Genomic DNA, 56,316 nt, shown 5'->3' on the forward strand with positions numbered 1-56,316 from the left:
CGTCAGCGGAGTGCGCCATGGCCGAGAGCCACGATCTCTTTCCCGGCTTCGAAACGCATTGGATCGACACCGGCGCGGGGAAGATCTTCACCCGCTCCGGCGGCTCCGGCCCGCCGCTCGTCCTGCTGCACGGCTTTCCCCAGACGCACGCGGCCTTTCACCGCGTGGCGGGCCGGCTTGCGGAGCATTTCAGCGTCGTCCTCATGGATCTGCGCGGCTACGGCTGGTCCGCCGCGCCGCCTGGCGACGCGGACCACGTCACCTACAGCAAGCGCGAGATGGCGAAGGACGTGATCGCCGTCATGGAGAAGCTCGGTCATGCGCGCTTCGCCCTTGCCGGGCATGATCGCGGCGCGCGCGTGGGCTACCGCCTCGCCCTCGACCATCCCGGTCGGCTGTCCCGTCTCGTCCTCCTCGACATCCTGCCGACCTTCTTCGTCTGGCAGCAGATCGAGGAGGGCGTCTTCCCCGCGGCACACTGGGAGTTCCTGGCGCGGCCCGCCCCGGAACCCGAGGACGAGATCAAGCGCCACCCTCTGCCCTATTTCGACGGGCTCCTGGCTAAATGGTCGAAGGCCGGCAACCTGTCGGCCTTCGATCCGCGGGCGCTCGCGAGCTACCACGCAAGCTGCAACGAGCCCACGCGCATCCACGCTTTCTGTGAGGACTACCGCGCCGGCCGCACGGTCGACGTCGCACAGGACCGTGCGGATCTCGCCGCCGGCCGCACCATCGACTGCCCGGTGCAGGCGATCTGGGGCGAGTTCTACCTCGTCACGGGCGGGACCGATCCGCTCGACGTCTGGCGCCGGACCTTCGCCCCCAAGGCCGTCGGCAGCAAGGTCCCGTCCGCCCATTTCGTCGTGGAGGAAGCGCCTGCCGAGGCGCTCGCCGCCATGATCCCCTTCCTGGAGGCGAGGACCTGATGATCTTTCGCGATGCCCGCAGGGAGGATCTCGCCGCCATCGTGGCACTCCTCGCCGATGACCCGCTCGGCGCCACGCGCGAGACGACGGACGAGGCAGTGGCAGAGGCCTATCATGCCGCCTTCGAGGCGATCGAGCGCGACTCTAACAACCGGCTCCTTGTGATGGAGGACGAGGGCACCGTCGTCGGCTGCCTGCAGCTCACCTTCATCCCCGGCATGACCTGTAGCGGCGGCATGCGCGCCCAGATCGAGGGCGTGCGTGTCGCTGCGAGCCACCGGGGGCGCGGCCTCGGCCGCCGGGCCTTCGCCTGGGCAGTGGACGAGGCGCGGCGACACGGCGCACGCCTTGTTCAGCTCACCACCAACAAGGCCCGGCCCGATGCCAAACGTTTCCACGAAAGCCTCGGCTTCGTCGCCTCGCACGAGGGCATGAAGCTCGATCTCGGAGCCGGAGCATGAGCAGCGAGCCGCCCGCGATCGACCGGCAGGCTGCCTTCTCCGGCACGCGGGAGGTAGCACCGGCGCTCGCCGTCGACGTCGGCCGCCTCCAAACCTATCTTGCCGCCCATCTGCCCGGCTTTGCGGGCCCCGTCACACTCCGCCAGTTCAAGGGCGGCCAGTCGAACCCGACCTACCTCGTGGAGACGCCCCAGCGCGTCTACGTGCTGCGCCGCAAGCCGCCGGGGCGGCTCCTCGCCTCAGCCCATGCGGTGGACCGGGAGTTCCGCGTCATGCGGGCGCTCTTCGCGCAAGGATTTCCCGTGGCCGAGCCGCTTGTCTACTGCGGCGACGAAGCGATCATCGGCACCGCCTTCTACGTCATGGCCCACGTGGACGGGCGCGTGATCTGGGAGCCAGCCGTGCCCGGCGTCTCGATCGCCGAACGCGGCGCCGTCTTCGACGCCATGAACGCCACCATCGCCCGTCTCCACGCCTTCGATCCGGCGGTGATCGGGCTCGCCGACTTCGGCCGGGCGCAGGGCTACGTCGCGCGCCAGGTCCGGCGCTGGTCGGAGCAGTATCGCGCGAGCTCGGACGAGGCGATCGCCGAGATGGACCGCCTCATGGCCTGGCTGCCCGACCATGTGCCGGACAGCCCGCGCGCGGCGGTCGTGCACGGTGATTTCCGCCTCGACAATCTGATCCTCGCGAAGGACCGCCCGCAGGTGCTTGCCGTCATCGACTGGGAGCTCGCCACGCTCGGCGATCCGATCGCCGACTTCGTCTATCACCTCATGACCTGGGTGATGCCGCCGGCACCGACCGGCGCGGGCGTCGGCAGCCTCGTGGGCGTGGATCTCGCCGCCCTCGGCATCCCGACCTTGGAGGACTATGCGGCAACCTACGCGCGCCGGGCTGGCCTGACCGAGATCCCGCATCTCGACACATACCTCGCCTACAACTTCTTCCGCCTCGCGGCGATCTGCCGGGGCATCGCCGGTCGCGTCCGCGACGGCACGGCGACGAGCGACAGCGCGGCCCTGATGGCGACGCAGGTTCGGCCGCTCGCGGCCACCGCATGGCGCTACGCGCAGAAGGCGGGCGCGCGGTAGCGTCACAGCCCTGCCCGTGAAGCCGGAGAGCGGGCTCCCTCCCGCCGCATTTGCCTGTAGCCTGCCGCCATGCGTGCCATCTCTTCCCCCTCCCCGACGGTTGCCGTCGCCCTGGGCGGCGGAGGCGCGCGGGGGCTCGCCCACGTCGCCGTGCTCGAGGCGTTCGACGAACTCGGCGTGAAGCCGGTCGCCCTCGCCGGCACGTCGATGGGCGCCATCATCGGCGCGGCCTATGCCGCCGGCCTGACGGGCCGCGAGATCCACGGCCATGTCGCAGACATGCTGCGTGACCGCGCCCAGGTGCTCGCGCGGCTGCTGCAGGCCCGCGTCGGGCGGCTCTCGCACCTGCTGTCCGGCGTGCTCAGCAATCCCGTGCTCATCGACAGCGAGAAGTTCCTCGACCTCTTCTGGCCGGCTGCGGTACCCGACCGCTTCGAGGAGCTGCTGCTGCCGCTCGCCGTCGTCGCCACCGACTATTACGCGCGCAGGGAGGTTCTCTTCGACGAGGGGCCGCTCGTCAGCGCCGTTGCCGCCTCCATGGCCATTCCGGGCCTCGTCAGGCCGGTGGAAATCGGCGGTCGCGTGCTCGTCGACGGCGGCGCCGTCAATCCCCTGCCCTTCGAGCATCTGATCGGCCGCGCAGACGTGATCGTCGCTGTGGACGTGACCGGGGGGCCGATGCCGGTCGGTGCCAAGGGACGCCGCAGCGCGCGCCGGGAGCGCACGGCCGTGGACGCGCCGCGGGCGACGCATCCTGCCCTTCCCGATCCGTTCGAGACCATGTTCGGCGCCTCGCTCATCATGCAGAATGCCATAGTCGCCGAGAAACTGAAGGCCCGCGCGCCCGACGTGCTGGTGCGCCCGGCGGTAGAGGGTTTTCGCGGCCTCGACTTCTTCAAGGCGAGAGCCATCTTCGCCGCTGCTGTGCCAGCGAAGGACGAGGTGAAGCGCGCCCTGGAGCGCCTGCTGTCGCGTCCCGTCAGCGCCGCTCGCGAAAGAAATCCCTGAGCATCGCGGCGGCCTCGCTCTCGCGGATGCCGCCGTAAACTTCGGGCGCATGGTGGCACGTGGGCGAGGCATAGAAGCGCACGCCGTTCTCCACCGCCCCGCCCTTGGGATCGGAGGCGGCGAAATAGAGCCGGCGGATGCGCGCGAAGGAGATCGCCGCGGCGCACATCGGGCAGGGTTCGAGCGTCACGTAGAGATCGCAGTCGACGAGCCGCTCCGCCTCAATCGCCTCGCAGGCCATGCGGATGGCAAGCATCTCGGCATGGGCGGTCGGATCGTTCAACGCGCGTGTGCGGTTGCCGGCGCTGCCGATCACGCGGCCGTCGCGCACGATCGCCGCGCCGATCGGCACCTCGCCGCGCGTGGCCGCCGCCCGCGCCTCGCGGAAGGCCGCCTCCATGCCGTCCACCCGCATTGTCGATTTCGCCGCGCCGTCCTGCACCTGCTCGCCCTCGCTTCGCCGCCGGCACTCTGCTATCACCGCGCAATGATCGACAAGCCTCAAGACAAGGGCCGTCGCCCCGCCAAAGGCGGGCGCGCGGGCGGCAGACCATCCCGCGCCGGCGAGCATGCCGGCAAGCGCCCCCGCCCCCACGGGACCGCGAGCAAGGCCACCGGGCGCGACAAGGCCGGCGCGAAGCATTTCGCCGGCGAGCGCCCGGCGAAGGGCGCCGACCAGAAGACCCGCAAGCCGCGCCTTGCCGGGCATGGCGGGCCGCGGCGGGCGGAGCGAACCGGCGGCGACCGGCCGCTGCGCCGTGCCGCCGCAACACCGGGCCGCGAGGGCGAGCGCATCGCCAAGGCGATGGCGCGCGCCGGCGTTGCCTCGCGCCGCGACGCGGAGGAGATGATCGCCGCAGGCCGCGTGGCCGTGAACGGCAGGATCATCGACACCCCGGCCATCCTTGTCGGCCCGATGGACCGGATCACGATCGACGGCGCGCCAATGCCGGCGAAGGAGCGCACACGTCTGTGGCTCTACCACAAGCCTGCCGGACTCGTGACGACGGCGCACGACCCGGAGGGGCGGCCGACCGTCTTCGACAATCTGCCCGAGGATCTGCCCCGCGTCGTCTCCGTCGGGCGGCTCGACATCAACACCGAAGGGCTTCTGCTCCTCACCAACGACGGCGGCCTCGCCCGCGTGCTCGCCCATCCCGGCACGGGCTGGCTGCGCCGCTACCGCGTGCGCGCCTTCGGCTCGGTGACACAGGGAGAGCTCGATCGACTCGCCGAGGGCGTCACCGTCGAGGAGATGCACTACGGCCCGGTGGAGGCGAAGCTCGAGCGCGAGCAGGGCGACAACGTCTGGCTCTCCGTCGGCCTGCGCGAGGGCAAGAACCGCGAGGTCAAGCGCATCCTCGAATATCTCGGCCTCCGGGTGAACCGGCTCATCCGCGTCTCTTTCGGCCCCTTCCAGCTCGGCGACCTCGCCGAGGGCGCGGTGGAAGAGGTGCGCACCCGCGTGCTCAAGGACCAGCTCGGCGACAAGCTCGCGGCCGAAGCCGGCGCCGATTTCGAGGCCCCCGCCGTGAACCGCGTGCGTGAGCCCGCGCCGGCCCGCGGTCGCGACGAGCGCCGCGGCCGGACCGTCGAGCGCGACGAGCACGGCTCGCATCGCGGACGCCGCCGGGACGATCACCGCCCGGTATACGGCGAGCGGATGCACGCGGGCGAACGCAAGCATCCGGCGCAGGCGGCGCCGCGACCCCAGGCCGAGCGCGGCACCGCGACGCGCAGCATCTGGCGCGACCAGGAGGCGGAGAACGCCCGGCCGCACGGCACCCGCAAGCCCCGCCGCGGTGCGGACGCCCGTACGGAACGCGCCGTGAGCGGGGAGAAGCCGCATATGCGTGCCGGCGCCGTGGCCGATCCCAAGGGCCGGCGCATTCTCGTCGAGCGCGTGGTGGCCGAGCCGAAGCCCGAGCCGCGTGGCCACCAGCCGCGTGGCGAAGGCTTGGGCGAGCGCAGCGCGCACCCGGCACGCGGGGAGGCTCCGCCCGGCAGTCGTCACCGCCGGAGCGAGGCCTCACGCGGGCCACAGCGCGGCGCCGAAGGCCGGCCCACCCGAGGGTTCGACCGACCGGGCTCGCAGCAGCCCAAGCCGCGGCGCCCCGGCGAACGCGCGAAGAGCGCCGGACACGCAGAGGCCGGCGGCTTCCGCCGCAAGGGCGAGAGCTTCGCCGGCAAGGCGGGTCGCGGGACCAGGGAGCCCGGGAAGCGGCCGAGAGGCGGGCCGGGCAAGCCCTCCGCCGGTCCCGGCAAGCCCCGCCGGCGGTGAGGCGGGACCCATGAGGATCGTCGCCGGGCGCTTCAAGGGCCGCGCGCTCGCCGGCCCGCGGACGAACGCCATCCGCCCGACATCCGATCGCCTGCGCGAGACGATCTTCAACGTGCTCGCGCATGCCTATGGCGATCCCGTCACGGGCGCGCGCGTGCTCGACCTCTTCGCCGGCACCGGCGCCATGGGGCTCGAAGCCGTCTCGCGCGGCGCCGCCTTCGCCCTCCTCGTCGACGACGGCGCGGAGGCGCGCGGCCTCATCCGCGCCAATGTGGAAGCGCTCGGCGCGGCGGGCCTGACGCGCGTCTACCGGCGCGACGCCACGCGGCTCGGGCCGGTGACGCCGCTCGAACCCTTCTCTCTTGCCTTCTGCGATCCGCCCTACGGCAAGGGCCTCGCCGAAGAAGCGCTCGCCTCGGCCCGCGACGGCGGCTGGCTCAGCCCAGGCGCACTCGTCGTCGTCGAGGAGGCGGCGGACGCCGCGCTCGCTCTGCCCGAAGGCTTCGAGGAGCTGGAGCGACGGGAATACGGCGACACGCAGGTGCTCATCGGCCGCCGCCATCCCTCACCCTGAAGCTCGCGGGCCACGACTGAAGCGGCATGACGTGGTCCTCACCGGAATTCGAACATCTCCACCAGCTTCGCCGCGAGCTTTTCGGCCGTCCGCCGATCCAGCATGCCCACACGACGGACGAGGCGGGATTTGTCGACACTCCGGATGTGATCCGTCAGGAACTCGCCCGTCACGCCGGCGAAGGCGACCGGCACGCGATGGGGGTAACCCTTCGGCTGCGAGGTCAGTGGCACAACGATCCGCGTGTACAAGAGCCCGTTCATTTCGTCTGGCGAGACAACGGCGCAAGGCCGCGTCTTGGCGACTGCCGATCCTTTGATGGGTCGAGGGCGACGAGATAAACGTCGAAACGACAGGCTCTTCGGGCCATTCGAAATCTTCCGGCCAAGCCCACTCTTCATTAAGCAATTCGCTCGGAAGGTCGAGCCATTCCATACGGTTCTCCGTATCCGGGCCGAGAGCCGCGATCGCCTCGGCCCAGCCTTCCCGTAGATGCGGGCGGGCGGGCATGAGCACGATGCGCCCCTTCTCCACCTCGATCTCGACATCCTCGCCGATGCCGGAGGCTTCGAGAACGGGCTTGGGAAGGCGCACGCCCTTGGAATTGCCGATCTTGATGATCCTGGCACGCATGACGGATCTCCTGCGGACCCGCAATGCAAGTCCGCCTCGGAGGGGCGCGAAGCCCTACCGTCGCCCGAAGAGCCGCTCGATGTCGGCAAGCTTCAGCTCGACATAGGTCGGGCGGCCGTGATTGCACTGGCCGGAATGCGGCGTCACCTCCATCTCGCGCAGGAGGGCGTTCATCTCCTCCGGCCTGAGCCGCCGGCCCGAGCGTACCGAGCCGTGGCAGGCCATCGTCGCGAGCACGTGGTCGAGCCGCGCCTCGAGCGCCGCCGCCTGCCCCCATTCGGCGAGCGCATCCGCGACATCGCGTACCAGCGTCTTGATGTCGCCGCCGGCGAGCGCCGCCGGCACCTCGCGCACCGCCACCGCGCCGGGCCCGAAGCCCTCGACGACGAGGCCGAGGCTTTCGAGCGTCCCGGCATGGGCGGCGAGCTGGTCGGCATCGGCCGGGTCGAGGTCCACCACCTCGGGAATGAGCAGGAGCTGGCGGGCGATCCCACTCGCGGCGCGCTCGCGCTTCAGCCGCTCGTAGACGAGGCGTTCGTGCGCCGCATGCTGATCGACGATCACGAGGCCGTCGCGCGTCTGCGCAATGATGTAGTTCTCGTGGATCTGCGCGCGGGCGGCTCCGAGCGGCTGGTCGAGCGCTTCGGGCTCCGGCTCGGCGAGCGCCGCGCGCGCGTCGGCCGAAGGCGCGGCGAGATCGGGCAGGCGCGCCTGCCCGCCCTCCCCGAGACCCGTGCCGGCGGGTGCGAACGGCGCCTGCCAGCCTGAGAAGGAGGAGGCCGCCGGCGGCGCCCGCACGGGAGCCGGCGGGGCGGCAAGGATCGGGCCCGGCGGCGGCAACGTCCGGCGCAAGGCGTCGAGGGTGCGGGCGCCGCCCGTCGTGGCCGCGCGATGGCCGGCGCGCGTCAGCGCCTCCTTCAGAGCGCCGACGACAAGGCCGCGCACGAGGCCGGGATCGCGGAAGCGCACCTCCGTCTTCGCCGGATGCACGTTCACGTCGACCGCGCGCGGATCGCAGCCGATGGCGATGACGAGCGCCGGATGCCGGTCGGACGGCAGGAAGTCCATGTAGGCCGCGCGGACCGCACCGAGGATGAGCTTGTCGCGGATAGGCCGCCCGTTGACCGTGCAGTGGATGTGCGCCGCCGTGCCGCGGTGATAGGTCGGCAGGCCGGCGAAGCCCTGCAGGGTGATGCCCTCGCGCGTCGCCTCGATCGGGCAGGCGTTGGGCGCGAAATCCGGTCCGAGCAGACGGCCGAGACGGCGAAGCAGCGCCCCGGGCCCCTTGCCCTCGGCCGGCAGGTCGATCGGCGTCAGGTGCTCGCCGGCGACCGTGAAGCGCACGGCCGGGTGGGCCATGGCGAGGCGTTTGACCGCCTCGGCGACCGCCTGGGCCTCGGCCCGGTCCGTCTTCAGGAACTTGAGGCGTGCGGGCGTCGTGAGGAAGAGGTCGCGCACCTCCACGCGCGTGCCGCGCCGCGCCGCTGCCGGCCGCACCGGCCCCTTCAGCCCTCCATCGACGACGATCTCCCAGCCGTTGGGCTCGCCCTCCGCCCGCGTGACGATGGACAGTCGCCCCACCGAACCGATGGACGGCAGGGCCTCACCGCGAAAGCCGAGCGTGTCGATGGCGAAGAGATCGCCCGTCGGCAGCTTCGACGTTGCGTGCCGCTCGACGGCGAGCGCGAGATCCTCCGCCCCCATGCCGGCGCCGTCGTCGGTGACGCGGATGAGGCGACGGCCGCCGGCCTCGACCACGACCTCGATGGAGCCCGCGCCCGCATCGAGGGCGTTCTCCACGAGCTCCTTGACCGCCGCCGCCGGCCGCTCGACGACCTCGCCGGCGGCGATGCGATCGACGAGAACGGGATCAAGCCGGCGGACGGCCATCGGCTGCTCCGAGCGTGAAGCGGACGCAGGGCAGGCCTCAGCCCCGCCCCTCCGCGAGATACTTCTTGGCGAGGATCTTCGCTTCCTCGACGGCCGGCTGGTCGAAGGGATCGACGCCGAGCGCATAGCCGGTGAGGATCGTCTCCAGCATGAAATGCATGAGCAGTCCGCCGAGGCTCTTCTCGTCGAGGCGCGGCACGTGGATATGGCGCACTGGGCAGCCGTTCTTGGCGAAGGTATCGATCATGGCAAGCCCCTGGGCCGCCACGAGATCGCCGATGGTCTTCGCCGCGAAACCCGGCTCGCCGGCGCGCGCAGCGAGCTCGGCATCCATGCTCGGCCCCTTGCCGGCGACGCCCGTCGTCACGACTGTGAAGAGCTTGTCCTTGGGGCCGGCGAGATAGAGCTGCTGCTGGCTGTGCTGATCGACCGGACCAAGCGCACCCACCGGCTGCGTGCCCTTGCCGCCCTTGCCGAGGCTCTCGGCCCACAGCTGCACCCACCAGCGCGTGAAGCGCTCGAGCCGGTCGGCGTAGCCCATGAAGACGGAAATGGCCTTGCCTTCCAGGGCCGCTGCGACGTTGAGGGCCGCGCCGACGGCCGCCGGGATCTCGCGCGCCGGGCTCCCTGAGGGCACGCCCTGGAGCGACTGGCTCGCGCCGCGGCGGATGGCGGCGATGTCGAGCCCGAGCACCGCTGCCGGCAGCAGGCCGACGTTGGTGAGCACGGAATAGCGCCCGCCGATGCCGGTATGGTGGTCGAGGAACGGCGCGCCCTCCGGTTCGAGCAGGGCACGCAGGGCATTGCGCCTGGCGCCTTCCTTCTGCGGCTCGGACAGGCCGAGGAAGAACTCGCCCGCCATGGCGCGCAGGCCCGCCCGGTCGAGGGCGCCGAGCACCGCGATGGCCTGCATGAGGGTCTCCCCCGTGCCGCCCGACTTCGAGATGGCGGCGAATCGACTCGTTGCGAGCGGCAGGCGCTGCAACAGGCCCTCGAAGGTCAGCGGATCGAGATTGTCGAGGAAGTGGACGCGCGGCCCCTCGGCGAAGCGCCCCAGCGCCGGCACGGCGTAGTCCCTGAGCTGCGCGAGCGCCTGGCCGCCGAGGCTGGAGCCGCCCGTGCCGAGGAAGATCACGTCGGTTGCCCCCTTGCACAGGCGCTCGGCCGCCGCGGTGACCGCAGGCAGGTCGTCCGTCGCCGTCGGCATGGCGAGGAGCGGCAGCCTGCCGGCGCGGCGCTCCTCGCGCAGACGGCCCAGCGCCCGCTCAACGGCGACGAGCGCCGCGTCGAGCGCGGTATCGGAAAGGCCGTCGCCTCCGATCTTGGAAGCGAGCGCGAGGTCGATCGACTGCGTGAAGCCCATGCCACCCTCTGTCCAGTTGTCGGATTGAAACGCGCGAATGCGGGTCGGAAGGACGATAACGGGCGCTACGACCTCCCGCCACCCCTCGCCACGCATGGAGCATGGCGCCCCCCTGGAGACAGGCGAGGCGCCGATAGCCGGGCGCTGCGGGCGCCGTCAGAGGCCGACGGGGCGCCCGGCAACGACCACGAGCAGCTCGCCGGCCCCGTAGAGCCGTTGCGCCGCCCGGCGCAAGTCCTCCGCCGTGACCGCCGCCACGAGATCGTTGCGGCGGTCGATATAGTCGATGCCGAGCCCTTCGAGCGCGATCTGCACGAGCTGGCTCGCGATCTTCGTCGAGGTATCGAAATTCAGGGCGTAGGAGCCGATGAGATACTGCTTGGCCTTGGCGAGTTCGTCAGCGCTCGGCCCCTCGGCCAGGAGCTTGCCGATCTCCTCGCGGATGACGGCCAGCGATTCGGCCGCACGCTCGTTCTTGGTCGCGGTGCCGCCGGTGAACATAGCCGCCCGGCGCAGCGGCATCAGGCCCGTCGACACGCCGTAGGCCAGGCCGCGCTTCTCGCGTACTTCCTGGAAGAGGCGCGAGGTGAAGGCACCGCCGCCGAGGATGTGGTTGAGCACGAAGGCCGGCATGAAATCGGGGTCGCGCCGCGCAATCCCCGGCCCGCCGAAGCGGATGACCGACTGTGGCACGTCGACATCAACGACAGTGCGGCTGCCGAGGCCGTCCGGCGCAATCTCCGGCACCTCTACGAGGTCGGCCGTTGCCGGCAGGGCGCCGAACACCGCGTCGAGATGGCGAGCGAGCGTCGCGGCATCGATGGCGCCGACGACCGAGACGACGAGATTGGAGCGCGCCAGCCCGCGGCGCCGCAGGTCATCGAGATCGGCGCGCCCGACTGCCTCCACGCTGTCGAGCGTGCCGCGGATGGGGTGGCCATAGGGGTGGTTCGGGAAGGCGGCCGCGAAGAAGGCGCGGTTTGCCAGCGTATCGGGATCCTTTGCCTCGTGGCGGAGACCCGCGAGCACCTGGGCGCGCACGCGCTCGACGGCAGCCGTATCAAGCCGGGGCTCGCAGAGGGCGAGCCGCAGCAGCGCGAAGGCCTCGTCGGCATGACGGGCGAGGGTCTTCAGCGAGCCACGCCAGGCATCCCTGTCGGCCGTGAAATGCAGCTCGATCGCCTTCTCGGCGAGCTTCTCCTGAAAGGCGTCGGCATCATAGGGTCCGGCGCCCTCGTCGAGAAGGCTCGCAAGCAGGTAGCCGGCACCGTGCTTGCCGGCCGGATCCTGCGCCGCGCCGCCGACGAAGGCGATCTCCATGGCGATCAGCGGAACGGCGTGCTCCTCGACAAGCCAGGCCTCGATCCCGCCCGGCGAGACGACGCGCTCGATCATCCTCGGTGAGGCGGAGACGGCGGTCGTGGCGCCGGCGGCGAAAGTCATGAGGCTCTCCGATGTCGACGGGCGGCCCGTGGCCGCTTCCACTCAACCGTTCTCAGGGGGAATCGGGCAGAAGGTAGCCGGTCACGGCGCGCCGGCGGTCGAGGAAGCGCGTCGCCGCCTCGTACACCGCGTCAGCCGTCACCGCCTCGATGCGCGTCGGCCAGGCGGCAACATCCTCGACCGTCTCGCCGATGGCGAGCGCCGAGCCGTAGAGGCGCGCGAGATGGGCCTGGCTGTCCTGGGCATAGATGATGTCGGCGACGGCGCGGGTCTTGGCGCGCGTGAGCTCGTTCGCCGACACGCCGCGGGCGACGAAGGCGGCCACCGTCTCGTCGATGGCGGCCTCCAGCGTCTCGAGCGACACGCCCGGACGCGGCGCCGCATGCATGCCGAAACGGGCATCGTCGAGCATCGTCGAGAAATAGTAGGCGCCCGCGCCCACGGCGAGTTCCTTCTCCAGAACGAGCGTGCGGTACAGAACCGAGGTCTGGCCGCCGCCGAGGATCTCGGCGAGCAGCTCGAGCGCATAGGCCTCGCCGTCGGCCTGGGTGCGCGACGAGGGCACGAGCCATGCCCGCTGCAGCAGCGGCTGCTCGACCTTGGCGTCTGCAACGCTGACCCGACGCATGGCGCGGATTTCCGGCTCGCGGGGACGATGCCGCTCGGGGCGCGCGCCGCGGGGCGCGATGCGGCCGTAAGTGTCCTCGGCGAGCCGGCGCACCCCTTCCGCCTCCACGTCGCCGGCGACGACGAGGATGGCGTTCTCCGGCGTGTAGAAGCGCCGGTAGTAGGCGAGCGCGTCGTCGCGGCGCAGCCCCTCGATCTCGTGCATCCAGCCGATGATCGGCGTGCCGTAGGGGTGGTGCACATAGAGCGCCGCCGCCATGGCCTCGGCGAGCTGGGCAGAGGGGTCCGTGTCGACGCGCATGCGCCGCTCTTCCAGCACCACGTCCCGCTCGGGATCGACCACCGCGTCGTCCAGCACGAGGCCGGTCATGCGGTCGGCCTCGAAGGCCATCATGGTGCCGAGGTGTTCCTTGGCAACGCGCTGGAAATAGGCGGTGTAGTCATAGGACGTGAAGGCGTTCTCCTGCCCGCCGAGGCTCGCCACGATCTTGGAGAACTCGCCTGCCGGATGGCGCTCGGTGCCCTTGAACATCAGGTGTTCGAGGAAATGCGCGATGCCGGACTTCGTCTGCGGGTCGTCGCCCGAGCCGTTGCGGTACCAGACCATATGGGTCGCGACCGGCACGCGCCGATCCGGGATGACGACGACATCAAGGCCGTTGCCGAGCGTGAAAGTCGTGACGGTTGGGCCTTCCGCTTCCCCGGCCGCTGCAGCGACCCCGGCCTTCAGTCCCGCGACGGCAGGAAAATCGATCATCGGCAAGCTTCCAGCTCAAGGGCGCGACGCTTGGCTGCGCCGCCTCGTCGGCGTACGCGCGGCGCACGCCTGCACCGATCCGGTGGGATCGGTGCAGGGGACCACCCCTCGTCCCGCCCGGATCAGGCCCGACCGGATGCGGCCGGACGGGCCCTGTCTCGACCGCCCGCCACGCCTGCTCGCCGGGGGGCGGTCAACTTTCACAACGTCAGAGTGTCCGCCGAAGCAACATCCACCCCGCCCGGGAGTGATCCAGCGTCAGCGATTCTTCGCCTGCTCGGCGATATAGGCCTTCGGGTCGGCCTCGTCGACGCGCACGATCGGGTCCTTCTTGCCTGAGCCGAGCGGCGCATTCGCCGCCGGAAGCCGATAACCCTTCGGCGGCTCGACGAGACGCTCGCGCGTGGGCTCCTGCCCGTAGGCGATGTTCGCCGTCTCTTCCTTCTTGACACCGGTCGTCTTCAGCACGTCCGGATGGACCCAATGGTCGCCACGACACTGGTCGCCGTAGCAGTTCCTGGGGCCGGGGGCGGAATTCGTCCCGACGCGGCGGCCGGCCTGCAGCTCCTGCGGCGAGAGGCGGCCGCCCTGCCGAGGATCGCGCTCGCTCTTCACGGGCACGGGCTTGCGCGCCTCCTCTTCCTCGCGCTGGCGGGCGAGCACGTCCGGATCCTTCGGCCAGGCCGCATTGCGGGCGGCAACGGCCCTCTCGTCCTGGGGCGGCGGCAACTGCCCGAGCTTCGGCGGCACGACGAGGGGCGCGCGCTCACGATAATCGATACGCTCGCCTTCCTTGTCGACGAAGCCGAGATTGCCGAGGAGGTCCTTCATGAACACGCCCTCCTGCGCCTGCGCGCCGGTCGCGGCGAGAAGCGCGATCGCGAGGGAAGCGGCTGCGACAAACCCGCTCGTCTTCACGTCGTGACGCATCATGGCTCCGTCCAATATCGCTTTGCGGTCGGCCCTGGGCCGGATCGCTTGCACCGTGCTTGAGGCGATTGTGAGGCGCCCCGCGCTCACGCTCCGCCGCCTCCGCCCACGCCGGTCGCCGCACGGCGCCTTTCGAGGAAGACGGAGTCATACAGAAGTACGCCCACCCCGGCAACGATGGCGGCATCGGCAATGTTGAACACGTACCAGCTGAAGCTGCCGGCGTGCAGGTGCACGAAATCGAGCACGGCCCCGTAGGCCACGCGGTCGACGGCATTGCCCACCGCGCCGCCGACGAGGAGGCCGAGCGCCACGGCGATGATCCTCGCCGGCGTGCGGCTCATCCACACGGACAAGCCGACCGCCGCCACGATCGAGAGCACCACGAGCAGCCAGCGGCCGAGGTCCGTCGACTGCTGGAAGAGCCCGTAGGAGATGCCCCGGTTCCAGACGAGCGTGAACTCGAGGAAGGGAGCGAGCACGAGCGGCTCGGTCCACGCCCGGACGTCGGCGATGAAATAGAGCCAGAGCTTGGTCGCCTGATCGAGGACGAGCGTGACGAGGGCGACGAGCGTACCGAGGCGGGCCGGGCTCATGGTCACGCCGCCTCGTTGCGGGCATCCCACTCGCGCAGGGCCGCGGCATCGCGCGGGGTCACGTCCGGATAGGCCGGGTCGCTGCCCACGTCGGGCGAGATCTTCCACGAGCGGGCGCATTTGCGCCCCTCGGCCAGTGCCGGCACCACGGCGACGCCTGGAACATCATCGAGACGGAATGCCTCCGCCGGCCCCTCTCCCTTGGTGATCTGCACGCCCGAGGTGATGCAAACCTCCGCGAAATCGACGCCCTTCAGCGCCGCGAGCAGATCGGCGTCGGCGATATGGACGACCGGCGCCGCCTCGAGGCTCGCGCCGATGCGCTTCGCCGCGCGCTCGATCTCCAGGGCGCCGGTGACGACGCGGCGCACGCGGCGGATCCGGGCCCATCTGTCGGCGAGCTTCTCGTCCTTCCACTCCGAAGGAATGGTCGGGAACTGCTCGAGGTGCACCGATCCCGTCTCGGACGGGAAGCGGGCGATCCACGCCTCCTCCGCCGTGAAGGCGAGGATCGGCGCGAACCAGATGGTGATGCAGCGGAAGATCTGATCGATCACCGTGAGTGCGGCCTTGCGCCTGAGGCTCGAATAGGGATCGCAGTACAGCGCGTCCTTGCGCACGTCGAAGTAGAAGGCCGACAGGTCCGTGGTCATGAAGGCCGACAGCGCCGCGACCACGCGCTTGTAGTCGAAGGCGGCATAGGCCTCGCGCACGACGGTGTCGAGCTCGACGAGCCGGTGCAGCATGAGCCGCTCGAGCTCGGGCATCTTCGCCGCGGGCACGAGATCGTGCCCGTGGAAGTGGTGGAGGGTGCCGAGCATCCAGCGAATGGTGTTGCGCAACTTGCGGTAGGTCTCGACGAAGGTCTTGAGAATCTCCGGGCCGATGCGCAGGTCGTCGGAATAGTCGGCCGCGGCCACCCACAGGCGCAGGATGTCGGCGCCCGACGTGCGCATGACCTCCTGCGGCGCCACGACGTTGCCCTTCGACTTCGACATCTTCTCGCCCTTCTCGTCGAGGACGAAGCCGTGGGTCAGCACGATGTCGTAGGGCGCGCGCCCGCGCGTGCCGCAGCTCTCGAGGAGCGAGGAATGGAACCAGCCACGATGCTGGTCCGATCCCTCGAGATACATGACCTGATCGTGGCCGCCGTCGATCCTGCGCCTGGTCTTGAGATCGTCGCGCGCCTCCAGCGTGAAGGAATGCGTCGAGCCTGAATCGAACCAGACGTCGAGGATGTCGTCGACCTTCTCGAAATCGGCCGCATCGTAGTCTGGCGCGAGGAAGCGCGCCCCATCCACGTCGGCGAACCAGGCGTCGGCGCCTTCGTCCAAGAAGGCCTCGGCAATGCGGTCGTTGACCTTCTCGTCCTTGAGGACGTCGCCCGCCTTGAGCCCCTTTTCCGGCAGGTCGCGCCTGGCTACGAAGACGGTGATGGGCACGCCCCAGGCGCGTTGACGCGAGATGACCCAGTCGGGCCGGTTCTCGATCATGCCGTTGATGCGCCGCTCGCCCGCCGCCGGCACCCACCGCGTCCGCTTGATGGCCTCGAGGGCGCGGTGCCGGAGCGTGTCTCCGGCGCGTGCCTCGCCGCGCGGACCTGACTGGATGTCCTTGTCCATGGCGATGAACCACTGCGGCGTGTTGCGGAAGATGAGAGGCGCCTTGGACCGCCAGGAATGCGGATACTGGTGCTTCATGCGCCCCCGCGCGATGAGGGCGCCGGCCGCGGCGAGGGCCTCGATCACGCGCCTGTTGGCGCCGCCTTCCTTGCCCTTGTCGTCGAAGACGCGAGCACCGGCGAAGAGCGGGATCGTCTCGTAGTAGGCCCCGTCGGGTCCGACCGTGTGCGGCACGAGCCCCTGGTCCTGCGGCGCCGTGAAGGCGGCGCGATGGTTGAGCCAGGTGTTGTAGTCGTCGGCGCCGTGGCCGGGCGCGGTATGCACGAAGCCCGTGCCCGCGTCGTCGGTGACGTAGTCGGCCGGCAGCAGGGGCACGGTGAAATCCCAGAAGCCGTGGGCACCGGCGACGCCGCGCAGAGGATGGGCGCAGGAGCCGATGCGCGCCGGATCGACCGCGCGCACCTTCTCGTAGGCATCCACCTTTGCCGCCTTGAACACCTCGTCGGCGAGCTTCGTCGCCAGGACGAAGGTGTCGCCGATCTGGGCCCAATTATCCTCGGGCGCCGCCGTGACCCGGTAGAGCCCGTACTCGATGTTCGGGTGATAGGCGACGGCCCGGTTCGCCGGGATCGTCCAGGGCGTCGTCGTCCAGATGACGACGCTCGCCCCGGCGAGGTCGGCCTCCGACGCGACCCCCGAGACCACGACGGGGAACTTGACGAAGATCGTGTTGGAGGTGTGCTCCTGATACTCCACCTCGGCCTCGGCCAGAGCCGTGCGTTCGACGATCGACCACATCACGGGCTTCGAGCCGCGATAGAGCTGATTCGTCATCGCGAACTTCATGAGTTCACGTGCGATCTGGGCCTCGGCCTCGTAGGCCATCGTCGTATAGGGGTTCTCCCAATCGCCCTCGACGCCGAGACGCTTGAACTCCTCCCGCTGCACGGCGATCCACTTCTCGGCGAAGGCGCGGCACTCGCGGCGGAACTCGACGACCGGCACCTCGTCCTTGTTCTTGCCCCGCGCGCGGTATTCCTCCTCGATCTTCCACTCGATCGGCAGGCCGTGGCAGTCCCAGCCGGGGACGTAGTTGGAATCGTGGCCGAGCATCTGCTGCGAGCGCACGACCATGTCCTTGAGGATCTTGTTGAGCGCGTGGCCGATATGAATGTTGCCGTTGGCGTAGGGCGGGCCGTCGTGCAGCACGAAGCGCGGGCGCCCCTTGCCCGCCTGGCGCAGACGGGAATAGAGGCCGATGCGCTGCCAGCGGGCGAGGATCTCCGGCTCGCGCTGCGGCAGCCCGGCGCGCATCGGAAAATCCGTCTGGGGCAGGAACAGCGTCTGCGAATAGTCGCGCGTCTGAAGGGCGGGAACGGACGTGTCGGTCATGGGTCGGCCGGTTCGAAGCGATCGCCGTCACACCGGACGGCACAGGTGCGAGATGTGGTCGATCGGGCCGCCTGCGACCATCCTGTCGCCGACGGCTGAGAATCCCGGCCCCTCGCGCGGCCGAAGTCTGCTGGTGAGACCTCGCGCCTCTTAAGCGAAGGCCGGGCCGTTAATTCGCGATATGTGCGGGCGCGACCGCGCGCGCTCCACGATCACAGGCTCGGTCATGCCGGTCTTCTAGCAGCCGAGCACGCGCGAATAAAGGCCGTCGGCGCCCGGCCCGCCGGCATCCCCCTCATCAAACCTGCGCCGTCCCGGGCGCGGCGAGGCGGGTCTCCACATCCGCCTTCAGGCGTCGGGCTTCCGCGACCAGACCCTGGGCCATCTCGTCGATCTCGCGCGTCGCCCCGCCCACCTGCAGCGCCGTGCGATCGACGGCGCTGATCGACTGGTCGAGATGGCTGGCCGAGGAAGCGGCTGCCTCGATGGAGCGGGCGATCTCGCGCGTCGCGTTGCTCTGCTGGTCGACGGCCTCGGCGATGGTCATCGTCATGCGATCGATGGATTCGATCGTGCCCGTGATCGCGCCGATCGCCGTGACCGCCCGTGCGGCGGCCTCCTGCATCGCGGCGATCTGGGTGCGGATGTCCTCGGTGGCGCGGGCCGTCTGGTTGGCGAGCGCCTTCACCTCCTGCGCCACGACGGCGAAGCCGCGGCCGGCCTCCCCGGCGCGCGCCGCCTCGATGGTGGCGTTGAGGGCGAGCAGGTTCGTCTGTTCCGCGATCGCCGTGATGAGCGTGACCACCTCGCCGATCTTGGCGCTCGACCGGTCGAGCGCATCGACGAGGGCGCTCGTCTCCTCGACCTCCTTCACGGCCCGCGCCGCGATCCCCGACCCTTGCGTGAGCTGTCGGCCGATCTCGGCGATCGAACTCGTCAGCTCGACAGCGGCGGCCGCTGCTGTCTGGACGCCGTCGGTGGACTGGGAGGCGGCCCGGATGGCGGCGCGCATCTCGTCCGCGACGGTGGTGCAGGTGTCATTCATGGACCGCGCGCGGCCGGCGAGCTTGCGCAGGCTCTCTTCGAGCCGCATCACCGAGGCGGCGACGAGTTGCCGCAGATCCTCGTTGACACGCCCGTGCCTCGCCGCCTTCTCGCCGAGGTCCCGGCGAAGGTTCTCGCTCTCGACCTGGCGCTGGCGGCCTGCCACGAGCTCCTGGCGGATCGCGTCCAGCGCGACCACCGCCGCAATCCCGTCGGAGCCGGCCCCGAGGCTCGGTACGGGCGCGGCGAATTCACCCCGGGCGAGGCGCACCAGTTCCTCGATAAGCAGCGCCCGCTTCTGGGCCTCCGACAGGACGAAAGCGGCAGCAAGGGCCGCGACCGCCCCCGCCACTGGCAGGGCAGTGAGGTAAGCCGGCAATCGAAGCGCCTGAGCGAGCATTGGCGCAGCAACGAGGGCCGCGGTGGCGAGCGCGAACAGCCCTCCAATGGCCGCGATGCTGCGCACCAGCGAGGCGGGAAACGAACGGATCAGGGACATCGGCAAAGTCGGCAATGGGGCAATCGGCCACCATCCTGCGGGTAATCCGTTAAGGAAGGGTGGAGCCTGCCCGCCGCTCCTCAGCCGATGAACGAGCGAGGCTCGCGGCGCATCGCCGCATCGGCGAGCAGACGGCGCGCCGCCGCCGAATCGCGATCCATCTGCGCCACCAGCGCCTCCACGGAAGCGAAGCGCTCCTCCCCGCGGATCCAGCCGACGAACTCGACATCCACCGCTTGGCCGTAGAGGTCACCGACAAAGTCCAAGATATGCACTTCGAGGAGCGGTGCGCCGTTGTCGAAGGTCGGACGGCGGCCGAAACTCGCAACCGCGTCGTGCACGACGCCGGCCACCGCGATGCGCACGGCGTAGATGCCGTGGCGGAGTGTACAGTCGTCCGGCAGGCGCAGGTTCGCCGTCGGATAGCCGAGCGTACGCCCGCGCTTGTCGCCATGGCGCACATCCGCGCGTGCGAACCAGCGATAGCCGAGGAGATCGGCAGCAGCCGCGACGTCGCCCCGCTCCAGAGCGCGGCGCACCGCCGTGGAAGACACGGGCTCGTCGCCGTCGCCGACCGGCGCCACGACAGTCACGGGAATGCCGTGCTGCGCCGCCCGTTCCTTGAGGAAGGCCGGCGATCCCTCGCGCCCCTTGCCGAAATGAAAGTCGTGCCCGACGACAATGCCCGACACGTCGAGCCGGCGCACGAGCAGATCGTCGACGAAGGCCCCCGCGTCGGTCGCCGCGAGCGCCGCGTCGAAGTCGAGAACGATGAGGCCGGACAGGCCGAGGCGGGCGGCCACCGCCGCCTTCACCGGCAGTGGCGTCAGGCAGAAATGCGGCCTGTCGGGGCCGAAGAACCGGCGCGGGTGGGGCTCGAAGGTCAGGATGGCAGCGGGCCGTTCCCGGGATGCGGCGAGCGACCGCGTGGCGGCCACCACCGCTTGGTGGCCCCGATGCAGGCCATCGAAATTGCCGATCGCGACGACCGGCCGCGCTAGGGCGGCGGGCAATGTGCCGGCACCCCGCCAAAGGACGAAGGGCGTCGGTCGAATCGCGGGAGGAACCTGGTCGGCCATATGCATGCGGGATCACCGTCTAGAGCGGGACGGGGAAAAGTGGCAACCGGCTTCCCCTCCCATCCCGCTCTAACTTATTCGAATTGATCACGTTTATGATCCTGGATCGACACGACCCGAGATCATCGTGATCCGGCGGCGCGGACCCTGACAACAAGGCCGAGGCGGGGTCAAGCACGGATGTGAAGAAGCACCCCTGCCGCGCTGCCGGCCGAGGTCCCCTCAGCGCGGCCGGCGCGAGGGAACGGAGACCCAGGCCTCACCCTCGAGCACGGGACTTCCGTCCACGAGGCATTCGCAGAACAGGCGGACCCGCCGGCGGTTCTCGACGAGTTCCACCACCTCAACAGCGGCCGTGACGACGTCGCCGATCTTCACCGGCGCGAGGAACTGCAGCGTCTGTGACAGGTAGACGGCGCCGGGCCCCGGCAGGCGCGTGCCGAGCACCGCCGACACGAGGCTCGCGGTGAACATGCCGTGGGCAATGCGCTGGCCGAAGCGCGTCTGCGCGGCGTAGGCGTCGCTCAGGTGGATCGGATTGCGGTCACCGGTGACGTCCGCAAAGCTCGTGACATCCGCCGCCATCACGGTCCGCATCAGGGATTCGCGCATGCCGAGCGCAAGATCCTCGAAATAGTATGTGCGCAGCATGGCGTCCCGCATTGCGACCGTTCCCCGCCCCGCGGCGCTCCGAACGATGCCACTTCGTTGTTGCATTGCAACAATCTAAGCCTGCACGCCGCCGTTGGACCATGCGACTTTCGGTCAGACAGGCTGCTGCTTTCGCCGTAGACCGCCAGTTCCCCCCGGGGTTTCGCCACCCCCGTTAACCGCTTCGCAACGCGCTCGCCCTAGTGTCGACACGACACGGGAGCCGCCGACGCAACCTTCCTCGCGCCCTCCCGCGAGACCGCTTGCCTGCGTCTCGAGGTGATCACCGGAGCCTGACCATGGCCGTTGACCTGTCGATGCCCATCCTCGTCGTGGACGACTACCAGACGATGGTGCGCATCATTCGCAACCTCCTGAAGCAGATCGGCTTCGAGGACGTGGACGAGGCGTCGGACGGGACGACCGCTTTGGCCAAGATGCGCGAAAGGCGGTATGCGCTCGTGATTTCCGACTGGAACATGGAGCCGATGACGGGCTACGAGCTCCTCCAGCAGGTGCGTGCCGACGCGACGCTGAATCACACGCCCTTCATCATGGTGACGGCCGAGTCGAAGACCGAGAATGTCGTCGCTGCCAAGAAGGCGGGCGTCAACAACTACATCGTCAAGCCGTTCAACGCGCAGACCCTCAAGGCCAAGATCGAGCAGGTCTGCGGCGCCTGACGGACGCGCCAGGGGTCATCGCGCCTTCTCCAGCGTGCCTCGCAGGGCCGCGTCATCTCACCATACCAGACTGTCGATCACCGCGGCGGGTCGGGGCGTCTGCGTGCCGAGCCAGGCGGCGAGCACGTCGCGGGCGATGTTCCCGTCGCTCCCCGAGAACTCGGCCGCGTGAATACCGCGAGCGACGAGCAGTGCCGGAAGTCCCATCACGGCAGCCCCCGCCACATCGGTGCGGATGGCATCGCCGATGCACAGGATGCGGCCGTGGTCGACCGGCGCCCCGCGAATCTCGGCCGCTCGCCGCAGCGCCGCCTCGTAGATCGGGCGATGCGGCTTGCCGGCATAGCTCACGCGCCCGCCCATCGCCTCGTAGAGCTCGGCCAGCGCACCGGCGCAATAGACGAGCTTGCTGCCGCGCTCGACAACCAGGTCTGGGTTGGCGCAGATCATCGGCAGATCGTGCGCGAGCATCACGGCGAGCGTCTCGCGGTAGTCCTCCGGCGTCTCGGTGTCGTCGTCGAGGAGGCCGGTGCAGACGACATAGGTCGCGACATCCGGCGCGACGAGCGGTGCATCGAGGCCGGTGAAGATGGGCAGATCGCGTGGCGGACCGAGGTGATGCACGGGCTTGCCGGCACGCGCGGCAACCTCGGTGCGCGTCACGTCGCCCGAAGTGACGACGGCGTCGTAGGCGCTGCGCGGCACCCCGAGCCTGTCGAGCATGTCGATGACCTCGCCGTTCGGACGCGGCGCGTTCGACACGAGCAGCGTCGTGCCGCCCCTCTGCCGGAAGCGGGACAGCGCCTCGCCTGCCTCCGGAAAGGCACGCGTGCCGTCGTGCAGCACACCCCACACATCGCAGAGCAGGAGATCATGTTCGCCCGCCATCGCGGACAGGCCCGCGATGGCGGGAACGGGGGCCGGCTGGCCGGTCATGTGGTCACCGAAATGGGTCGTGAGAGCGCTGCGAGGCGCGCTACCGGCGCGCCCGCGCCCTGTCAAGCACTCCACCGTGTCACGCGCTCGCCCGACGCAGGAAGGCGCGGAAAGGCTTCCGCTCGGTCGCCTCGGCCTGCGCCGCCGGAATGATGACGGGAGGGGTCTCCACGGGGACGGACGGCACCGCGAGGCGCGCGGGCCTGGGCGCGGGCTCCCTCGCCGGAGGCGCCGCCGGGCGCCCGGCCCGCGGGCCGCCGAACACCTCCGCGCGCACCGGACGCGGCGGCGCGAAGAGGAAGCCCTGGGCCAGCGGCACGTTCAGGTCGAGGAGATCGACGACCGCTGCCTCGGTCTCCACCTGTTCGACGATCAGCGCGATGCCGGCGCGCCCGAGCATCGCCGCAAGGTCGGCCGGATCGATCGCGGCACCGTTCGCCGCACCGGAGAGCATCATGGCCGCCGGCACCTTGACGAACCGCACGCCCCGTTCCGCCAGATCGAGCGGATCGAGGCGCAGGTCGGTCACGTGGTCCATGGCGAAGCGCACCCCGCAAGCGGCAAGCTCCGCCAGCGCGCCGGCCCGCTCCGCATCGAGATGCCGCAGGGTGCGCTGCGGCAACTCGAAGACGAGACGACCTGCCGTGTCGGCATTGGCGGACACGATGCGCACGATCGACCGCAGGAAACCCGTCTCGGCGATCGCCGCCGGCGACAGATTGCAGGACACGAGCGCTTCAGCGCCGCGCCCGGCGAGGTGGCGCGCCACCTTCACCGCGCGCGTGACGACGTTCTGATCAAGCTGCGCGACGAGCCCGCGGCGCTCGGCCACGGGGAGGAACTCGGCGGGGACGAGCACCTCGCCCTCATCGCACTGCAGGCGGCTCAACGCCTCGTAGAGCCTGATCTTGCGCTGCGGCAGCGTGACGACGGGCTGCAGATGCAGCTCCACCCGGTCCTCGGCCAGCGCGCGGGCGATCGCCTCGACGCGCGCCCCGTCGCCGCCGGGCGATTTCTCGCGCCGCACCCCGAGCAGGGCTTCGCGACGGCGCGCCGGCGCGCCGGCAGGATCCCCCCCCGCCGTCCGAACGGTGCGCGCATCACCCCCTTCAGGAGCGGCCAGCGCCGGGTGGGCGCCCGGCCCGGCGAGAGCCGACTGGGCACCGGGAGCATTGAGCTGCCGGTCGTGAGCCGCCACAGTCTCGGCCACATCCTTCATGAGGCCGCCGAGAAGCCCGATCTCGGCCGTCAGCTCGGCGAGCGTCGCGCGCACCGCGCGATCCGCTTGCACATCGACGTGGGCGACACGCCCTTCCAGAGCGAGGAGTCGCGCTGTGATACCCTGCAACGCCGCCACAGCATCGCCTGTCGTCCGGCGCGATCGACGGGCCGTCGCGACGGCACCGACGCTCGCCCCCACGCCGGCGAGCCCTGCGAGGAAGGCCGGAAGCGCGAGATCGACGCCTCCGCCCCGAGCCACCAAGCCGATGCCGGCAGCCCCTGCCAGCGCTGTCCCGGTGAGAATTGCCAAAGTCTTTCCGCGTCGCCAATGCGGCGCCATGTTCAGCCCAAGCCCCATCATCGACCGCACTCGCCCCAGCGGCCTCATCAAATCACTACGAATCAGTGTGCCCAGCCCTGATTCGCATGTTCGATTCACGCCGTCTACCGAGGATTTGCGCGACGGAAGGCGCCTGTTCTGACATCGCGCGCGAAGATTACACGCAACACTTGTCGAAGCCTGCGCCGCTCGCGCAGAGCGTTCAGGGTCTCACGGCCGTCATGGCGTCGAGGCCAGCGCGCTTCAGATCGGACGCCAGCCGCTCGACGATCGGCGAGGCGAAAGCGCACCTTTCAAACAGGAGGCGCGGATTGCGGCCCATCTCGGGCACGAGGGTCAGCAGGCGCCGCAGGCTCCTGGCGGCTCGCTCGCCGTCCCCGTCGGCGTCCGCGGCGATGGCGCGCGCCACGAGGCCAAGAGGGTCGTCGTCTCCCACGATGCGGCTGGAGGCGCTGCGCGCCTTGGCATCGTCTCCGGTCATGTGGGCGCCGAGGAAGATGAAGAAATCGAGCCACGGCGGATGGGCAGGGTTGCCGGCCCGGGCCTGCTCCAGCATCGGCAGCCCCTCCGCGTAGCGTGCAAATGCGATGTGGCGCGCGCCGAGGTCGGCCAGAATGTTGGTATCGTCGGGATTGCGCTCGAGAGCCTTGCGCCCGGCGGCGAAGGCCTCGGCATGCTCCCCGCGGATGAAGTGGACGTCGAGGAGCGCCTGATGTGCGCGCGCGCTTTCCGGCGCGATCTGCACCGCCTTCATCGCCGCCGCGAGAGCCCGGTCCAGCGTGGCCCCGGCCCGATGGTTGTAGCCGGAGCGGTACTCCTCGAGATAGGCGAAGGCGAGACTGGCCTGGGCCGAGGCAAAACCCGGTTGGGCGGCAACCACGGCCTCCAGGCAGTCACGCACCTCCGCGTGCCTCGCCTCGGTCGGCCCATGCCAGTAATCGAAGGCCATGCTGAGGCACCGCCATTCGGGCGGCGCGGCCGGCCGGTTTCGCAGATCGGCGAAGATCACCCCGTAGGGTTGCGCGATCGTGGCGGCGATGCTCCGCGCCAGCCACAGCTCAGCGTTGGTCGTTGCATTCTCGGGGCCGACGGGCTGGAAGTCGCGGGTCCAGACCACGGCACCCGAGGCCTCGTGGATCAGGCGCGCCGAGACGGCCACGGTGTCGAGCAGATTGGCGAGGCGCAACACGAGGCGATATCGCTCGGCCGCCCGCGGCAGGCTGTCTGCGGCCCCCGGCGCCGCGGCGGATCGATCGAGGACCTGGACCTCGTCGAAACGCGCGATGGCATTCGCGACCCCGATCACCAGACTGTTGCCTGAGAACCAGGCTGGCATCGCACCCTGGGTCTCGACCGGCTCCACGACGACGAGCGGCAGATAGGGCGCGAAGCGAGACTGCGCCTCCGGCCTCGCGACGGTCCGCTCGTGCAGTCCGTCTTCCCGGGATGGATAGCCCTGGCGCAGACCGAAGGTCGGCAGGAAGAGGGCCGCGATCAAGGCTGCCAGCGCCAAGGCCAGAGCCGCGGCAGCAAGGCCGCGGTGGTCGTCGAGCCAGGAAGCGGCGGCCGGCAAACCGTGGGCTTCATGCTCCTGCTCCTGGAGCGTTGGCGACGCTGCATTGTGCTGGAACTGCGGCACATAGCTCCCGCGCGGGATGTCGATGCGCACCGGATCCGCGCCGCCGGCATCCGTATAGTAGGTATCGAGCGCTCGCCGCAGTCGCATGGCCTCGACGCGCACGATGGGATCCGCCTGCGGATCGAAGCTGTCGTCCCGGCCGAGGGCTTCCGTCGCGATGGTATAGCCCTTGATCTCCTGCGCACGGCCTTCGAGCGTGCGCTCGACCACGAAGGTCAGGAAGGCGGAGAGCTGGGGCGCGCTGCGGAACGCATCGCTGGCAAGAACGCGCGCCAGCGCTTCCCGAATCTCCTCGCGCGGAACGGGTTCAGTCTCGATAACAGGGGTTGCGAGTTCGGCCATACTCCTGCCGCATCGTAAACGCCCCCCTTGGCCGCACTCTATACGCCAGATTTCCGCACCGTCATCAACTCTGCGCAGCGGCGCGGGCCGGTCATGCGCCCGGCGCGAGTTTCGCATCCCCACGCGGCTTGTTAGGCTCGCCGGCAGAGGACGCGCAAGAGGAGAAGCCATGTCGCTCGCCCACGATCAGCTCGCCGCCCACAAGGGCGCCGCTCCGAACGATCTGGAGGCATTCTGGTTGCCCTTCACGGCCAACCGCGCCTTCAAGAAGAACCCGCGCATGATCACCGGCGCCAAGGACATGCACTATATCGCCGCCGACGGCCGCAAGGTGATGGACGGCGCCGCCGGCCTCTGGTGCTGCAATGCCGGCCACAACCGCGATCCGATCGTCGCCGCGATCAGGGCCCAGGCCGGTGAGCTCGACTATGCGCCCGCCTTCCAGTTCGGCCATCCCAAGGCCTTCGCGCTCGCCGCCCGCATCGCGGCCCTCGCCCCCGGCGACCTCGACCACGTCTTCTTTGCCAATTCCGGCTCAGAGGCTGTCGACACGGCGCTGAAGATCGCCCTCGCCTACTGGAACATCCAGGGCAAGGGCTCCAGGACGCGCCTCATCGGCCGCGAGCGCGGGTATCACGGGGTGGGCTTCGGGGGCATCTCCGTCGGCGGCATCGTCAACAATCGCAAGTTCTTCGGCTCGCTCCTCGCCGGCGCCGACCACCTGCCGCACACCTATAGCCGTGAGCAGCAGGCCTTCAGCCGCGGCGAGCCCGAATGGGGCGCCCATCTCGCCGACGACCTCGAGCGCATCGTGGCGCTGCACGACGCCTCGACCATCGCCGCCGTCATCGTCGAGCCCATGGCCGGCTCGACCGGCGTGCTGGCGCCGCCCAAGGGCTACCTCAGGCGCCTGCGCGAGATCTGCGACAAGCACGGCATCCTTCTCGTCTTCGACGAGGTGATCACCGGTTTCGGGCGCCTCGGCTTCGCCTTTGCGGCCGAGCGCTACGGCGTCGTGCCGGACATGATCACCTTCGCCAAGGGCGTGAACTCCGGCACCGTGCCCATGGGCGGTGTCGTGGTGCGCAAGGGCATCTACGAAGCCTTCATGAAGGGCCCGGAGCACGTCATCGAGCTCTTCCACGGTTACACCTATTCCGCCCATCCGCTCGCCTGCGCGGCGGGCCTTGCGGCCCTCGACGTCTATCGCGACGAGGGCCTGTTCGAGCGCGCAAGGCAGCTCGAAGGCGCCTGGGCGGACGCAATCCACAGCCTCAAGGGCCTGCCCAACGTGCTCGACATCCGCACCATCGGCATCGTCGGCGCGGTGGACCTCGCCCCGAAGCCCGACGCCGTCGGCAAGCGTGCCTACGAGGCGATGGACGTCGCCTTCCGCGAGCACGACCTGATGATCCGCATCACGGGCGACACCATCGCCCTCTCCCCGCCCCTCATCCTGCGCGAAGACGACATCGGCGAGATCGCCGACAAGCTCGCCAAGGTCATCAAGGCGGTGGCTTGAGGAGAGACCCCGGAGGCCTCGCGCCGCCGTGCATGCGATGGTGGCACTGTAACGCGCGCGCGGCACCGCGCGGCGTTCGCGCCGTGCCGCGCGCAGCCCGATGAGGGATGACAGGACCCCTTGCCTGCGCTAGGACGCGCCGTTCTCTCTTTCCGACGGCGCGTCCTCCTCTCATGTCCAAGCCCGAGCAGCCGAACGTTCTGAAACAGCCTCTGCCGAGGCTCGTCGCCCGTCAGCCGCGCGGCTTCGTCGACCGCAGCTCACCCGATATCGCGGCGACGGACCGGATGCTCGCGGCCATTCGCGAGACCTACGAGCTCTATGGCTTCGAGGCTGTGGAGACGCCCTTCGTCGAGTTCACCGACGCGTTGGGCAAGTTCCTGCCAGACCAGGACCGGCCGAACGAAGGCGTGTTCTCCTTCCAGGACGACGACGAACAGTGGCTGTCGCTGCGCTACGATCTGACCGCGCCGCTCGCTCGCTACGTCGCCGAGAACTTCGACACCCTGCCCAAGCCCTACCGCAGCTATCGCAGCGGCTGGGTGTTCCGCAACGAGAAGCCCGGCCCCGGCCGCTTCCGCCAGTTCATGCAGTTCGATGCCGACACGGTCGGCGCAGCCTCCGTCGCAGCTGACGCCGAGATCTGCATGATGGCGGCCGACACGCTGGAACGCGTGGGAATCGCGCGCGGCGACTACGTCATCAAGGTCAACAACCGCAAGGTGCTCGACGGCGTGCTCGAAACCATCGGGCTCGCGGGCGAGGAGAAGGCCCACACGCGCCTCGTGGTGCTGCGCGCCATCGACAAGCTCGACCGACTCGGCCCCGACGGCGTGCGCGCACTCCTCGGCGAAGGCCGCCGCGACGAGAGCGGCGACTACACCAAGGGCGCCGGCCTGCCCGCTGATCTCGTCGACCACGTGCTCGCCCTCACCGGCGCCAAGGGTCAGACCGCGCAGGCGACGCTCGCCAATCTCGCCAGGGTGGTCGGCGCCTCCGCGCGCGGGGCCGAGGGCGTGGCCGAGCTCGAGGAGATCGCCTCACTCGTCGCCGCGGCAGGCTATGCCGACGGGCGCGTGGAGATCGACCCCGCCGTGGTGCGCGGCCTCGAATATTACACCGGTCCCGTCTACGAGGCGGAGCTGACCTTCGAGGTGAAGGACGACGAAGGGCGTCCCGTGCGCTTCGGCTCCGTCGCGGGCGGCGGACGCTACGACGGGCTCGTCGCCCGCTTTCGCGGCGAGCCGGTGCCGGCGACCGGCTTCTCCATCGGCGTGTCGCGCCTGCTTGCTGCCTTGAAGCTCGTCAAGAGCCCGATCGTCACCGATGCAGCCGCCCGCGGGCCTGTCGTCGTCCTCGTCATGGACCGCGACCAGGTGGCTCATTACCAGGCGATGGTGGCGCGCCTGCGTGCGGCCGGCATCCGGGCGGAGATGTATCTCGGCTCCTCCGGCATGAAGGCGCAGATGAAATATGCGGACCGGCGCGGCAGCCCCTGCGTGGTCATCCAGGGCTCGAACGAGCGCGCCGCGGGCGAGGTACAGATCAAGGACCTGATCGAGGGCGCGGCGCAGGCCGCGGCCAAGGCCGGCTCCATTGCCGACAGCGCCGAATACCGCGCCCAGCGCCTCGCCCAGTTCTCGGTCGGCGAGGACCTGCTCGTCGAGGCTGTGCGCGAGGTGCTCGCGCGGCACGGGGGCTGAGAGGCCGCCGGACGCACGGGTCAGGGCGTTGCTCGCCGGCGCACCATCCCGGGCCGGGCAGCACTCCGTTCACCCTCGCCGGCGAAAGGGGTCGCCTGCCGGCGCCCCCCTTGCTAAAGACGAACCGCCGCGAGGAGGCGGGAAGGATTCAGTGACGATTGCAGCGGACAGGACCGAGGCGCTGATGGCGCTTTTCACGCGCGAGGGCTACCGGCGCGTGGAGCCCGCCGTGCTGCAGCCGGTGGACGTGTTTCTCGACCTCTCCGGCGAGGACATCCGCCGACGCATGTTCGTCACGCAGGACGCGGCCGGCAACGAGCTGTGCCTGAGGCCCGACTACACGATCCCCGTCAGCCGCGACTACCTCGCCTCCGTCGAGTCAGGCTCCCCCGCCGCCTACAGCTATCTCGGACCCGTCTTTCGCCTGCGGGCCGGCGAGACCGGCGAGTTTCCGCAGGCCGGCATCGAGTCCTTCGGCCGCGAGGATCGCGAGGCGGCCGACGCCGAAATCCTCGCCCTCGGCATAGAGGCCGTGACGAGCCTCGGTCTCTCCGACATGACGGTGAAGCTCGGCGACGTCGCCATCCTGACGCGCCTGCTCGCCGCGCTCGACCTGCCCGCCCTGACCCAGCGGCGTGTTCTGCGCGCCGTCGTGCAGGGGCGCGCGGAGGCGGCCCTGGCCGAGGACGACGCGGCGGGGGAGCCCCGCACCGGAGCGGACCATGCCGGGCTCCTCGCCGCCATCGAGGGTCAGGATCCCAAGGCCGCGCACGCCTTCGTCGAGGACGTCCTGTCCATCGCCGGCATCAGCAAGGTCGGCGGGCGCACGGCCGGCGAGATCGCCGAGCGCTTCCTCGCCCGCGCCGCGGCGCGCAACGGCGCCATCTCCGCGGAGATGCGGGCTGTCATCGGCCGCTATCTCGCCATTTCCGGGGATCCCGACACGGCCGCCGTGGCGCTGCGCGCCCTCGCCCGCGATGCGGCGCTCGACCTCGATGCCGCGATCGACTCCTTCGAGGCCCGCACGGGCTTCATGGCCGCCCGCGGCATCGACGTGGCGAGCCTGTCCTTCTCGGCAGGGTTCGCCCGCAACCTCGACTACTATACGGGCTTCATCTTCGAGGTGATCGACCCGCACCGGCCGCATCTCAAGCCCATCGTCGGTGGCGGCCGCTACGACGGCCTGCTCACCCATCTCGGCGCACCGCAGCCGATCCCGGCCGTCGGCTGTTCGATCTGGCTCGATCGCCTCGGCCTGCGCAGCGCGATGGCCGCGCCTGCGCCGGCAAACCCGGGAGACGCGTCATGAGCGAGGCCCCGCTCGTTCTCGCCGTCCCCTCCAAGGGGCGGCTGCAGGAGAACGCCGCCGCCTTCTTCGCCCGCGCCGGCCTCACCTTCGTGCAGTCGCGGGGCGCCCGCGACTATCGCGGCACGCTGAAGGGCCTTGCCGGTGTTGAGGTCCTTTTTCTCTCGGCCTCCGAGATTGCCGCCCAGCTTGCGTCCGGCGCCGCGCATCTCGGCATCACCGGCGAGGACCTGATCCGCGAGGACATTCCCGACGCCGACGCAGCCGTCGAGCTGCTCACGCCGCTCGGCTTCGGCCATGCCAATGTCGTCGTCGCCGTGCCGCAGGCGTGGATCGACGTGCGCACGATGGCCGACCTCGACGACGTGGCCGCCGACATGCGCCACCGCCACGGCCGCAAGATGCGGGTCGCGACCAAATATGTGAACCTGACCCGCCGCTTCTTCGGCAGCCACGGCATCGCCGACTATCGCATCGTCGAGAGCCTGGGCGCCACAGAAGGCGCCCCGGCCTCGGGCGCGGCCGAGATCATCGTCGATATCACGACCACGGGAGCGACGCTCGCCGCCAATGCGCTGAAGATCGTCGAGGACGGCGTCATCCTCCGCTCGGAGGCCAACCTCATCGCCTCCGTGCGCGCGCCCTGGAGTGCCACCGCGCGTGCTGCGGCGCGCACCATCCTGACGCGCATCGCCGCCGAGGAGGCCGCCCGCACGACGCGCGAGGTGCGCGCCTATCTCGCCGAGCCGGACGAGGCCCTCATCACCGATCTCAGGGAGAATTTCGGTGCCGAGCTGCCCTTTGGCCTCGGCGGCAATGGGGCGCTCGTCATCCACTGTCCCCGGGGGCAGGTCTTCGCTTTGGCCGAACGGCTGGCCGAGAACGGCGCCGACCACATCGCCGTGCATCAGCTCGACTACGTGTTCCGCGCCTCGAACCCTCTCAGCGAGCGCCTTTTCACCCGCATCGGATGAGCCACGGGCGTCTTGCAGGCGCCCCCATTGAAACCTCACAAGCCCACCCGACAGTGATCGCGGCAAGCAGGGTGCAGGCCGACGTTGCGGCCGGCGCATTCGGTCATTATGGTCGCGCCCGCCTGAAGGAGATTTTGGGGTCCATGCTTTCTCGTCGTCTCGCCGCCGTGCTGATGGTCGCCCTCGCAGCGACCCCCACCTTCGCCCAGACAGCGCGCAGGGGTGGTCCGGACTCCCGCAGCGCGGCGCAGCAGGGCGAAGCGCCGCCGCAGAAACAGGAGAAGATGTTCCCGCTCGGCACCCAGTGGCTCGCAGTCAGCCTGAACGGCAAGGCCTATTCGGGCGCCCATCGTCCCGCCTTCACGATCGACCAGAATTTCCGGGCGCGCGGCTTCGGCGGCTGCAACACCTTCTCCGCCACAGCCTATCCGTTGCGCCAGCAGGGCCTCGGCGTCGGCCCCCTCGCCATGACCAAGAAGGACTGCGGCAAGGAAGCCATGGCGGCCGAGCGCGCCTATCTCATCGCCGTGCGCGCCGCGCAGAAATGGGACGTGGTCGACGGTCAGCTCGTCCTCACCGGTCAGGGCGGTACACTCAAGTTCGAGCGCTCGCTCTGAACGACTTCGCCGTCGACGGCAGCAGATCGATTGTTCCACAGAGGCGCCGGCGCGGAGCAATCCGCGCCGGTCGGCGTTTCAGGCCATCGCCGGCACGTCGACCTCGTGCGGCATGAAGATGCGCCCGTCGCGGCCCGGCCTGAGGTCGATCCGCCGCTCGTGGAAGGCGATGAGCGTCGAGCGATGCCCGATCGACACCACGGTCGTCTCCGGCAGACGCTCCATGATCAGCTCGTACATCGCCTGTTCCAGGGGCTCGTCGAGGGCCGCCGTCGCCTCGTCGAGGAAGAGCCAGTCTGGCTTCGCGAGCAGCGCACGGGCGAGGGCCACGCGCTGCTGCTCGCCGAGAGAGAGCGTCTGCGCCCACTGGCCCTCCTCGTCGAGCCGCTCGACGAGATGCGGCAGGCGCACGGCCTCGAGCGCATCGCGGATCGCCTCGCCCGAATAGGCGACCGTCGCGGCCGGATAGGCCACCGCCCCGCGCAGGGAGCCGATGGGAATGTATGGCCGCTGCGGCAGGAGCAGCAGGTTCTCGCCGGTCGGCACCGTTACCGTCCCGCTGCCGAAGGGCCAGATGCCCGCGATCGCGCGGAAGAGCGTCGACTTGCCGGATCCCGACGGCCCGGTGAGCAGCGTCGTCTCCCCCCTGCGCAGGGCGAGTTCCGGCACGCGCACGATGGTCGTTCCCGCGGGCAGGCGCAGGTCGAGGTCCACGATGCGCACGGCGGCGGCGCCGCCGAGCAGCGCCACGTCGATCCGCGGCGGTGCCGCTGCGGCGCTTCGCGCCCGCTTCATCGCCGTGTCGAAGCTGGTCAGGCGGTCGACGACGGCCTTGTAATCGGCGAGCGTCGTATAGGCCGAGATGAAGAAGGTGAGCGCCCCTTCCACGCGGGAGAAGGAGCCCGCGGTCTGCTGCAGCTGCCCGAGTGTGATCCTGCCGACGAAGAAATAGGGCGCGGTCAGGATGTAGGGAACGACGACGCTCGCCTGGAAATAGCTCGCGGTGAAGGCCGTGAGCTTCTTCGTGCGGTCGACGATCGCCATGAAGTTGCGCACGACATTGCCGAAGCGTCCGGCGAGCCGCTCCTTCTCGGCGCTCTCGCCGTCGAGCAGCGCCACCTGCTCGGCATATTCGCGCAGGCGCGCGAGCGAGAAGCGGAAGTCGGCCTCGTAGCGCTGCTGGTCGAAGTTGAGCCGGATCAGCGGCTTGCCGATCTTGTGGGTGAGCCAGGTGCCGAGAACAGCGTAGCCGAGCGCGAACCACAGGAGGAGGCCGGGAACCGGGACGTCAGTGCCCGGCAGCGTGAAGTCGCTCGACAGCGACCAGAGGATGGCGGCGAAGGAGAAGAGCGTAGCGACCTGGGTGAGAAGGCCCAAGGTGAGCGTCTGCGTGCGGACGATGAACTGGTCGATGTCGTCGGCGATGCGCTGGTCGGGGTTGTCGGCCGTGTAGCCGAGGAGCTGCATCTTGTAGTGGGTGTCCTCGCCGAGCCAGGAGTCGACGTAGCGGCGCGTCAGCCAGCGCCGCCAGCGGATGCGCAGGACATACTGGATGACGATCTCGATGATCGCCACGGTCACGTAGACCGCCGCGAGCGGGCAGAAGACGAAGAGGAGCTGCTGCCAGAACTCGACCGCATCCTTGTTCTGCAGGGCGTTGAACAGGTCACGGTTGAAGAAGCTCAGGCGCACGTTGAGCCCGACCTGCCCCAGATTGATCAGGATGAGCGCAAGGACCAAGCCGATACCGAGCCATCGCTCCTGCACCCGGAAGCGGCCGAAGGGACGCAGATTGATCTCGCCCACGTCATGCGTGGTGAAATAGGGAATGGTGAGCCGCCAGATGGCGCCGAGCGCAGTCTTCAATGCCCGCATGGACCTTGGTCTTTTCCCTCGCATCCCGGCACGGCGTGCCGCAAATCCCGCTCTCTACAGTAATTGGCGCCGCATCGCATTACACGCAGCCGTGTGGGAGATGAAACTTCGGTAAGGCGCCTTCATGGCGCCCGCTGACGGCACGCGCCCGGATCCCCGTCAGAAGCTGCGGCTAAGCGATGCCTGCAGAGTCCAGCGATCGGCGTTCAGGATCGCGGCCGCAGCGCGGTCGCGGCGGGAAAAGCTCGAGCGGAAGTAGCCAAGCTCGATCCCAACATCCAAACCCTCGACCGGGCTCCACAGCAGATTGGCGGCCGAGCGCCACACCGTCACGTCGGGTTTGCCCGGCACCTCGCGCAGTCTGAGGTCGACCATCGTGACAAAGATGTTCGAGCGCCAGGCCTTCGACCAGTGATGCTCATAGGACACCGCCGCGTTCCAACCGGCCGTCAATTCCGCCGCCTCGGCGAGGAGCGAGGCGGGCAGCGTGAAACCGCTCACGCCGCTCGCCGTGTAGATGCCGAGATAGCCCGGGGCGTTGCGGGCATAGGCCGCCTGCAGCACGAGTTCGTCGCCGGCACCGAGCGCCTCGACGGGCAACGTCGCGCCAAGCTGCACGGCCCATCCGGTCGCGGTCGCGGCCGAGAGGGAGGCGAAGCGCGTGTAGCGCAGGGCGGCGGACAGCTGCACCTCGCCCCAGTCCGGCTCCACCTTGAGCCGCGCCACGACATCGGGTGCACGGGTGCCCGCGTAGCCGAGCGGCACGACGCGGCGGACGACCGGGTCCTCCATGGCCAGCGCGACCGAGAGCGTCCCGCTGGGCGACCACTCGCCGGCGAGGAGGGCGGGCGACTGGGACGAGGCGAGCGCCCTGAAGAGGAAACTGTCGGCGCTCCAGTAGTCGAAGAAGGATGTGGCGATGCCGGCGGTGACCGGACCGGCCTCCACATAGGCATTGGTGATGGTGGTGCTGCCGGTGGAGAGCATTTCGACCTCGAAGAGCGAGGTGAGATCGAAGCTCTCGAATTGCTGGCGCGTCTCGACCGCGAGCGTCGCCTTGATGTCGTAGCGCGTCACCGGCAAGAACCGGCCCAGCCCCGACGACACGCCGTATCCGCCCGCCCAGGAAAGCAGAAGGCCCGAATCGACCGAACCCGAGATGCGCAGGCAGGTCGCCGGCGCGATGCGGAAGAAGCCCACCGTATCCTCGTCGCTGTCCGCCTCGTCCTCGCCCGTGTCGTCGGCCTCTTCCTCGTCGGCCGTTTCGAACGCACAAATGGGAACGGCGAGGCGGGGCGGGCGCTCGAACGCGGCGAGCGCCGGACCTGAGACCCACACGAACAGTCCTGCCCACATCAGCGCCGCTGCGCGCATCGACCAGCCCCCCGGCGCATCATGGCAGGTGGGGCCGCGCGCGCAACGGCGACCGCTTCGGCCTTATCGCCTTCAGGCCGGAATGGGAAAGCGGTGCGCGAGCGCCTGCACCTGGGCACGTAGCTCGGTTTCAGGGCGCGCTTGCGTGATCGTGGCGACGATCAGTTCGGCGAGGCCGTCCATCTCCGCGGCCGTCATGCCGCGCGTGGTGACCGCTGGCGTGCCGAGGCGCAGGCCCGAGGGGCGCATGGCCGGGCGGTCGTCATCGGGCACCACCTGCTTGTTGGCGACGAGCCCGACACGGTCGAACCGTGCCTGGGCCTCGGCGCCGTCGACGCCGAAGCTCGCCGCCACGTCCACCACCATCAGGTGGTTGTCGGTCCCGCCCGTCACCAGCGTCGCGCCGCGCGCCGTGAGTGCGCCTGCGAGGGCCTTGGCGTTGACGAGCACCTGGCGAGCGTGGGCCCGATAGGCGTCCGTGTCGATGAGCTTCAGCGCGACCGCGAGCGCGGCCACGTGATCCATGTGCGGCCCACCCTGCAGGCCGGGAAAGACCGCCTGGTCGATCGCCCGCGCGTGAGCTGCCTTGCACAGGATGAGGCCGCCCCGCGGCCCCCGCAGCGTCTTGTGCGTCGTCGTCGTGACGATGTCGAAACCGCTGTCGAAGGGATTGGCGAGCGCCTTGCCGGCGATCAGCCCGCCGACATGCGACACATCCGCCATGGCAAGCGCGCCGACCTCGTCCGCCACCTGTCGGAAGGCTGCATAGTCGATGTCGCGCGGATAGGAGGAGAAGCCGGTGATGACGAGCTTCGGCCGTTCGCGCCGCGCGACGGCGCGGATTTCATCCATGTCGAACGAGCCGCCCGGCCGCGTGCCATAGCGAATGAAGCGGAACAGCTTGCCCATGGCCGACACCGGAGCGCCGTGGGTGAGATGCCCGCCGTGCGACAGGTCCATGGCAAGGATCGTGTCGCCCGGCTCGAGCAGGCCGAAATAGACGGCCTGGTTCATCGGCGAGCCCGAAAGGGGCTGCACGTTGGCGTGCTCGGCGCCGAACAGCGCCTTGGCGCGCGCGCGGGCGAGGTCCTCGATCTCGTCGACATGGGCCGCACCGCCATAATAACGCCTGCCCGGCAGGCCTTCCGCGTATTTGTCGGCGAAGACCGAGCCGAGCATGGCCCTGATCTGGGGAAAGGCATGGTTTTCGGAGGGGATGAGCGTCAGCCCCTCCCGTTGCCGCCGCTCCTCGCGCGCGAGAATTGTGGCAGCCTCCGGGTCAGCGGCCGTGAGCGCCGCACGTGGCTCGACAAGAGTCCCGGCGAAGGTCTCGGGTTGCTCGTGCAACATGATCGTCTCCGTTTCGAAGCCCAGAACGCAAAATCGCCCGGCCAGCGCTTCACGAAGGCTGCCCAGGCGAACGGCATCGAAACGGACTTCCGCGCTCCCTCGGGGTACTCCCCGTCTCGCCAGTCACGCGGAAGGTATGGCTGATCGTGCGATCACAGGCAGATTGGCGTACCGTCCCGGGCGCGTCAATACCTGCGGGCGGGCCCCCGCCGACGTGCGGGCGGGTTGCCGGAACCCGAGCGCGACGTGTAGCGTTGCCGCCACCTTCGCTCCCCGGAGAGGCATCGCTGGGCCATGCCGGCCATCATCGACCTCGACGCGCTGCGGCGCGCACCGCTGACCCGCGAGCCCTGCGACTTCTTCTGGGGGTCGACTTCCTGCGCCGCGACTTCCCCGACATCAGCAAGCCCGGCTATCTGACGGTCGACGAGGTGAAGCTCAAGGGGCACTTCAAGACACTGATCGCGGAGCTGGAGGGGCCTGAGCTCACCGAGGAGCTGTCGCGCAAGTTCGGCAAGGACCTGCACGCCTGCCCGCGGCTGACGACGATCATGCGGCGCTCGCAGCCGAAATACGGCGCCATCCACACCGACGGCCCATCCAAGGTCATGACCATGCTGTCTACATGAACGACGCACGGGACGCGGGCGAAGGCGGTCGGCTGCGCGTGCTCTACGACCAGCGGAAATTCGAGCCCCATGCCGTGGAGGTGCCACCCGTCATGGGCACCGCCTGCGGCTTCCTGCGCTCCGACAAGTCGTGGCACGGGCGCAAGCCCTTCACCGGGGAGCGCAAGGTGGTGCTGATCGCCTGGCTGAAGGATGCCGCCGAGCTCGAGCGCAAGAAGAAGCGCAACGCGGTCGCCCAGTTCTTCAAGGGCATCTTCGGGCGCTGACGCGAGGCGCACCGCGCGGAAACAGAAAAGGCCCGGCGAGAGCCGGGCCTTTCGTTTTTCCTGGCGTTCGGGCCGCCAGCCCAGGTCCGGCGCACCGGACTTGGGCCTTCCCTCGTGATGGGCGACCTTTATGGACTTCCCTGGAAATCCATGCCGCCAGCCCAGGTCCGGCTCGCCGGACTTGGGCCTTTCCTCGTGATGGGCGGCCTTTATGGACTTCCTTAGAAGTCCATGCCGCCCATGCCGCCGCCCGGCATCGCCGGAGCAGCCGCTTCCTTCTTCGGCTTCTCGGCGACCATCGCCTCCGTCGTGATGAGGAGCGAGGCGACCGAAGCCGCATCCTGCAGCGCCGTGCGCACGACCTTCGCCGGGTCGACGATGCCGGCCTCGAGGAGATCGACGTACTCTTCCGTCTGGGCGTTGAAGCCGAAGGTCTGCGACTTGTTCTCGGTGATCTTGCCGACCACGATCGAACCTTCGACGCCAGCGTTCTCCGAGATCTGGCGGATCGGAGCCTCGAGGGCGCGCAGGACGATGTTGATGCCGGCCTGGACGTCGGCGTTGTCGCTCTTGAGCTTGGCGACCGCCGCCTTGGCGCGCAGCAGGGCCGTGCCGCCGCCGGGGACGATGCCTTCCTCGACCGCCGCGCGGGTGGCGTTGAGAGCGTCGTCGACGCGATCCTTCTTCTCCTTCACCTCGACCTCGGTCGCGCCGCCGACGCGGATCACCGCGACGCCGCCCGCGAGCTTGGCGAGACGCTCCTGCAGCTTCTCACGGTCGTAGTCCGAGGTGGTCTCCTCGATCTGCGCCTTGATCTGACCGACGCGGGCCTCGATGTCCTTCTTCTTGCCGGCGCCGTCGATGATCGTGGTGTTCTCCTTCTCGATGCGGACACGCTTGGCGCGGCCGAGCATCTGGAGGGTCACGTTCTCGAGCTTGATGCCGAGGTCTTCCGAGATCGTCTGGCCGGCCGTGAGGACGGCGATGTCCTCGAGCATGGCCTTGCGGCGGTCACCGAAGCCCGGGGCCTTGACGGCGGCGACCTTCAGGCCACCACGCAGCTTGTTGACGACGAGGGTGGCGAGCGCCTCGCCCTCGACGTCCTCGGCGATGATGACGAGGGGCTTGCCCGTCTGCACCACGGCCTCGAGGACCGGGAGCATCGGCTGCAGCGAGGAGAGCTTCTTCTCGTGGATGAGGATGTAGGGGTCGTCGAGCTCGGCGACCATCTTCTCCGCGTTCGTGATGAAGTAGGGAGAGAGGTAGCCGCGGTCGAACTGCATGCCCTCGACGACGTCGAGCTCGGTGTCGAGACTCTTGGCCTCCTCGACCGTGATGACGCCCTCGTTGCCGACCTTCTGCATCGCATTGGCGATCATCTCGCCGATCGAGCGGTCGCCGTTGGCCGAGATCGTGCCGACCTGGGCGACCTCGTCCGAGGACTTCACCTTCTTGGCGCGCTTCTCGATGTCCTTGATCACCTCGACGACGGCGAGGTCGATGCCGCGCTTGAGGTCCATCGGGTTCATGCCGGCGGCCACAGACTTGGCGCCCTCCTTGACGATGGCCTGGGCGAGAACGGTGGCCGTCGTCGTGCCGTCACCGGCGAGGTCGTTGGTCTTCGAGGCCACTTCGCGCACCATCTGGGCGCCCATGTTCTCGAACTTGTCCTCGAGCTCGATCTCCTTGGCGACGGTGACGCCGTCCTTGGTGATGCGGGGGGCGCCGAACGACTTCTCGATGACGACGTTGCGCCCCTTGGGGCCGAGCGTCACCTTCACGGCGTTGGCGAGGATGTCGACGCCGCGCAGCATCTTCTCGCGCGCGTCGGCCGAAAACTTCACTTCCTTGGCAGCCATCTGTCCTTAACTCCTGCCTGAAACCTTGCTCCGGTCGGCGGCGATCAGCCGATCACGCCCATGACGTCGGACTCCTTCATGATGAGGAGGTCCTGGCCGTCGATCTTCACCTCGGTGCCCGACCACTTGCCGAAGAGCACGCGGTCGCCCTTCTTGACGTCGAGGGCGACGAGCTTGCCGTTCTCGTCACGGGCGCCGGGGCCGACGGCGACGACTTCGCCTTCCTGCGGCTTCTCCTTGGCGGTATCGGGGATGATGATGCCGCCCTTGGTCTTCTCTTCGCTGTCGAGACGGCGGACGACCACGCGGTCGTGCAGCGGACGGAACTTCATGAGACGATGTCCTCTCGAGACGCGGCTTAAAACGCGGAATGAGCTGGAGCCTGTTAGCACTCACGGGAGCGGAGTGCCAAAGACCCCGCCGAGATAGGCAGGGGCTTGGAGCGAGTCAAGGCCGGGCCGCACAAATTGGCTAACGCCGCGAGGCGCAGCCATGCAAGGGGCGGGTCAGCTTCGGCCGCAGGCCGGGTCCCGCATCCTGCCGCTTGACGCCCCGGCCCGCGCTCCGCAAGGTTCCGCCATGCCCACCGTCGAAGACATCGCCAAGACTTGCGCCTGCCTGCACACGCGCATGACCGCGCGGGCCGTCACGCGCGTTTACGACGAGGCGCTGCGCCCCATCGGCCTCAAGGTGACGCAGTTCTCGCTTCTCGGTGCCATTGCGCACGGCGTCACCGGTTCGGTGAGCGCGCTCGCCGAGACGCTCGCTCTCGAGCGCACCACGCTCACGCGCAATCTGCGCCTCCTGCACGAGGCCGGCATGATCGCGCCGCAGCGGGGCGCGGGGCGCGCCGTCGCCTATGAGCTCACGGCGAAGGGCCGCGCCATGATCGAACGCGCCATTCCGTTGTGGGAGGCCGCGCAGCGGCGCATCGAAGCCGCGCTGGGCACCGCGGAATGGGAAGAGACGCGCGGCCGTCTGAAGGCCCTGCGCAAGGCCGCGCGCGCCTCCGCCTGACCTGCGGCTGCCCTGCCCGCTCCCGGTCCGGCTTGGGGGGTCGTTGACCGGACAGGGTCGATTTCCTATCGTGCATCTACACGTTGGCTGCAAGCGCGACCCGACAGGCGGCGGAGGCCGCGTCGATCCGGTCCGCTGCCCGTTCGAAGACCAGTTGGGAGACGCTCATGAGCGCCGTCGGTGTCCTGCCCCGCGATGAACTCACGGCCGAGAGCGGCCTCGCTGTCCTGCGCGGCATGCTGGAAGGGCGCCATCCTGCGCCGCCCTTCAGCGAAACGGCGGACATCTGGCTCACCTCCGTCGAACCCGGGGAGGCCGTGTTCGAGGGCTTGCCCTCCGCCCGGTTCTTCAACCCGCTCAGCACCGTGCACGGCGGCTGGACCGCGGCCATTCTCGACTCCGCCATGGCCTGCGCCGTGCACACGACACTCGCCGCAGGAGAAGGCTATACGACGCTCGAGCTGAAGCTGAACTATGTGCGCCCCGTGCTGCCGAGCACGGGGCGCGTGCGTTGCGAGGGCAGGCTCATCCACCGCGGCAAGACGACGGCCACCTCCGAGGGACGCCTTCTCGATGCCGAGGGCCGGCTGCTGGCCCACGGCACGGAGACCTGCCTGATCTTTCCCGTGCCGGCCCGGAAGGGCGGCTAGCGACGCACCACCGCGAAGGCACCGGCGATGATGAGCGCGGCGCCCGCGAGGGTCGTGACCCCGGGCCATTCGCCGAAGAAGACGAAGCCGAGGAGCACGGCCCACACCATGGCGGTGTACTCGAGCGGCGCGAGGCGTGCCGCCTCCGCCCGGGCGAAGGCGGTGGCGAGGATCAGGTGGCCGGTCGTGCCGAGAAGGCCGATGAGGGCGAAGAGCGTGTAGTCCGGCACGGCCGGCACGACCCAGGCACCGGCGGCGAGCGGCGCGATGACGAGCGCCGGCCCGACGTTCTGGAAGAGGATGATGATCTCGACGCGATCACGCGCCGCCCGCGCCCTGAGCAGCACCATCGACAGGGCATAGGACAGGGCCGAGGCAAGGGCCGCCGCAGCGCCGTCCCACGGTATGCGCGTCACGCCGCCCGCCTCGCCGAGGCCAGAGACGATGACGAGCATGCCGATGAAGCCGGCAGCGAGCGCTACGACGATGCGGCCGCCGACCCGCTCACGCAGGATGATCATGCCGAAAAGCGCGAGGAAGATCGGCGACAGGAACGACAGCGCGAGCGCCTCGGCGAGCGGCAGGCGCCCGAGAGCGTAGAAGAAGCAGGACGCAGTGAAGACGACCAGAAGGGCGCGCGAGGCGTTGACCGCCACCGTCTCGCGCGAAGGCCAGCCGGGACGCCGCACGGCGACCACCGCGAGCGCCACCAGCGTCCCGCTGGCGAAGCGAAGGAAGGTGACCTCGAAGGTCGGATATCGCGCCGCCACCGCCTTGATGACGGCATCCATGGCCGACAGCAGCGCGATGCCGACGGCCGCACGCAAGAAGGCGTTGCGCATCATGGAGCGACCAGGCCTTTCACCGCGTCGGCGAGCAGCTTCAGCGCCGCGGCACCGAGCAGCACGTAGCACCAGAAGAAGAGCATGCCTTGCGGCAGCCGGTCGTGCAGGCGCTTGCCCAGCCACACGCCCAGCGGCGCCGCCGGGGCGAAGGAGAACGCAGCCCACAATGCCTGGGGCTTGGAGGCTGCCAGCGCGAGATAGGGCACGAGCTTGATCAGATTGCCGAGCGTGAAGACGGCCACGGTCGTGCCGGCGTAGCGGGTCTTGTCGAGGCCGCGCCGCAGCAGGTACATGGCGAGCGGCGGTCCGCCCGCATGCGCGACGAAGGTGGAGAAACCCGTCGCGGCGCCGGCCACGAGCGCAAGCGGGGCGGACAGGCCGATCGGCGCGGGGGGTGCGAGGCGCACGCGCAGGAACCAATGCGCCGTGAAGGCGACGGTCACGAGGGCGATGATCAGGGTCACGATGCGCGCGTCGACGAGGACGAAGACCGCCGCGCCCGCCGCGATACCCGCGACGAGGCCCGGGATGAGCCAGGTAAGATCGGCCTTCGCCCAGCCGGACCGACCGAAGGCACCCAGCGCGAAGAGGTCCATGAGCGAGACGAGCGGCGCGGTCGTGATCGCGGCATCGACCGGATCCATGACGAGTGACAGCATCGGCACGCTGAGGATCGCGAGCCCGCCGCCGAAGGCGCCCTTGCCGACGGCCATCAGCATCGTGGTCAGCCACCCGACGGCGAGGAATACGGGATCGACGGACATGGGCGAGCCTTGCGGGGAGCGCGAAAGGAATCGGTCAGGCAACGGAGGGGCGCGGCCCGGAGCGCGCGTCGGCGACGGGAATCGAACGTAAGACATTGTTTGCGCGCATGCGCTAGCCATCGACGCATATGGGCATGCGCCGGCGGCACGCGTTCCGGGCGCTTCCACGCATCGGCATCGGGCCGGGCGGCATGCGGGCGGGTCGATGGCGATCATTCTCACCTTCATGGTCAATACGGGGCTCAACTTCGTCCTCGGCCTCATCGTGGCGAAGTTCCTGGGGCCGGACGAATTCGGCCGCTATGCCATTGCGCTCGCCGTCGGCACCGTGCTCAACACCGCGCTCTTCGACTGGCTGCGCCTGTCGGCGACGCGCTTCTATTCCGAGCGTACGCGCGCCGAACAGCCCGCCGTGCGCGCCACCCTCGACACGACCTTCGCCGGGTTCGCCGGCATCCTCGTCGTCACGGCAGGTCTCGTCGCTGCGCTCGGCTTCGACCTCGCGCTCACCACTCCCGTGCTGCTGGCTGCCGTCGGCATGGGCATCTGCAACGCCCTGTTCGACTATCACGCCGCACTGGCGCGCTCGCGCTTCCTCGAACGCGGCTACATGCTGTTTGTCCTGGTCAAGAACGCGGCCGCCTTCGTGCTGATGATCGGGGCGGCCTATCTCTTCCGCGATGCCGCCCTCGTCGGTGCCGGCCTGTGTCTGAGCGTCGGCCTTGCGCTCGTTGTCATCCGCCCCGCGCTCGCCGATCCGCACCTGTCGCCGCGGCTGGCCGACCGGGCGCTGATGCTCCGCTTCGCGCGCTACGGCCTGCCGCTTGTCCTCGCCAATGTCGTCTATCAGCTCCTGCCCCTCGCCAATCGGGCCTTCGCCGCCGCGCACTACGGCTATGGCGAGGCCGGGCAGTTCTCGCTCGCGGCAGACCTCGGCGTGCGCATCTTCGCCGCCGTCGGCTCGGCCCTCGACATCCTCCTTTTCCAGCTTGCGGTGCGCAAGGACGAGGAGGACGGGCGCGCGGCGGCCGAACGCCAGATCGCGCAGAACATGGCGGTCGTGGCGCTTCTCCTGATGCCTCTCGCTGCCGGCTACTGGCTGATGCTGCCGGCCTTCGAGGCGCTCGTCGTACCGGAACCGTTCCGCGGCACCTTCTCCGCCTACAGCACGCTGCTCATCCCGGCGCTCTTCGCCTTCGCCGTCACGCAGTATGCCCTCAACCCGATCTTTCAGCTCGAGAAGGCAACGGCGCCGGTGACAAGCGCCGCGCTCGTGGCGCTCGCCGTCGATCTCGCCCTCGTCGCGGTGCTCCCGCAGCGCTACGGGCCGATCAGCCTCGCGATGGCGCAGTCGGGCGGCATGCTCGCCGGGCTTCTCGTCCTCGCCGGGCTCGCGGCGCGGCGCACGCGCACCCGCCCTCCGGTGAAGGATCTTCTCGCGACGCTCGCCGCCACGACCTTGATGGCGATGGTTCTCTTTCCGCTGCGCGGGCGCGAGCCGCATCTCGCGACGCTCATCGTCAGCCTCCTGGTGGGAGGGGCGGCCTATGTGGGCACGGCCCTCGCCTTCGACGTCGCGGGCATACGCGGCCTTCTCGGCCGCAGGCGCGGGGCCCGACGACCGGCCGTCCCGGAGTAGAGCCGCCCGCACCTGCTTCAGGCGAACAGGGCGTCGATGTCCGACTGCGAGATATGGCCGTCGTCCCCGTCGAGCCGTGGCCCGTTGAGGAGGGCGGATTCGGCCGGACGCGCCGCGGGCCTCTGCGGCTGCGCCGCCGGGTGGTCCATCAGGTCGCGCAGCACGTCGAGCCCGCTCCAGACCCCGATCATCGCGTCGAGCCGCTCCTCCAGGAACTTCAGCACGCCGACGATCTTGGTCACGCGCTGCCCGGCTAGATCCTGGAAGTTGCAGCTTTCGTAGACACGCGTCACGAGGGAGAGGATGGCCTCGACGCGCTCGTCGGCGAGTGCGCCGGCGATGCCGCGCAGCGCCTCCGCCTCTTCGCCGATCTCCTCGGCGATGGCGATGATGGCCGTGGTGGCACGCTCGGTGTCGCTTACCACTGCATCGAGCTCGCCGGCAGCGCGCCGCATGCCGCGCCCCTCCCGGTCGGACCGACGGATCGACGCGATCTCACTCTTCGTCGCAGCGATCGCCGCTCTCATCGACTCCAGCTCGACACGCAGGCGAAAGACTTCGGCGATCTCGCTGCGGTAGGCTTCGACGACGTTCGACGCCTCACGGTAGGTCGGGTCGAGCATGCGCTTGACGTCCTGGAGCGTGAGAAGGATCTCGTCGAGGCGAGGGTCTTCATGCACCGGCGCTGTCGCGCGGGGAAGGGCCGCCGCCGGCGCGCCCGTCTGCAGCTGCCCGAGCAGCGTCTCGATTCGATAGGGTGGGCGGGCGACCTTCATCCTGCGTCCGCTTGTGGCTTCGAAGCGGATCGTCGGTCCAAATCTTTTCAATATCTTAAATGCCAACACAAAAAATTCCGGCCGCCGCCGTTGCCGGACTGCGAGGCCAAGACGACGGCAAGACTTCCCTAACCATGGCGGCGGATTCCACCGCCGCGGCCGTGCCGTCCGGCTTTCGCCGCGGCGCGTTCACCCTTTCGTTGCCCCGCCACATTTACAGGTCATGTCGGACAGCGGGCGACGACCGTCGCCCGGCATCGGAGACAGACGCTATGATGAGGATGCGCGATCTGCCGCGGCGGGTGCTGTTGTCGTCGCTGGCGGCAATGCTCGGCGGCACGATGCCCCTCGCTGCGGCCCTCGCCGATCCGCTGCGCCCCCGCCGCAGCCCCGTCCCCTACGATCCCGCGATGGAGGTGCCCCTCCCGCGCGCCGGCGACTTCGGCGGCGGCTTCATCGAGCTGCTGATGACCGGGCGCGATCCGACACCCGGCGTTCGCGCCGGACGCCGCCATATCCAGCCCTCGTCCCTGCCCGAGCCGTCCGGCCGCACGGTCTATCTGGCGCCCGAGGATGATCCCTATGCCGATCCGTTGCAGCCGCCCCCCGAGGAGCGGCGGCCCGTCCGGCGCGGCCGGATCGCCTCCCTGCCCTCCCCCTCCGACGCCTACGAGCCAGCCGCGCGCGCCATCCCCGAGCGCTATCGCCGGCAGACGGTCAGCTACGACGGACCGCAGAAGCCGGGCACGATCGTCGTCGATACGGCCAACAGGTTCCTTTACCTCGTGCAGCCGGGGGGCACTGCGATCCGCTACGGCATCGGCGTCGGCCGCGAGGGTTTCTCCTGGAAGGGGACGCAGACGGTCAGCATGAAGCGCGAGTGGCCGGACTGGCGGCCGCCGGCGGAGATGCGCAAGCGGCGTCCCGACCTGCCGACCTTTCTGCCCGGAGGGCCCGAGAATCCGCTCGGCGCACGCGCCCTCTATCTCGGTAACACGCTCTTCCGCATCCATGGCACGAACGAGCCGCACACCATCGGGCAGGCGGTTTCTTCGGGCTGCATCCGTCTGCTCAACGAGGATGTCATCGACCTCTACAATCGCGTCAGCGTCGGGGCGCGCGTGGTCGTGAGCTGACACCGCCTCCGACCTGCCCCGGCCACAACGCCCGGGGAGCCCCGACGGCGCCAGGACGAAGCGCATCGCCGACGCGCTTCCTGGAGCGTCATACGGGCTGGCTTCGCCCGCCGCCCGGCCTTACGCCCAGTCGTCGCCCTCGCCGAGGTCGCCCACGTCCCCATCGTCCTCGTAGTCGGCCTCGTCGTAGCTCGCGTCCTGCACGGCCGGCGCGCTTTCGGCAGCGCCTCCCGGTGCCTCCTTGGCCGCCGCCTCGGCTTGCCCCCCGCGGCCGAAGGCACTCGCAATGGCGTTGCCGAGCAGCATGCCGCCGGCGACGCCCGCAGCCGTCGACAAGGCCGTCGCCAGGAAGCCGCCGCGCCCCGCCGCGGCCTGCGCCCACGGTCCCACGGGCTGCGCCTGCGGGACCGGGCTCGCCGCGGGCGGCGGCACAGCTTGAGGCGTGACGGGTCGCGCCGCTTCGACCTGCCGCCCGGCACCGAAGAGGCCGGAGAGGAAGCCGCCCGAACCCTGCCCGACCCGCAGCCGCTCGACTTCGGCTTCCAGCTCCTGCGCACGCTGATGCAGGTTGGTCAGCGCCTGCTCCTGCACATAGATCGCCTGGGCCATGGCATAGGGCGCGTAGGGCTGACGAGCCACCCGCTCGGCGATATAACGTTCCGCCTCGGGATCGCGCGGCTGGTTCTCCACCTGCTTCAGGCGATCGAAGATTCCGGTGATGACGTCGCGTTCCTGTTGGTTCATGGCGGCTTCCTCTCGGGAGCAGGCCGGCATCACCGCCGGCCGAAAGAACACCCCGGAGATAGGGAGCGGTGGCACCGTTGTCATCGCCTGCGCCTCTGCATCGAGGCAACACGTGCCTCCCGGGTCGAACCGGGGCGCACAGGATGTGCCGCTCGTCCGCCCTCGGGCGATGCCCAGCGAACGCTGCTGCGGCGAATCGATCCGTGGCCCAAGGCGTCCTGTCGGGCGCACGGCAACGCCCCCGGGCACCGCCCGCGCGGGACCCGCAGGCGCCGCGCTATCCTCGCCCGCCTTCCCGAGCGAACACATCCGCCCATGTATCCGGGCATTGCCGCAAAGTTGACGGGGCACGACTTGGCTTTGCTTCGATCCGCAGCAAACTCAAAAGCAAAATTCAATAACGGAGGAGCACTACTCGGCATTTCGCCGACTTCTCGAATGGCGCGCGCGCCGCGCCGGGAACAAAGAAAAAATGACAGAAATAACTTGTATTCGCCAGTAGAATTAAGCGAAAATCCTCACGCGTCAGGACAATTTCAACGACCGAATACGCGGCGCTTCAGAGCTCTATTCAAGAGTGCGATAGACGATCCTCAAGTCACGTGCTAGCCTCTCGGCGCGTAGGCAAGCGCATCGTGAGCGTCATCGGTTGAGTCCCCCGTCATCCGGATCTCCTTCCTGCGTCCCTCATCGCCGCGACGCGGATCCGGACGGGCGGGCCGCCGGAGCAGGGCGGTCTGGTCAGGACCGTGGCTTCCGGCCAGATCTGGGGTCCTGATCGGCACCGAGAGAAACGGGAGACACATGCACATGAGAGCGGCAAAAGGATCCACCAAGTCCACGGCAACCTCGCCCAAGACTGCATCGAAGGCTTCCGCGTCGAAGACATCCGCGAAAACTTCCGTGAAGGCTCCGGCGCAGACGACGCCCAAGGCTGCCGCGGCAGAGCCGGCCGCGAGCGCGGCCAAGCCCGCGGCCAAGCCCGCTGCCAAGGCACCCGCGAAGGTTGCCGCCAAGACGCCCGCCAAGACGCCTGCGAAGGCGACCGCCAAGAGTGCAGCGAAGACGGCCGCCAAGGCGCCGGCGAGCAAGACGACCGCCGCGAAGGCGACGACGGCCAAGGCGGTCGCCAAGCCCACGGCTGCCAAGGCGACCACGGCGAAGGCGGCGGCCGCCAAGACTGCAGGGGCCAAGGCACCCGCAGCCACGGCCGCCAAGCCGGCGGCGAAGGCAGCCGCTGCCAAGGCGGCGGCGCCGAAGGCAGCACCTGCCGCGAAGAGTGCGGCGAAGCCGAAGGCGGCGGCGACGAAATCGCCCGCCAAGAAGGCGGGGCAGTCGAAAGAGCCGGCGAAGGCCTGAGGGCGGCACGCGCTCATTTGCGGCGGCGCGTGCGATGGACGCAGCGCCGGGGGCATCGCTTTTCCCGCACGGCCGGAAGTCCTGACGCCTTCGCGCTCGCCACGCGAAGGCGTTGGCCCTACCGCCTGACCAACCGTCAGGGTCGCCCCTTGTTCAGGCGAGGAGGCGATAGGCGGGCAGTGTCAGGAACTCGGCGAAGTCCTGCGCGAGCGACATCTCGGCGAAGAGCTTCGTCGCCTCGGCGAAGCGGCCGCCATCGTAGGCGGCGGTGCCGACGGCGGTGCGCACCTTTGCCATCTCGTCGTCCATGACGCTGCGGAAGAGATCGGGTGTGACGACCCGCCCGTCCTCGAGCGTCGCGCCGTGGTGGAGCCACTGCCAGACCTGCGCGCGGCTGATTTCGGCGGTCGCCGCATCCTCCATGAGGTTGTACAGCGGCACGGCGCCGCGTCCGCGCAGCCACGCCTCGATGTACTGGACACCAACGCGGATGTTCTCGCGCAGGCCCGCCTCCGTGCGCACACCCTCGTGCACCTGCAGGAGCTGCTCGCGCGTGACCTCGACGTCCTCGCGCAGGTTGTTGACCTGGTTTTGCGAGGGCATGAGCCGATCGAAAACCTCCATAGCCACCGGCACCAGATCGGGGTGGGCGACCCAGGTGCCGTCGTGCCCGTCGCCGGCCTCGCGCTCCTTGTCGGCGCGCACCTTCGCGAAGGCGACCTCGTTCGCGGCGGTGTCGTTCTTGACCGGGATCTGCGCCGCCATGCCGCCCATGGCGAAGGCGCCGCGCCGGTGGCAGGTCTTGATGAGCAGGAGCGAATAGGCGCGCAGGAAGGCCTTGCCCATCACCATGGCCGAGCGGTCGGGCGTGAGGAAGGCCTTGTTCTTCCCGAGGCGCTTGATGAAGGAGAAGATGTAGTCCCACCGTCCGCAGTTGAGCCCGGCCATGTGGTCGCGCAGTTCGTAGAGGATCTCGTCCATCTCGAAAGCGGCCGGCAGCGTCTCGATCAGCACGGTGGCCTTGAAGGTGCCGCGCGGCAGGCCGAGCGCTTCCTGCGTATGGGCGAAGACGTCATTCCACAGCCGCGCCTCGAGATGGCTTTCCATCTTCGGCAGGTAGAAGGCCGGCGTCGCCCCGCGGGCGACGATCGCCTTGGCGTTGTGGAAGGCATAAAGACCGAAGTCGAAGAGTGCGCCGGCGATCGGCTCGCCGTCGATGTGCAGGTGCTCCTCGAGCAGGTGCCAGCCGCGCGGCCTCACCATGAGGACCGCCGGCTTGGTCGAGAGCGCGTAGTGCTTGCCGGAAGCCGGATCAGTGAAGTCGAGCGAACAGTGCCAGCGATCCTTCAGGTTGATCTGGCCCTCGACCATGTTGGCCCAGGTCGGCGACGAGGCGTCCTCGAAGTCGGCCATGAAGACCTTGGCACCCGAGTTCAGCGCATTGATGATCATCTTGCGGTCGACCGGGCCGGTGATTTCCACGCGCCGGTCGAGCAGGTCGGCCGGGATGGGAGCCACACGCCAGTCACCCTCGCGCACATGCTTGGTCTCGGCGAGGAAATCCGGCATCTCGCCGGCGTCGAAACGCTTCTGCCGTTCGGCGCGCAGGGCGAGCAGACGGCGGCGCGTCGCGTCGAACCGGCGGTGCAGGTCGGCGAGGAAGGCGAGCGCCGCCGGGCTCAGGATCTCCTCGAAGCGCGCGCCCGACTTGCCAGTGAGGACGACGTCGGATGCGGCGGATTGCAAGGCAGCCATGGTGCTTCTCCCAAATGCTGGCCCATTGTCCCGCCTCATGTTCTTTCCGCAACGTGGTGTGATGAACGAGGAGCGTTGGCAGAATGGAAAAGATGGCGGCACCCGCGGCGCGAAGCACCGGGGAAGGCCGGCACGCCAGAAGAGGCGAGAGCACCATGAGGCGGATCGCCCCACAGCGCGAGCGCACGATCCCCTGGGCACGGTGGTTGCGGTACGGTCAGCTGTGGGGCGGCGGAAGACAAGGAGCCGCATGGAGCTCACGGGTCAGCGCCCCCGGTCGTCCCCCGGCTCCTCCTAGCGGCGGAGGCTGGCAAGGATTGCCTTGGCCTCGCGCAGATTGTCCCGGCGGCGGCGGTCGAGCGGGCGAAAGGGATCGTCCAGATCGCCCGGCTTCGAGGTGGTGGCCACCGGCGGCGAGCTCAAGAGGTCGCGGCCGCCGTCGTGCTCCCATGCCGATCCTGAAGCACCGGGCATCCGCGGCGCTTGCCCCGCCCCGGCGGGCAGGCCGGCCGCCCGATCTTCCAAGACCACGATGCGCAAGGCGGCCCGTCGCCCGTCGGATCGGGCGCGGGCGAGGTCGACGAGGTTCGCCGGCGCCGGCTCCCCCTGCACGTCAGGCGGGACGGGCGCGGGCAGCGCAGTCGTTTCCGCCAGGCGGAGTGCCCGGGACGGGTCCTGGCGCGCCGAACGATGCACGAGCAGGAATCCGCAGACCAGCGCGCCGAGCGACAGCAGAACGAGGACGGTGCCTCCCCGAGCCGTGCCGCCGGTCACACGTCTCGCGACCTCGGCAGCCGTCTCCGCATAGCGGATGTAGATCAGTGCCACCTGGATGAGGCAAAGGCAGATGACGCTGCGCATGAGCCAGGCCGACAGCGCTTGCAGATCGGCGCCGATGCGGCGCGGACGCGTGGCCCTTCCCGCGCGGGATGCCGGACCCTGCGGGCCGCCCCCGTCGATGGGCGCCTTCGCGCCCTCGCTCATGTCGCCAGTCGCCCCGGCGGCGGCGCTCTCCGTCTCCTCGTGCATGAGCCGCTGCGGCAGTGCGAACAGGAAGCCGAGGAGACCGCCGGCGACCGCTGCCGTAGCAATGGCGGCCACGAGGCCCGTGAACACGCCGACGCCATTGACGGGATCTCGCCCGGGAGTGTCGGTCGCATGCAGCAGCCAGGCGTAGAGCCCGGCGCAAACGATCAGGAGGAGGAGCAACAGCAGAACCCGCCGGGAGATCCTGTCCCCCGCCGGAGCGACCGTTCGCCTTTCGCGCACCTCCCGTTCCGCAGCCCCTGCCATCTCCGGCAATAGGTGTCGAGCATCGCCCCATCGCATCGAAGTCCCCATGAATGAATACAAGCAATAGTTGTATTCATCACATGAGCACCTAGAGATTGCAACGATGGAGCTGAAACCGACGGCGGCAGGCGCGACGGTCGGCCATTGCGGGGAGCGATGGACGCCGGGGACGGTCCGGTTGCAGCTCCCACGCCTTGCCTCGCGCGCGGGTGCCCAAGCCCCTGGCGAAGCGTCAGCCGACCGGCAAGGGGCCGGCCGGCGGGCGAGCCGCAGCGCCGAGATACTTGAGGTTCTCGGGCTCGGGCCCGCCGGTGGCCCAGTCGAGAAGCTCGGCCGTGTGCAGCACGGCGACGTCACTGCCGCGCTCGGCGAAACCCTTGGCGATCTGCGCGATGCAGCCGATGTTGCCCGTGGCGACGATTGCCGCGCCGGTGCGTGCAATATTGTCCGTCTTGCGCGTCCGCAGCCGCGCCGCGAGTTCCGGCTGCAGCATGTTGTAGGTGCCGGCAGAGCCGCAGCAGATGTGCCCCTCCGGCACGTCCTTCACCACGAAACCGGCCTGTTTCAGGAGCCTCTTCGGCTCCTCGCGGATCTGCTGGCCGTGCTGCATGGAGCAGGCGGAATGGTAGGCGACCACGAGGCCCGTCTCGCGCACGGGAGCTGCGAGCGGCAGCGTCGCCAGGAATTCGCTGATGTCCTTGGCGAGCGAGGCGACGCGCTCCGCCTTGGCGGCATAGGCCGGCTCGCCGCGGAACATGAAGCCGTAGTCCTTGATCGTCGTGCCGCAGCCCGAGGCCGTGATGAGGATGGCGTCGAGCCCTTGCCCATCGACCTCGCACATCCAGGCGTCGATGTTCCGGCGCGCGAAAGCATGCGCCGACGCCGTGCGCCCCATGTGATGCACAAGCGCGCCGCAGCATCCTTCACCCTCGGGCAGCACCACCTCGACACCGTGGCGGGTCAGGAGGCGGATGGTTGCTTCGTTGATTGCGGGAGCGAGAACCGGCTGGGCGCAGCCGGTGAGCAGCGCGACACGCGCGCGCCGCTCGCCTTCGGCAGAAAAGACGCGCGGCCCCCGCATGGAGGAGGGTGGCGGCAGGCGCGCGGGGGCCAAGTCGAGCATCGCGGCAAGGCGCGGGCCGACGGCGGGCAGCGCGGCGGCGAAGGCCTTGAACGGTCGCGCGATCCTCGCCGCCGCGAGGGCGAGGCGGAACCTGCCGGGATAGGGCAGGACCGCGGCGAGAAGGCCGCGCACCAGCCGGTCGTGCCAGGGCCTGCGGTAGGTCTCCTCGATATGAGCGCGCGCATGGTCGACGAGGTGCATGTAGTGCACGCCCGAAGGGCAGGTCGTCATGCAGGACAGGCAGGAGAGGCAGCGGTCGATGTGCTTTACCACCTGGGGCGTCGCCGGCTCGCCGCGCTCGAACATCCTCTTCATGAGGTAGATGCGGCCGCGCGGGCTGTCGAGCTCGTCGCCGAGCAGGAGATAGGTCGGACAGGTGGCCGTGCAGAAGCCACAGTGCACACAGGTGCGCAGGATCTTCTCCGACTCCCGCATCTGCGGATCGGCGAGCTGCTCGGGGCGGAAGTTCGTCTGCATGGCTTGCCGTCACACTCCCGCATACATGCGGCCGGGCTCCAGGATGCGCTCCGGATCGAAGGCGTGTTTGATGCCGAGCGTCAGACGCTGCACGGCCGCACTCTGCGGTTCGAACACATCGACGGCGGCGCGCACCTCGACGGGTGCGCGCACGAGCGTCGCATGTCCACCCGCCGTCGCGACCGCGGCGCGGATGGCGGCTGCGCCTGCATCGCCCGCGGCGTCGGTCGCGAGCCACACGAGCCCGCCACCCCAATCGAAGAACCACCGCGCGTCGAGCACGCGCGCGATCGCGGCAACGAGCGCCGGCCCGCGCGACGGCGCGGTGGAGATGCGCCACACCGCCCTCGTTCGCGGCTCGGCGAGAAAGCGCACGTCGCGCACGTCACGCCACAGGGTCTCGGCCGCCTCGCCCTCCATGAGAGCAGCCTCGCCATGGGGGCGCAGCAGGCTGCGAAGGGCAGCGAGACGATGGTCGACCGAGAAGGAAAAGCCTTCGAGGCGCAACACGGTCCGGGCCGGCGAGTCATCGAGATTTGCCGGCAAATGAGCGGCACCGGTGACCTCGTAGGGCGAGCCCAGCGCGGCCGAAAGGGCGGTGATCGCCCGCTCGTCATCAAGGCCCTCCAGGATGATGGTGGCCATGCGCTGCGGGCACGGCTGCACCTTGAAGGTCGCCTCCGTGACAAAGCCGAGCGTGCCCCACGAGCCGGCGAGGAGCTTCACGAGGTCGAGACCCGTGACGTTCTTCATCACCCGGCCGCCGGACTTCACCACTTCGCTGCGGCCGTTGACGAAGCGCAGGCCGATGAGGCTGTCGCGGCAGGCTCCGGCCGCGATGCGCCGCGGCCCGGAGATGTTGGCGGCGACGATGCCGCCAACGGTCGCCTCGCCGTCGCTGCCGAGCAGGGCCGCGTGTTCCATGGGCTCGAAGGCGAGCATCTGCCCCTCGGCCGCGAGGGTCCGCTGCAGCTCGTGCAGCGACGTTCCAGCCCGTGCCGACACGACGAGCTCGGCCGGCTCGTAGAGCGTGATCCCGGTCATCGCCGCGGAGGTGAGCGTCGCGGCATGCTGCACCGGCCGGCCGATGCCGTCCTTCGTGCTGCCGCCGACAATGGCGAGCGGCGTGCGGCGGACGATGGCCTCGGCGATCGCGGTGCAGGCCTCCTCCTCGGAGGTGGGCGTGTGAACGATCATGGCGCTTTGCCCAGGCTCCCTCGCCCCATCTGTCCGACAGTGCGCTTCACGCTGCCACCCTCCCCTCGAGCGGAAAGACCTTGGCCGGGTTGAGCAGCCAGCCCGGATCGAAGACGCCGCGCACGCGCATCTGCTGGGCGAGATCGACCTCGTCGAACTGGTGGCGCATGAGATCGCGCTTTTCGATGCCGACGCCGTGCTCCCCCGTGAGACAGCCGCCGACCTCCACGCAGAGCTTCAGGATGTCGGCGCCGGCGGCCTCCGCCTTCTCGAGCTCGCCAGGCTTGTTGATGTCGTAGAGCACGAGGGGGTGCAGGTTGCCGTCGCCGGCATGGAAGATGTTGGCGACGCCGAGACCGTAGCCGGCGCAGATCTCCGAGATGCGCTTCAGCACGCGCGGCAGTTGCCCGGTGGGGATGGTGCCGTCCATGCACAGATAGTCGGCAATGCGGCCCATGGCACCGAAGGCGGACTTGCGCCCCTTCCAGATGGCCGTGCTCTCGGCCTCCGATTGCGACACCTTCAGCGCCTTCGGGCCGAAGGGCTCGGCGATGGCGACGATGCGCCTCAGCATGTCGTCGATCTCGGCGTCCGCCCCCTCGACCTCGATGATCAGCATCGCTTCCACGTCGAGCGGATAGCCCGCATGGGCGAAGGCCTCGCACACCTTGATCGCGGGCCTGTCCATGAACTCGAGGGCGACCGGAATGATGCCCGCGGCGATGATGGCAGCGACGCAAGCCCCCGCCGTCTCGATGGCGTCGAAGCCGAGAAGGACGGGCCGCGCCCCCTCCGCCTTCGGCAGGATCCGCACGACCGCCTCGGTGACGACACCGAGCTGCCCCTCCGATCCGCAGACGAGGCCGAGCAGATCGTAGCCTGCCGCATCGAGGTGCTCGCCGCCGATCTCGACGACGCTGCCGTCGAGCAGAACCATCGTCACGCCGAGAAGGTTGTTGGTCGTCACGCCGTATTTCAGGCAATGCGCTCCGCCGGAGTTCATCGCGATATTGCCGGCGATGGTGCAGGCGAGCTGCGACGACGGGTCGGGCGCGTAGAAGAACCCCTCCGCCCCCACAGCGTCGCTGATGGCGAGATTGGTGATGCCGGCCTCGACACGCGCGGTGCGGTTGGCGTAGTCGATCGCCAGCACCCGGTTCATCTTCGACACGCCGAGGACGATGGCGTCCTCCTGCGGAATGGCGCCGCCCGAGAGCGAGGTGCCCGCCCCGCGCGGCACCACCCGCACGCCGTGCTCGTAGCAGAACTTCAGAACCGCTGCGATCTCCTCCGTCGTCGACGGGAGCGCCACCGCGAGTGGCACGCGACGATAGGCAGTGAGCGCGTCGGTCTCGAAGGCGCGACGCTCGTCCTCGTCGGTGATGAGCGCGTCGGCCGGCAGGAGCGCGGCGAGACCCGCCAGGATCTCCTCGCGCCGCGCGAGCACGCCCGCATCAGGGGCCGGAAAGGCGATCGCGGTCATGGCTGCGCTCCCTCGGGGCGTTGCTTCGAGACTCGTGCCGCGCTGCGGATAGGAAGGCTCGAACCGCTCCAATCTAGCGGATCACCATCCCCGTTTACAGCGCGGCGAAAGGCTAGAAGATTGTTTCCGCGTCGGAAAAAATGGAAGGAATCATGGACCATCTCGGCGACCTCGACGTCTTCGCGCGTGTGGTGACAGCCAAGGGCATGTCGGCAGCGGGGCGCGAACTCGGCCTGTCGCCCGCTGTCATATCGAAGCGCATCCGGCGCCTGGAGGAGCGGCTCGGCGTGCGCCTCCTTCAGCGCACCACCCGGCAGATCGCCCTCACAGAGGCGGGGCAGGGCTTCTACGAGCGTGTGGTGTCGATCCTCGCCAGCGTCGAGGAGGCGGAGGCCTGGGTGGCGCGCGGCAGTGCCATGGCGCGCGGGGTTCTGCGCGTCTCGGCGCCCACCTCCTTCGGGCGCATGCACATCGCGCCCCATCTCAAGGGCTTCCTCGACGCCCATCCGGCCGTCACCGTCGACCTCGTGCTCTCAGACGCCTTTGTCGACG

General features: G+C 69.5%; 49 protein-coding genes, 1 pseudogene and 1 riboswitch (1 of these 51 cut by a window edge). Of the genes and pseudogenes, 20 read left to right on the forward strand and 30 right to left on the reverse strand.

Translation table 11 applies throughout. The features are described from left to right. The first annotated feature begins 17 nt into the window (after positions 1–17). From QNA08_RS06440 to QNA08_RS06455, 4 genes are all read left to right on the forward strand, one after another. Positions 18–926 (forward strand): alpha/beta fold hydrolase, encoded by a 909-nt coding sequence (locus QNA08_RS06440; RefSeq protein WP_283739864.1) that lies wholly within the window; start codon positions 18–20, stop codon positions 924–926. Next, the gene (locus tag QNA08_RS06445) at positions 926–1,387 is read left to right on the forward strand and encodes a GNAT family N-acetyltransferase (RefSeq protein WP_283739865.1); all 462 of its coding nucleotides are present in this window, start codon (positions 926–928) and stop codon (positions 1,385–1,387) included. Before QNA08_RS06440 ends, QNA08_RS06445 begins: the two co-directional genes overlap by 1 nt. Continuing rightward, a complete protein-coding gene (locus QNA08_RS06450; RefSeq protein ID WP_283739866.1) occupies positions 1,384–2,481 on the forward strand; it encodes a phosphotransferase family protein in 1,098 nt (365 codons plus the stop codon). Before QNA08_RS06445 ends, QNA08_RS06450 begins: the two co-directional genes overlap by 4 nt. 69 nt (positions 2,482–2,550) lie before the next feature. After that, positions 2,551–3,489 carry a patatin-like phospholipase family protein gene (locus tag QNA08_RS06455; RefSeq protein WP_283739867.1) on the forward strand — a complete coding sequence of 313 codons (939 nt, stop codon included), beginning with the start codon at positions 2,551–2,553 and terminating at the stop codon, positions 3,487–3,489. On the opposite strand, the gene QNA08_RS06460 is transcribed toward QNA08_RS06455, so the two are convergent. After that, on the reverse strand, positions 3,461–3,889 hold the full coding sequence (locus tag QNA08_RS06460; RefSeq protein ID WP_283740084.1) for a nucleoside deaminase: 429 nt from the start codon (positions 3,887–3,889) through the stop codon (positions 3,461–3,463). The genes QNA08_RS06455 and QNA08_RS06460 overlap by 29 nt on opposite strands. An 87-nt stretch (positions 3,890–3,976) precedes the next feature. On the opposite strand from QNA08_RS06460, the gene QNA08_RS06465 reads away from it, so the two are divergent. Both QNA08_RS06465 and rsmD read left to right on the forward strand, forming a co-directional pair. Beyond that, positions 3,977–5,770: a pseudouridine synthase gene (locus QNA08_RS06465; protein WP_340321712.1), complete on the forward strand. Its 1,794-nt coding sequence runs from the start codon at positions 3,977–3,979 to the stop codon at positions 5,768–5,770. A gap of 10 nt (positions 5,771–5,780) precedes the next feature. Beyond that, on the forward strand, positions 5,781–6,344 hold the full coding sequence (gene rsmD, locus QNA08_RS06470; protein WP_283739868.1) for a 16S rRNA (guanine(966)-N(2))-methyltransferase RsmD: 564 nt from the start codon (positions 5,781–5,783) through the stop codon (positions 6,342–6,344). A 38-nt stretch (positions 6,345–6,382) separates the two neighbouring features. On the opposite strand, the gene QNA08_RS18975 is transcribed toward rsmD, so the two are convergent. From QNA08_RS18975 to QNA08_RS06525, 12 genes and pseudogenes are all read right to left on the reverse strand, one after another. Next, complete coding sequence (locus tag QNA08_RS18975) at positions 6,383–6,892, reverse strand: type II toxin-antitoxin system PemK/MazF family toxin (RefSeq protein ID WP_340321714.1); 510 nt, start codon at positions 6,890–6,892, stop codon at positions 6,383–6,385. Continuing rightward, positions 6,852–6,977, reverse strand: a pseudogene (locus QNA08_RS19030) (AbrB/MazE/SpoVT family DNA-binding domain-containing protein); the annotation flags it as partial. The gene QNA08_RS18975 and the pseudogene QNA08_RS19030, both read right to left, overlap by 41 nt. A gap of 54 nt (positions 6,978–7,031) precedes the next feature. After that, positions 7,032–8,867 (reverse strand): DNA mismatch repair endonuclease MutL, encoded by a 1,836-nt coding sequence (gene mutL, locus QNA08_RS06480; RefSeq protein ID WP_283739870.1) that lies wholly within the window; start codon positions 8,865–8,867, stop codon positions 7,032–7,034. Between the two features lie 37 nt (positions 8,868–8,904). Beyond that, the gene (locus QNA08_RS06485; protein ID WP_283739871.1) at positions 8,905–10,230 is read right to left on the reverse strand and encodes a glucose-6-phosphate isomerase; all 1,326 of its coding nucleotides are present in this window, start codon (positions 10,228–10,230) and stop codon (positions 8,905–8,907) included. A 156-nt stretch (positions 10,231–10,386) separates the two neighbouring features. Further along, positions 10,387–11,673, reverse strand: coding sequence for a M16 family metallopeptidase (locus QNA08_RS06490; RefSeq protein ID WP_283739872.1), 1,287 nt, complete (start codon positions 11,671–11,673; stop codon positions 10,387–10,389). A 52-nt stretch (positions 11,674–11,725) separates the two neighbouring features. Further along, the gene (locus QNA08_RS06495) at positions 11,726–13,057 is read right to left on the reverse strand and encodes a M16 family metallopeptidase (RefSeq protein ID WP_283739873.1); all 1,332 of its coding nucleotides are present in this window, start codon (positions 13,055–13,057) and stop codon (positions 11,726–11,728) included. A gap of 258 nt (positions 13,058–13,315) precedes the next feature. Further along, on the reverse strand, positions 13,316–13,990 hold the full coding sequence (locus QNA08_RS06500; protein WP_283739874.1) for a hypothetical protein: 675 nt from the start codon (positions 13,988–13,990) through the stop codon (positions 13,316–13,318). A gap of 83 nt (positions 13,991–14,073) precedes the next feature. Beyond that, positions 14,074–14,583: a signal peptidase II gene (gene lspA / locus QNA08_RS06505; RefSeq protein WP_283740086.1), complete on the reverse strand. Its 510-nt coding sequence runs from the start codon at positions 14,581–14,583 to the stop codon at positions 14,074–14,076. 2 nt (positions 14,584–14,585) lie between these two features. Beyond that, positions 14,586–17,597: an isoleucine--tRNA ligase gene (gene ileS / locus QNA08_RS06510; protein WP_283739875.1), complete on the reverse strand. Its 3,012-nt coding sequence runs from the start codon at positions 17,595–17,597 to the stop codon at positions 14,586–14,588. Positions 17,598–17,895: 298 nt separating this feature from the next. Beyond that, on the reverse strand, positions 17,896–19,140 hold the full coding sequence (locus QNA08_RS06515; RefSeq protein WP_283739876.1) for a methyl-accepting chemotaxis protein: 1,245 nt from the start codon (positions 19,138–19,140) through the stop codon (positions 17,896–17,898). An 80-nt stretch (positions 19,141–19,220) separates the two neighbouring features. Beyond that, positions 19,221–20,225 (reverse strand): bifunctional riboflavin kinase/FAD synthetase, encoded by a 1,005-nt coding sequence (locus QNA08_RS06520; RefSeq protein ID WP_283739877.1) that lies wholly within the window; start codon positions 20,223–20,225, stop codon positions 19,221–19,223. A 216-nt stretch (positions 20,226–20,441) separates the two neighbouring features. Continuing rightward, positions 20,442–20,882, reverse strand: a complete 441-nt coding sequence (locus QNA08_RS06525; RefSeq protein WP_283739878.1) for a MaoC family dehydratase — start codon at positions 20,880–20,882, stop codon at positions 20,442–20,444. A 287-nt stretch (positions 20,883–21,169) separates the two neighbouring features. Between QNA08_RS06525 and QNA08_RS06530 the strand changes: the two genes are divergently transcribed. Then, positions 21,170–21,553: a response regulator gene (locus tag QNA08_RS06530; RefSeq protein ID WP_283739879.1), complete on the forward strand. Its 384-nt coding sequence runs from the start codon at positions 21,170–21,172 to the stop codon at positions 21,551–21,553. A 57-nt stretch (positions 21,554–21,610) separates the two neighbouring features. On the opposite strand, the gene QNA08_RS06535 is transcribed toward QNA08_RS06530, so the two are convergent. The 3 genes from QNA08_RS06535 to QNA08_RS06545 all read right to left on the reverse strand — a co-directional run bounded on the left by QNA08_RS06535 (position 21,611) and on the right by QNA08_RS06545 (position 26,031). Next, positions 21,611–22,489 carry a TIGR01459 family HAD-type hydrolase gene (locus tag QNA08_RS06535; RefSeq protein ID WP_283739880.1) on the reverse strand — a complete coding sequence of 293 codons (879 nt, stop codon included), beginning with the start codon at positions 22,487–22,489 and terminating at the stop codon, positions 21,611–21,613. A gap of 79 nt (positions 22,490–22,568) precedes the next feature. Further along, the gene (locus QNA08_RS06540; RefSeq protein ID WP_283739881.1) at positions 22,569–23,762 is read right to left on the reverse strand and encodes an EAL domain-containing protein; all 1,194 of its coding nucleotides are present in this window, start codon (positions 23,760–23,762) and stop codon (positions 22,569–22,571) included. A 490-nt stretch (positions 23,763–24,252) separates the two neighbouring features. Further along, positions 24,253–26,031, reverse strand: a complete 1,779-nt coding sequence (locus QNA08_RS06545) for a tetratricopeptide repeat protein (RefSeq protein ID WP_283739882.1) — start codon at positions 26,029–26,031, stop codon at positions 24,253–24,255. Positions 26,032–26,200: 169 nt separating this feature from the next. Between QNA08_RS06545 and aptA the strand changes: the two genes are divergently transcribed. The 5 genes from aptA to QNA08_RS06570 all read left to right on the forward strand — a co-directional run bounded on the left by aptA (position 26,201) and on the right by QNA08_RS06570 (position 32,153). Further along, entirely contained in the window at positions 26,201–27,553 is a 1,353-nt protein-coding gene (aptA, locus tag QNA08_RS06550) for an omega-aminotransferase AptA (protein ID WP_283739883.1), read from the forward strand. Positions 27,554–27,726: 173 nt separating this feature from the next. Next, positions 27,727–29,256 (forward strand): histidine--tRNA ligase, encoded by a 1,530-nt coding sequence (gene hisS / locus QNA08_RS06555; protein WP_283739884.1) that lies wholly within the window; start codon positions 27,727–27,729, stop codon positions 29,254–29,256. A gap of 151 nt (positions 29,257–29,407) precedes the next feature. Continuing rightward, complete coding sequence (locus QNA08_RS06560; protein ID WP_283739885.1) at positions 29,408–30,565, forward strand: ATP phosphoribosyltransferase regulatory subunit; 1,158 nt, start codon at positions 29,408–29,410, stop codon at positions 30,563–30,565. Next, positions 30,562–31,536, forward strand: a complete 975-nt coding sequence (hisG, locus tag QNA08_RS06565; protein WP_283739886.1) for an ATP phosphoribosyltransferase — start codon at positions 30,562–30,564, stop codon at positions 31,534–31,536. The genes QNA08_RS06560 and hisG overlap by 4 nt, the downstream gene beginning before the upstream one ends. 143 nt (positions 31,537–31,679) lie before the next feature. Further along, the gene (locus tag QNA08_RS06570; protein ID WP_283739887.1) at positions 31,680–32,153 is read left to right on the forward strand and encodes an META domain-containing protein; all 474 of its coding nucleotides are present in this window, start codon (positions 31,680–31,682) and stop codon (positions 32,151–32,153) included. A 78-nt stretch (positions 32,154–32,231) separates the two neighbouring features. Here QNA08_RS06570 and QNA08_RS06575 read toward each other — a convergent pair whose 3' ends face one another. From QNA08_RS06575 to QNA08_RS06585, 3 genes are all read right to left on the reverse strand, one after another. Then, positions 32,232–34,028 (reverse strand): ABC transporter ATP-binding protein/permease, encoded by a 1,797-nt coding sequence (locus tag QNA08_RS06575; RefSeq protein ID WP_283739888.1) that lies wholly within the window; start codon positions 34,026–34,028, stop codon positions 32,232–32,234. A 159-nt stretch (positions 34,029–34,187) separates the two neighbouring features. Further along, positions 34,188–35,402 carry a porin gene (locus QNA08_RS06580; protein ID WP_283739889.1) on the reverse strand — a complete coding sequence of 405 codons (1,215 nt, stop codon included), beginning with the start codon at positions 35,400–35,402 and terminating at the stop codon, positions 34,188–34,190. A 72-nt stretch (positions 35,403–35,474) separates the two neighbouring features. Beyond that, positions 35,475–36,752 (reverse strand): serine hydroxymethyltransferase, encoded by a 1,278-nt coding sequence (locus tag QNA08_RS06585; RefSeq protein WP_283739890.1) that lies wholly within the window; start codon positions 36,750–36,752, stop codon positions 35,475–35,477. Positions 36,753–36,805: 53 nt separating this feature from the next. Continuing rightward, positions 36,806–36,889, reverse strand: a riboswitch (ZMP/ZTP riboswitch). Between the two features lie 117 nt (positions 36,890–37,006). Between QNA08_RS06585 and QNA08_RS06590 the strand changes: the two genes are divergently transcribed. Both QNA08_RS06590 and QNA08_RS06595 read left to right on the forward strand, forming a co-directional pair. Beyond that, complete coding sequence (locus QNA08_RS06590; RefSeq protein ID WP_283739891.1) at positions 37,007–37,381, forward strand: hypothetical protein; 375 nt, start codon at positions 37,007–37,009, stop codon at positions 37,379–37,381. Further along, on the forward strand, positions 37,378–37,647 hold the full coding sequence (locus QNA08_RS06595) for a 2OG-Fe(II) oxygenase family protein (protein WP_283739892.1): 270 nt from the start codon (positions 37,378–37,380) through the stop codon (positions 37,645–37,647). Before QNA08_RS06590 ends, QNA08_RS06595 begins: the two co-directional genes overlap by 4 nt. 221 nt (positions 37,648–37,868) lie before the next feature. On the opposite strand, the gene groL is transcribed toward QNA08_RS06595, so the two are convergent. Both groL and groES read right to left on the reverse strand, forming a co-directional pair. Beyond that, entirely contained in the window at positions 37,869–39,506 is a 1,638-nt protein-coding gene (gene groL / locus QNA08_RS06600; protein ID WP_283739893.1) for a chaperonin GroEL, read from the reverse strand. A gap of 44 nt (positions 39,507–39,550) precedes the next feature. After that, a complete protein-coding gene (gene groES / locus QNA08_RS06605; RefSeq protein ID WP_283739894.1) occupies positions 39,551–39,838 on the reverse strand; it encodes a co-chaperone GroES in 288 nt (95 codons plus the stop codon). Positions 39,839–40,085: 247 nt separating this feature from the next. On the opposite strand from groES, the gene QNA08_RS06610 reads away from it, so the two are divergent. Next, positions 40,086–40,523, forward strand: a complete 438-nt coding sequence (locus QNA08_RS06610) for a MarR family winged helix-turn-helix transcriptional regulator (RefSeq protein WP_283739895.1) — start codon at positions 40,086–40,088, stop codon at positions 40,521–40,523. Between the two features lie 167 nt (positions 40,524–40,690). After that, positions 40,691–41,173, forward strand: a complete 483-nt coding sequence (locus QNA08_RS06615) for a PaaI family thioesterase (RefSeq protein WP_283739896.1) — start codon at positions 40,691–40,693, stop codon at positions 41,171–41,173. Here QNA08_RS06615 and QNA08_RS06620 read toward each other — a convergent pair. Together QNA08_RS06620 and QNA08_RS06625 are read right to left on the reverse strand one after the other, a co-directional pair. Next, on the reverse strand, positions 41,170–42,018 hold the full coding sequence (locus QNA08_RS06620) for a DMT family transporter (protein WP_283739897.1): 849 nt from the start codon (positions 42,016–42,018) through the stop codon (positions 41,170–41,172). The genes QNA08_RS06615 and QNA08_RS06620 overlap by 4 nt on opposite strands. Next, positions 42,015–42,782 (reverse strand): sulfite exporter TauE/SafE family protein, encoded by a 768-nt coding sequence (locus tag QNA08_RS06625; protein ID WP_283739898.1) that lies wholly within the window; start codon positions 42,780–42,782, stop codon positions 42,015–42,017. The genes QNA08_RS06620 and QNA08_RS06625 overlap by 4 nt, the downstream gene beginning before the upstream one ends. A 205-nt stretch (positions 42,783–42,987) precedes the next feature. Between QNA08_RS06625 and QNA08_RS06630 the strand changes: the two genes are divergently transcribed. Further along, on the forward strand, positions 42,988–44,421 hold the full coding sequence (locus tag QNA08_RS06630; protein WP_283739899.1) for a lipopolysaccharide biosynthesis protein: 1,434 nt from the start codon (positions 42,988–42,990) through the stop codon (positions 44,419–44,421). A gap of 17 nt (positions 44,422–44,438) precedes the next feature. On the opposite strand, the gene QNA08_RS06635 is transcribed toward QNA08_RS06630, so the two are convergent. Then, positions 44,439–45,197: a chemotaxis protein gene (locus QNA08_RS06635; protein ID WP_283739900.1), complete on the reverse strand. Its 759-nt coding sequence runs from the start codon at positions 45,195–45,197 to the stop codon at positions 44,439–44,441. Between the two features lie 272 nt (positions 45,198–45,469). Between QNA08_RS06635 and QNA08_RS06640 the strand changes: the two genes are divergently transcribed. Continuing rightward, complete coding sequence (locus QNA08_RS06640) at positions 45,470–46,333, forward strand: L,D-transpeptidase (RefSeq protein WP_422679866.1); 864 nt, start codon at positions 45,470–45,472, stop codon at positions 46,331–46,333. Positions 46,334–46,453: 120 nt separating this feature from the next. Here QNA08_RS06640 and QNA08_RS06645 read toward each other — a convergent pair whose 3' ends face one another. Continuing rightward, a complete protein-coding gene (locus QNA08_RS06645) occupies positions 46,454–47,077 on the reverse strand; it encodes a DUF2076 domain-containing protein (RefSeq protein WP_283739901.1) in 624 nt (207 codons plus the stop codon). 903 nt (positions 47,078–47,980) lie between these two features. Between QNA08_RS06645 and QNA08_RS06650 the strand changes: the two genes are divergently transcribed. Beyond that, on the forward strand, positions 47,981–48,436 hold the full coding sequence (locus QNA08_RS06650) for a hypothetical protein (protein WP_283739902.1): 456 nt from the start codon (positions 47,981–47,983) through the stop codon (positions 48,434–48,436). A 153-nt stretch (positions 48,437–48,589) separates the two neighbouring features. Here the strand turns inward: QNA08_RS06650 and aceB are convergent, their stop codons facing one another. The 5 genes from aceB to QNA08_RS06675 form a co-directional block, all read right to left on the reverse strand. After that, positions 48,590–50,191: a malate synthase A gene (aceB, locus tag QNA08_RS06655; protein WP_283739903.1), complete on the reverse strand. Its 1,602-nt coding sequence runs from the start codon at positions 50,189–50,191 to the stop codon at positions 48,590–48,592. A gap of 294 nt (positions 50,192–50,485) precedes the next feature. Beyond that, complete coding sequence (locus QNA08_RS06660; RefSeq protein ID WP_283739904.1) at positions 50,486–51,400, reverse strand: hypothetical protein; 915 nt, start codon at positions 51,398–51,400, stop codon at positions 50,486–50,488. 316 nt (positions 51,401–51,716) lie between these two features. After that, complete coding sequence (gene glcF, locus QNA08_RS06665; RefSeq protein WP_283739905.1) at positions 51,717–53,084, reverse strand: glycolate oxidase subunit GlcF; 1,368 nt, start codon at positions 53,082–53,084, stop codon at positions 51,717–51,719. A 9-nt stretch (positions 53,085–53,093) separates the two neighbouring features. Then, the gene (gene glcE / locus QNA08_RS06670) at positions 53,094–54,281 is read right to left on the reverse strand and encodes a glycolate oxidase subunit GlcE (RefSeq protein ID WP_283739906.1); all 1,188 of its coding nucleotides are present in this window, start codon (positions 54,279–54,281) and stop codon (positions 53,094–53,096) included. Positions 54,282–54,327: 46 nt separating this feature from the next. Further along, complete coding sequence (locus QNA08_RS06675; protein WP_283739907.1) at positions 54,328–55,764, reverse strand: FAD-linked oxidase C-terminal domain-containing protein; 1,437 nt, start codon at positions 55,762–55,764, stop codon at positions 54,328–54,330. Positions 55,765–55,916: 152 nt separating this feature from the next. On the opposite strand from QNA08_RS06675, the gene QNA08_RS06680 reads away from it, so the two are divergent. Continuing rightward, a protein-coding gene (locus QNA08_RS06680) for a LysR family transcriptional regulator (RefSeq protein ID WP_283739908.1) crosses the window boundary here: on the forward strand, positions 55,917–56,316 show its 5' portion. 518 nt of this gene lie beyond the right edge of the window; only the first 400 of its 918 coding nucleotides appear in the window; its start codon is at positions 55,917–55,919; its stop codon lies off the right edge, out of view.

Source organism: Chelatococcus albus (assembly GCF_030067675.1).
In the GTDB taxonomy this organism is placed as follows: Bacteria; Pseudomonadota; Alphaproteobacteria; order Rhizobiales; family Beijerinckiaceae; genus Chelatococcus_A; species Chelatococcus_A albus.

Excerpts from the sequence above, each read along its gene's own strand:
- QNA08_RS06595 (WP_283739892.1), top strand. The coding sequence starts at position 37,378 with ATGAACGACGCACGGGACGCGGGCGAAGGCGGTCGGCTGCGCGTGCTC.
- glcF (WP_283739905.1), bottom strand. The coding sequence starts at position 53,084 with ATGCAGACGAACTTCCGCCCCGAGCAGCTCGCCGATCCGCAGATGCGG.
- QNA08_RS06610 (WP_283739895.1), top strand. The coding sequence starts at position 40,086 with ATGCCCACCGTCGAAGACATCGCCAAGACTTGCGCCTGCCTGCACACG.
- QNA08_RS06625 (WP_283739898.1), bottom strand. The coding sequence starts at position 42,782 with ATGTCCGTCGATCCCGTATTCCTCGCCGTCGGGTGGCTGACCACGATG.
- QNA08_RS06520 (WP_283739877.1), bottom strand. The coding sequence starts at position 20,225 with ATGCATATGGCCGACCAGGTTCCTCCCGCGATTCGACCGACGCCCTTC.
- QNA08_RS06675 (WP_283739907.1), bottom strand. The coding sequence starts at position 55,764 with ATGACCGCGATCGCCTTTCCGGCCCCTGATGCGGGCGTGCTCGCGCGG.
- rsmD (WP_283739868.1), top strand. The coding sequence starts at position 5,781 with ATGAGGATCGTCGCCGGGCGCTTCAAGGGCCGCGCGCTCGCCGGCCCG.
- aceB (WP_283739903.1), bottom strand. The coding sequence starts at position 50,191 with ATGGCTGCCTTGCAATCCGCCGCATCCGACGTCGTCCTCACTGGCAAG.
- QNA08_RS06465 (WP_340321712.1), top strand. The coding sequence starts at position 3,977 with ATGATCGACAAGCCTCAAGACAAGGGCCGTCGCCCCGCCAAAGGCGGG.
- QNA08_RS06455 (WP_283739867.1), top strand. The coding sequence starts at position 2,551 with ATGCGTGCCATCTCTTCCCCCTCCCCGACGGTTGCCGTCGCCCTGGGC.
- QNA08_RS06615 (WP_283739896.1), top strand. The coding sequence starts at position 40,691 with ATGAGCGCCGTCGGTGTCCTGCCCCGCGATGAACTCACGGCCGAGAGC.
- QNA08_RS06445 (WP_283739865.1), top strand. The coding sequence starts at position 926 with ATGATCTTTCGCGATGCCCGCAGGGAGGATCTCGCCGCCATCGTGGCA.
- QNA08_RS06485 (WP_283739871.1), bottom strand. The coding sequence starts at position 10,230 with ATGGGCTTCACGCAGTCGATCGACCTCGCGCTCGCTTCCAAGATCGGA.
- QNA08_RS06630 (WP_283739899.1), top strand. The coding sequence starts at position 42,988 with ATGGCGATCATTCTCACCTTCATGGTCAATACGGGGCTCAACTTCGTC.
- lspA (WP_283740086.1), bottom strand. The coding sequence starts at position 14,583 with ATGAGCCCGGCCCGCCTCGGTACGCTCGTCGCCCTCGTCACGCTCGTC.
- QNA08_RS06545 (WP_283739882.1), bottom strand. The coding sequence starts at position 26,031 with ATGGCCGAACTCGCAACCCCTGTTATCGAGACTGAACCCGTTCCGCGC.
- QNA08_RS06640 (WP_422679866.1), top strand. The coding sequence starts at position 45,470 with ATGATGAGGATGCGCGATCTGCCGCGGCGGGTGCTGTTGTCGTCGCTG.
- QNA08_RS06495 (WP_283739873.1), bottom strand. The coding sequence starts at position 13,057 with ATGATCGATTTTCCTGCCGTCGCGGGACTGAAGGCCGGGGTCGCTGCA.
- QNA08_RS06570 (WP_283739887.1), top strand. The coding sequence starts at position 31,680 with ATGCTTTCTCGTCGTCTCGCCGCCGTGCTGATGGTCGCCCTCGCAGCG.
- QNA08_RS06515 (WP_283739876.1), bottom strand. The coding sequence starts at position 19,140 with ATGTCCCTGATCCGTTCGTTTCCCGCCTCGCTGGTGCGCAGCATCGCG.
- QNA08_RS06450 (WP_283739866.1), top strand. The coding sequence starts at position 1,384 with ATGAGCAGCGAGCCGCCCGCGATCGACCGGCAGGCTGCCTTCTCCGGC.
- QNA08_RS06490 (WP_283739872.1), bottom strand. The coding sequence starts at position 11,673 with ATGACTTTCGCCGCCGGCGCCACGACCGCCGTCTCCGCCTCACCGAGG.
- aptA (WP_283739883.1), top strand. The coding sequence starts at position 26,201 with ATGTCGCTCGCCCACGATCAGCTCGCCGCCCACAAGGGCGCCGCTCCG.
- QNA08_RS06460 (WP_283740084.1), bottom strand. The coding sequence starts at position 3,889 with ATGGAGGCGGCCTTCCGCGAGGCGCGGGCGGCGGCCACGCGCGGCGAG.
- QNA08_RS06440 (WP_283739864.1), top strand. The coding sequence starts at position 18 with ATGGCCGAGAGCCACGATCTCTTTCCCGGCTTCGAAACGCATTGGATC.
- QNA08_RS06635 (WP_283739900.1), bottom strand. The coding sequence starts at position 45,197 with ATGAAGGTCGCCCGCCCACCCTATCGAATCGAGACGCTGCTCGGGCAG.
- groES (WP_283739894.1), bottom strand. The coding sequence starts at position 39,838 with ATGAAGTTCCGTCCGCTGCACGACCGCGTGGTCGTCCGCCGTCTCGAC.
- QNA08_RS06580 (WP_283739889.1), bottom strand. The coding sequence starts at position 35,402 with ATGCGCGCAGCGGCGCTGATGTGGGCAGGACTGTTCGTGTGGGTCTCA.
- ileS (WP_283739875.1), bottom strand. The coding sequence starts at position 17,597 with ATGACCGACACGTCCGTTCCCGCCCTTCAGACGCGCGACTATTCGCAG.
- QNA08_RS06620 (WP_283739897.1), bottom strand. The coding sequence starts at position 42,018 with ATGATGCGCAACGCCTTCTTGCGTGCGGCCGTCGGCATCGCGCTGCTG.
- QNA08_RS06530 (WP_283739879.1), top strand. The coding sequence starts at position 21,170 with ATGGCCGTTGACCTGTCGATGCCCATCCTCGTCGTGGACGACTACCAG.
- QNA08_RS06645 (WP_283739901.1), bottom strand. The coding sequence starts at position 47,077 with ATGAACCAACAGGAACGCGACGTCATCACCGGAATCTTCGATCGCCTG.
- QNA08_RS06500 (WP_283739874.1), bottom strand. The coding sequence starts at position 13,990 with ATGATGCGTCACGACGTGAAGACGAGCGGGTTTGTCGCAGCCGCTTCC.
- glcE (WP_283739906.1), bottom strand. The coding sequence starts at position 54,281 with ATGATCGTTCACACGCCCACCTCCGAGGAGGAGGCCTGCACCGCGATC.
- mutL (WP_283739870.1), bottom strand. The coding sequence starts at position 8,867 with ATGGCCGTCCGCCGGCTTGATCCCGTTCTCGTCGATCGCATCGCCGCC.
- QNA08_RS18975 (WP_340321714.1), bottom strand. The coding sequence starts at position 6,892 with ATGTCGAGATCGAGGTGGAGAAGGGGCGCATCGTGCTCATGCCCGCCC.
- QNA08_RS06575 (WP_283739888.1), bottom strand. The coding sequence starts at position 34,028 with ATGCGGGCATTGAAGACTGCGCTCGGCGCCATCTGGCGGCTCACCATT.
- hisG (WP_283739886.1), top strand. The coding sequence starts at position 30,562 with ATGAGCGAGGCCCCGCTCGTTCTCGCCGTCCCCTCCAAGGGGCGGCTG.
- QNA08_RS06535 (WP_283739880.1), bottom strand. The coding sequence starts at position 22,489 with ATGACCGGCCAGCCGGCCCCCGTTCCCGCCATCGCGGGCCTGTCCGCG.
- QNA08_RS06585 (WP_283739890.1), bottom strand. The coding sequence starts at position 36,752 with ATGTTGCACGAGCAACCCGAGACCTTCGCCGGGACTCTTGTCGAGCCA.
- hisS (WP_283739884.1), top strand. The coding sequence starts at position 27,727 with ATGTCCAAGCCCGAGCAGCCGAACGTTCTGAAACAGCCTCTGCCGAGG.
- QNA08_RS06525 (WP_283739878.1), bottom strand. The coding sequence starts at position 20,882 with ATGCGGGACGCCATGCTGCGCACATACTATTTCGAGGATCTTGCGCTC.
- groL (WP_283739893.1), bottom strand. The coding sequence starts at position 39,506 with ATGGCTGCCAAGGAAGTGAAGTTTTCGGCCGACGCGCGCGAGAAGATG.